The 43,702-nt window shown below is 60.7% G+C and carries 36 protein-coding genes (1 of these 36 running past the window's edge); 23 read left to right on the forward strand and 13 right to left on the reverse strand.

Annotation, left to right across the window (positions count from 1 at the left end):
* Both MESS2_RS15295 and MESS2_RS15300 read left to right on the forward strand, forming a co-directional pair.
* Nucleotides 1-274, forward strand: partial view of an outer membrane protein gene (locus tag MESS2_RS15295; RefSeq protein WP_244440004.1) — the end only. Its footprint begins 377 nt before the window's first position; only the last 274 of its 651 coding nucleotides appear in the window; its start codon lies beyond the left edge, outside the window; the stop codon is at nt 272-274.
* Nucleotides 275-320: 46 nt separating this feature from the next.
* A complete protein-coding gene (locus MESS2_RS15300) occupies nt 321-1,952 on the forward strand; it encodes a tetratricopeptide repeat-containing sulfotransferase family protein (RefSeq protein ID WP_008875269.1) in 1,632 nt (543 codons plus the stop codon).
* Between the two features lie 34 nt (nt 1,953-1,986).
* Here MESS2_RS15300 and MESS2_RS15305 read toward each other — a convergent pair whose 3' ends face one another.
* Nucleotides 1,987-3,045 (reverse strand): D-TA family PLP-dependent enzyme, encoded by a 1,059-nt coding sequence (locus tag MESS2_RS15305; protein ID WP_008875270.1) that lies wholly within the window; start codon nt 3,043-3,045, stop codon nt 1,987-1,989.
* A 140-nt stretch (nt 3,046-3,185) separates the two neighbouring features.
* Between MESS2_RS15305 and MESS2_RS15310 the strand changes: the two genes are divergently transcribed.
* Nucleotides 3,186-3,872: a D-lyxose/D-mannose family sugar isomerase gene (locus MESS2_RS15310; protein ID WP_008875271.1), complete on the forward strand. Its 687-nt coding sequence runs from the start codon at nt 3,186-3,188 to the stop codon at nt 3,870-3,872.
* Nucleotides 3,873-4,237: 365 nt separating this feature from the next.
* Here MESS2_RS15310 and MESS2_RS15315 read toward each other — a convergent pair whose 3' ends face one another.
* From MESS2_RS15315 to MESS2_RS15335, 5 genes are read right to left on the reverse strand one after another with little or no spacing between them, the layout of a single operon-like run.
* Entirely contained in the window at nt 4,238-5,554 is a 1,317-nt protein-coding gene (locus MESS2_RS15315; RefSeq protein WP_008875273.1) for an aspartate aminotransferase family protein, read from the reverse strand.
* Nucleotides 5,551-6,336: an N-formylglutamate amidohydrolase gene (locus tag MESS2_RS15320; RefSeq protein ID WP_008875274.1), complete on the reverse strand. Its 786-nt coding sequence runs from the start codon at nt 6,334-6,336 to the stop codon at nt 5,551-5,553. The genes MESS2_RS15315 and MESS2_RS15320 overlap by 4 nt, the downstream gene beginning before the upstream one ends.
* Nucleotides 6,336-7,658: a glutamine synthetase family protein gene (locus MESS2_RS15325; RefSeq protein WP_008875275.1), complete on the reverse strand. Its 1,323-nt coding sequence runs from the start codon at nt 7,656-7,658 to the stop codon at nt 6,336-6,338. Before MESS2_RS15325 ends, MESS2_RS15320 begins: the two co-directional genes overlap by 1 nt.
* Nucleotides 7,655-8,302: a cysteine hydrolase family protein gene (locus MESS2_RS15330; protein ID WP_008875276.1), complete on the reverse strand. Its 648-nt coding sequence runs from the start codon at nt 8,300-8,302 to the stop codon at nt 7,655-7,657. Before MESS2_RS15330 ends, MESS2_RS15325 begins: the two co-directional genes overlap by 4 nt.
* Nucleotides 8,299-9,246: a MurR/RpiR family transcriptional regulator gene (locus MESS2_RS15335; protein WP_008875277.1), complete on the reverse strand. Its 948-nt coding sequence runs from the start codon at nt 9,244-9,246 to the stop codon at nt 8,299-8,301. Before MESS2_RS15335 ends, MESS2_RS15330 begins: the two co-directional genes overlap by 4 nt.
* Nucleotides 9,247-9,398: 152 nt before the next feature.
* Between MESS2_RS15335 and MESS2_RS15340 the strand changes: the two genes are divergently transcribed.
* The 8 genes from MESS2_RS15340 to metH all read left to right on the forward strand — a co-directional run bounded on the left by MESS2_RS15340 (nt 9,399) and on the right by metH (nt 20,885).
* The gene (locus tag MESS2_RS15340) at nt 9,399-10,565 is read left to right on the forward strand and encodes an NAD(P)/FAD-dependent oxidoreductase (protein WP_008875278.1); all 1,167 of its coding nucleotides are present in this window, start codon (nt 9,399-9,401) and stop codon (nt 10,563-10,565) included.
* Between the two features lie 14 nt (nt 10,566-10,579).
* On the forward strand, nt 10,580-12,427 hold the full coding sequence (locus MESS2_RS15345) for a branched-chain amino acid ABC transporter ATP-binding protein/permease (protein WP_244440003.1): 1,848 nt from the start codon (nt 10,580-10,582) through the stop codon (nt 12,425-12,427).
* Between the two features lie 60 nt (nt 12,428-12,487).
* Nucleotides 12,488-13,654: an ABC transporter substrate-binding protein gene (locus MESS2_RS15350; RefSeq protein ID WP_008875280.1), complete on the forward strand. Its 1,167-nt coding sequence runs from the start codon at nt 12,488-12,490 to the stop codon at nt 13,652-13,654.
* Between the two features lie 4 nt (nt 13,655-13,658).
* On the forward strand, nt 13,659-14,363 hold the full coding sequence (locus tag MESS2_RS15355; protein WP_008875281.1) for an ABC transporter ATP-binding protein: 705 nt from the start codon (nt 13,659-13,661) through the stop codon (nt 14,361-14,363).
* Nucleotides 14,364-14,365: 2 nt separating this feature from the next.
* Complete coding sequence (locus MESS2_RS15360; RefSeq protein ID WP_008875282.1) at nt 14,366-15,247, forward strand: branched-chain amino acid ABC transporter permease; 882 nt, start codon at nt 14,366-14,368, stop codon at nt 15,245-15,247.
* Between the two features lie 4 nt (nt 15,248-15,251).
* The gene (locus tag MESS2_RS15365; protein WP_008875283.1) at nt 15,252-15,881 is read left to right on the forward strand and encodes an FMN-binding negative transcriptional regulator; all 630 of its coding nucleotides are present in this window, start codon (nt 15,252-15,254) and stop codon (nt 15,879-15,881) included.
* 21 nt (nt 15,882-15,902) lie between these two features.
* Nucleotides 15,903-16,970 carry an ornithine cyclodeaminase gene (locus MESS2_RS15370; RefSeq protein WP_008875284.1) on the forward strand — a complete coding sequence of 356 codons (1,068 nt, stop codon included), beginning with the start codon at nt 15,903-15,905 and terminating at the stop codon, nt 16,968-16,970.
* Between the two features lie 105 nt (nt 16,971-17,075).
* A complete protein-coding gene (gene metH, locus MESS2_RS15375; RefSeq protein ID WP_008875285.1) occupies nt 17,076-20,885 on the forward strand; it encodes a methionine synthase in 3,810 nt (1,269 codons plus the stop codon).
* 66 nt (nt 20,886-20,951) lie between these two features.
* Here the strand turns inward: metH and MESS2_RS15380 are convergent, their stop codons facing one another.
* Nucleotides 20,952-22,637 carry a tetratricopeptide repeat protein gene (locus tag MESS2_RS15380; protein ID WP_008875286.1) on the reverse strand — a complete coding sequence of 562 codons (1,686 nt, stop codon included), beginning with the start codon at nt 22,635-22,637 and terminating at the stop codon, nt 20,952-20,954.
* A gap of 242 nt (nt 22,638-22,879) precedes the next feature.
* Between MESS2_RS15380 and MESS2_RS15385 the strand changes: the two genes are divergently transcribed.
* From MESS2_RS15385 to MESS2_RS15405, 5 genes are all read left to right on the forward strand, one after another.
* Nucleotides 22,880-23,749: a class I SAM-dependent methyltransferase gene (locus tag MESS2_RS15385; protein ID WP_008875288.1), complete on the forward strand. Its 870-nt coding sequence runs from the start codon at nt 22,880-22,882 to the stop codon at nt 23,747-23,749.
* Nucleotides 23,750-24,255: 506 nt separating this feature from the next.
* Nucleotides 24,256-26,835, forward strand: coding sequence for a bifunctional diguanylate cyclase/phosphodiesterase (locus MESS2_RS15390; RefSeq protein ID WP_008875290.1), 2,580 nt, complete (start codon nt 24,256-24,258; stop codon nt 26,833-26,835).
* A 155-nt stretch (nt 26,836-26,990) separates the two neighbouring features.
* Entirely contained in the window at nt 26,991-27,713 is a 723-nt protein-coding gene (locus tag MESS2_RS15395) for a LuxR family transcriptional regulator (protein WP_008875291.1), read from the forward strand.
* Between the two features lie 83 nt (nt 27,714-27,796).
* Nucleotides 27,797-28,453, forward strand: a complete 657-nt coding sequence (locus tag MESS2_RS15400; RefSeq protein WP_008875292.1) for an acyl-homoserine-lactone synthase — start codon at nt 27,797-27,799, stop codon at nt 28,451-28,453.
* A gap of 912 nt (nt 28,454-29,365) precedes the next feature.
* Nucleotides 29,366-29,683, forward strand: coding sequence for a hypothetical protein (locus MESS2_RS15405; protein ID WP_040593182.1), 318 nt, complete (start codon nt 29,366-29,368; stop codon nt 29,681-29,683).
* Nucleotides 29,684-29,736: 53 nt separating this feature from the next.
* Here the strand turns inward: MESS2_RS15405 and MESS2_RS15410 are convergent, their stop codons facing one another.
* The 5 genes from MESS2_RS15410 to MESS2_RS33835 form a co-directional block, all read right to left on the reverse strand.
* Nucleotides 29,737-30,171, reverse strand: a complete 435-nt coding sequence (locus MESS2_RS15410) for a hypothetical protein (RefSeq protein ID WP_040593190.1) — start codon at nt 30,169-30,171, stop codon at nt 29,737-29,739.
* A 600-nt stretch (nt 30,172-30,771) separates the two neighbouring features.
* The gene (locus tag MESS2_RS15415) at nt 30,772-31,971 is read right to left on the reverse strand and encodes an MFS transporter (RefSeq protein WP_008875298.1); all 1,200 of its coding nucleotides are present in this window, start codon (nt 31,969-31,971) and stop codon (nt 30,772-30,774) included.
* Nucleotides 31,972-32,007: 36 nt separating this feature from the next.
* Nucleotides 32,008-32,982, reverse strand: a complete 975-nt coding sequence (locus MESS2_RS15420; protein ID WP_008875299.1) for an NADPH:quinone oxidoreductase family protein — start codon at nt 32,980-32,982, stop codon at nt 32,008-32,010.
* A gap of 103 nt (nt 32,983-33,085) precedes the next feature.
* Nucleotides 33,086-34,351, reverse strand: a complete 1,266-nt coding sequence (locus MESS2_RS33830; protein WP_051069104.1) for an AMP-binding protein — start codon at nt 34,349-34,351, stop codon at nt 33,086-33,088.
* Entirely contained in the window at nt 34,314-34,739 is a 426-nt protein-coding gene (locus MESS2_RS33835) for an AMP-binding protein (RefSeq protein ID WP_008875301.1), read from the reverse strand. Before MESS2_RS33835 ends, MESS2_RS33830 begins: the two co-directional genes overlap by 38 nt.
* A 162-nt stretch (nt 34,740-34,901) precedes the next feature.
* On the opposite strand from MESS2_RS33835, the gene MESS2_RS15430 reads away from it, so the two are divergent.
* Together MESS2_RS15430 and ccrA are read left to right on the forward strand one after the other, a co-directional pair.
* Complete coding sequence (locus MESS2_RS15430) at nt 34,902-35,720, forward strand: enoyl-CoA hydratase/isomerase family protein (RefSeq protein ID WP_008875302.1); 819 nt, start codon at nt 34,902-34,904, stop codon at nt 35,718-35,720.
* Between the two features lie 26 nt (nt 35,721-35,746).
* Nucleotides 35,747-36,988: a crotonyl-CoA carboxylase/reductase gene (gene ccrA, locus MESS2_RS15435; protein WP_008875303.1), complete on the forward strand. Its 1,242-nt coding sequence runs from the start codon at nt 35,747-35,749 to the stop codon at nt 36,986-36,988.
* Between the two features lie 53 nt (nt 36,989-37,041).
* Here ccrA and MESS2_RS30235 read toward each other — a convergent pair whose 3' ends face one another.
* Nucleotides 37,042-37,458, reverse strand: coding sequence for an ArsR/SmtB family transcription factor (locus MESS2_RS30235; RefSeq protein WP_051069109.1), 417 nt, complete (start codon nt 37,456-37,458; stop codon nt 37,042-37,044).
* 100 nt (nt 37,459-37,558) lie between these two features.
* Here MESS2_RS30235 and scpA point away from each other — a divergent pair, with 100 nt between their 5' ends.
* The 5 genes from scpA to MESS2_RS15465 form a co-directional block, all read left to right on the forward strand.
* Nucleotides 37,559-39,700, forward strand: coding sequence for a methylmalonyl-CoA mutase (gene scpA / locus MESS2_RS15445; protein WP_008875305.1), 2,142 nt, complete (start codon nt 37,559-37,561; stop codon nt 39,698-39,700).
* Between the two features lie 287 nt (nt 39,701-39,987).
* Nucleotides 39,988-40,530: an OsmC family protein gene (locus tag MESS2_RS15450; RefSeq protein ID WP_008875306.1), complete on the forward strand. Its 543-nt coding sequence runs from the start codon at nt 39,988-39,990 to the stop codon at nt 40,528-40,530.
* 71 nt (nt 40,531-40,601) lie between these two features.
* A complete protein-coding gene (locus MESS2_RS30240) occupies nt 40,602-41,405 on the forward strand; it encodes an IclR family transcriptional regulator (RefSeq protein ID WP_008875307.1) in 804 nt (267 codons plus the stop codon).
* Between the two features lie 27 nt (nt 41,406-41,432).
* The gene (locus tag MESS2_RS15460; RefSeq protein ID WP_008875308.1) at nt 41,433-42,767 is read left to right on the forward strand and encodes an ABC transporter substrate-binding protein; all 1,335 of its coding nucleotides are present in this window, start codon (nt 41,433-41,435) and stop codon (nt 42,765-42,767) included.
* Between the two features lie 254 nt (nt 42,768-43,021).
* Nucleotides 43,022-43,702: phenylacetaldoxime dehydratase family protein (locus MESS2_RS15465; protein WP_167332443.1), on the forward strand; the 681-nt coding region annotated here is incomplete at its 3' end.

Consider the following 43,702-nt stretch of genomic DNA (forward strand, 5'->3'; position numbering starts at 1 on the left):
CGGCGGCGGCATCGGCGCCGCCTATGTGACCGCCGACACAACTTGGGATGGTCACACCTATGGATACGGGTCTGGCGGATGGGGTTTTGCCGGCCAGGCGGGAGCCGGCGTCACCTACGCATTGGCGCAGAATATCGACCTCGATTTCGGCTACAGGTTCAAGGCCGTCTCCGCCGTCGACTTCGAGTCCTCCCGCGAAGCAGTCAATGGTGTATACCAGAACGGCAAGTTAAATTCCCACAATCTGCAGCTTGGCGTTACATTCAAATTCTGATTGGTTCACGCTGATTGCCGTGATATCCGGCGATTGGGGGTGAAGTATGCCGCTCTTGCCACGCCGGCAGCCTGTCGGTCTACCTGCCATGGTCCATGACTTTCTCCCGGCAGCTGGCGAGCCGGCGCCGGAGACGTTGCAGCGCGGTATTGACCTGCAGTGCCGCAAGCGCTTTCGCGAAGCCGAGTTCTGCTACCAGACCGTGCTTCGCCGGCAGCCCAAAAATGCCATGGCGCTCAATCTGATGGGCACGCTGGCGATCGAGGCCCGACAAATTGAGACGGCCATCGACTTTATGAAGCGTGCGGTCAAGCTCGAACCGGGCAACGCCATTTTCCGCAACAATCTCGGCAATGCCTACAACCTGGTCGGCAATGTCGAGCAGGCGCGCAAACATCTGAAAAAAGCGATCGAGCTCGACGACCGGCTTGTGGAGGCCCTGTGCAATCTCGGCAAATCCTACCGGAGCCAACTCGAGGGCGACATCGCCGAGGGTTTCTATCGCCGCGCGCTGGCGGTCGACAGCCAATCGCTGAAGGCGCTTGTCGGTATGGGCGACCTGCTCACCGATATGGGACGGCAAGCCGAGGCGGTCGAATGCTTTGGCCGCGCCATCGCCATCGACAAGGCCAATGTCGAGGCGCTGTCGGGGCTGGCGCTCGCACGTCGGGCCGTCAAGGGCGATCCAGCCCTGGCCTTGGTGCAGGCCCGCCTTGAATTGCCGATGACCACCGATCGCGAGCGGGTTTACCTGCATCACGCCGCCGGAAAAATCCTCAACGACCAGCACGAGTATCGCCTGGCCATCCACCATTTCGTCAGGGCCAAGGCAATCTCCGGCAATGATTTCGACATTGCCCTGCACACGCGGCTCTATGACAGTTTCATCGAGACTTTCGACGCCGCCTTTTTCGAAGCGCGGCCAAAATTCGGCAATCCGTCCGAACGGCCGGTCTTCATCGTCGGCATGCCACGTTCAGGAACGACGCTGACCGAGCAGATATGCGCCAGCCATCACGATATCCATGGCGCTGGCGAATTGCCGATCATCCGTTCATTGGCCGGCGAACTCGGATTCGACCAGCTTGATCCGGCGATTTTCGCCAAGGCCATGGTGTCGCTTGCACCGGCGAGGGCGAGGGAACTTGGCTCGAAATATCTCGACCATCTCAACAAGCGCAACGGCAAGGCGGCGCGTGTCGTCGACAAGATGCCGCATAATTTCGAGCTGCTGGCCTTCATCAGCCTCATTTTGCCGAATGCCCGCATCGTCCATTGCCGGCGTGACCCGATGGACAATTGCACGTCCTGTTTCATGCACAATTTCTCCGATGCCCATGGCTACAATGCCGATCTGACCAAGCTTGGGCAGTACTACTGGCAATATGATCGCCTGATGCGCCATTGGGCCAAGGTGGTCCCTCTGGCCATCCACGACATGCCCTACGAGGAAACCGTGGCCGATTTCGAAACCCGCGCCCGTGGATTGATCGGATTTCTCGGCGTGGAATGGGACGATGCGTGTCTGCGTTTCCACGAAACCGAGCGCACGGTGCGAACGCCAAGCCGCTGGCAGGTGCGCCAGCCGATCTATTCGTCCTCGGTCGAGCGCTGGAAACTGTATGGCGATGCCCTCGATCCATTGAGGGCCGCGCTGGGTTCGCTTGTCCAACCCTGACCCAAACCGGCGTTCGGCCAGAACAACGCCAATATCACCCCATCCGACCGCGCGCTGCCACCGGTAGCGTTTCAAGCACTTTGTCGCCGTCGACCAGATGCACTTCGTTGAACAGATTGGTGACGACGCAGCAATGGTCGGGCACGACCCGCACGCGCTCGCCGATGCGAAGTTTTGTGTCGCCCGAAAGCGTGACATTGCCATGTTCTTCGCTCAGCCCTGTCACCCTCGCGCCGGGAATACCCAGCAACTCGCCTAAATCGGCAAGCCCCAGCGTGTCACTGGATAAGGCCTTGCTGCCGGCGTCGAGGATGGCGCGCGCCGGTGTCGGGTGGCTGACCACGGTCGACAGCACCGTCAGCGCGCAATCGTCGAGGCTGCCGACGCCTTTGGCGACCTGATAGCGGTCGAGATAGATGTAGGTACCGGGCCGGTATTCGGTGACGACGCTGTCCTCGCCCGAGCGCCACATGTCGGGTGTGCCGCCGCTGGAGATGCGCTGGCATTCAAGGCCGGAGGCGGCAAGTGCATCGCGTGCGCCGGCAAGCCAGGCTTCGGCCTCCGCAGCGCGGCCTGCCGCCGGATAGGTCATCAGCCCGCCGAAGACGAGCCCCTTGGCCTTGGTGATCTCTCTGGCCAGCGCCAACGCCTCGCCAGGCGACTGCACCCCGCAGCGGCCCATGCCGGTGTCGCATTCCACCAGCACCTGTAATCGGTGCCCGGGATCGGTGAAGGTGGCGGCAAGCCCGTCGAGTGTCTCCCCGCTGTCCACAGTCACCGACAGCGTGACACGGCCATGCAGCGCCTTGAGACGCTCCAGTTTGGCGCGGCCGAGAATGTTGTAGGGCAGAAAAATGTCGGTCAGCCCGGCATCGGCCATCACCTCGGCCTCGCCGATCTTCTGGCAGGTAATGCCGACCGCGCCTGCCGCCACCTGCTTCTTGGCCCAATAGGGCAGCTTGTGCGTCTTGATGTGCGGCCTGAGCTTCAGTCCGTGGCTGTCGGCATGGGCTTGGGCGCGGACGATGTTGGCTTCGGCGCGGGCGGCGTCGATCAGGATTGCCGGCGTATCGAGGTCGTCTATGCTGCGCATGGATTGTTACCTTGGGGATTTGCCTGAACTTATGGCCCTGATCGGCCCGGATGTCATGAGGCCAGCATGGAGTTTACGTCGACACCGGATCGGTGTTCGGCTATGCGCAGTAGGCGCCGCCTGAAGAAGGGATCACGATCATGAAACGCTCCACCGTCAACGACATCATCCGCGATGCCGACACTTTCATCCGCTCGTTCGGCTACATCATGCCGCCCTTCGCCTATTGGTCGCCGGAAGAGATGAAGGCGCGCCGGCAGGATTCGCCGGCCATCTTCTCCTCCCGGCTCGGCTGGGACATCACCGATTACGGCCAGGGCAAGTTCAGCGATCTCGGCCTCTTCCTGTTCACCGTTCGCAACGGTCGCTACGAGGACATGAAGAAGGGCATGGGTATGCTCTATGCCGAGAAGATCATGATCTCGCGCAAGGATCAGCTGTCGCCGATGCACCGCCACAACATCAAGGCCGAGGACATCATCAACCGCGGTGGCGGCAAACTGGTGCTGGAGCTGTTCATGCACGATCGCGATGGCGGCATCGATCCGAAGGCCGAGGTCTCGGTGCCTGTTGACGGAACCATCCACAGGCTGCCCGCGGGCGGGCTCCTGAAGCTCGACCCGGGCCAGAGCGTCACGCTTCTGCCGGGCGTCTGGCATGCCTTCTGGGCCGAGGGCAAGGATGTGCTGATCGGCGAGGTCTCGACCGTCAATGACGATCTCACCGACAATGTCTTTCGCGAACCGATCGGCCGCTTCGCCGACATCGACGAGGATGTCGCGCCGCTGCACCTGCTTGTGTCCGACTATGAGAAGTGGGTGGGGTAAAGGCACCGCTTGAGAGACTGGCCGATGGCCAGTCTTCCCAGTTCAGTTGCTGATGAAACGTCCAGATACTGATCGTGCTGTCGCTGTGCACTCGTGCTGTGCAGTGAAAATACGATATCCACCGCCGCTGCAGCCTGAATTGCGCGCTCAATTCTGGATTCTTTAGTTCGGCTAATTTTGACCTGCATCGCCTCCGGCCGCTCCAGCCTAACGGTCGTGCTTGTCGGCCCTGCGAGTGCCCAGCAGCAGCTTTCGCTCGATATGCGCTCGCAACTTGCCGTAATAGGCCGTCAGGAACGGGCGGACATCATGGTACCAGCGTCGACGAACTGGCAGAAATCTTTCCCTGAAAGTTCGCGCCGCCTTCACCACATCATGAACGAGGCGACGTCCGCGTCGGAAACCTTGCCGGCGCTGACATCGGCCATCGCCTGATCGACGATGGCAACGCCCTCGGTCACCTCATCTTCGGTCAGCGTCAGCGGCGGCATGAATTCGAGCACATTGGCCTTCAGGCCGACATAGGTGAAGGCCGCGCCCAACTCGTAGCCGCGATAGATGATCTTGGCCGTCGTCGTCGCCGCCACCGGCTCGCGCGTCGAGCGGTCCTTGACCAGGTCGACGCCGATGGCAAGGCCGCGGCCGCGCACGTCGCCAATGATCTCATGTTTTGCACCTAGCGCCCTGAGCCCGTCTGAGAACAGCGCGCCAATGCGCGCCGAGCGTTCGACCAGGCCTTCTTCCTCGATCGCCTTAAGCACCGCATTGCCGGCGGAGGTCGCCACCGGGTTGCCGGCGGTCGTCTGCAGCGCGAAAGCCGGCGCGTGGTCCATGATCTCCTTCGGGCCGACAACGACCGACAGCGGCAGGCCGCCGCCGATGCCCTTGCCGAAGACGAAGAGGTCCGGGGTCAAGCCTTCATGCTGGAAGCAATGCATCATGCCGGTGCGCGCCAGCCCGACCTTGACCTCGTCGACCACGATCCTGATGCCATGCTTGCGGCAACGCTCCTGCAACGCCCTGAGGAAACCCGGCGGCGGTACGATGAGCCCGCCATCCGACATCAGCGGCTCGATGAACACGGCAGCCACCTGATGCGGCGGGCAGGTGGTCTCGAACTGGTAGTCGAGCAGGGCAAGAACGGCCTCGGCGCTGAACTGCGGCCGGTACGGATCGGGGTAGGGCAGCAACAGCACCCCTGGCCTGGGCAACGTGTGGGTCATGGCGGTATGGCCGCTGATGCCCATAGAGCCGGAAAGATTGCCGTGATAGGAGCCGATGAAAGAGATGAAACGCGAGCGGCCGGTGGCGGCCAGCAGCACACGCACGGCGCAGTCATTGGCGTCCGAGCCGGAATGGCCGAACCAGACGCGGCGCTCACCATTGCCGGGCGTGATAGCCAGCAGCCGCTCGGCCAGCGAGACGGCCGGCTCGTTCGGGTAAAGCAAGAGGCTGGCGCCCGCCATGTCGCGGATCGAGGCTTCGACCGCCTCGACGACGGCCGGATGGCCGTAGCCGAGGATGGCCGGACCGGCCGAGCCGGACAAATCGAGCAGCGAGCGTCCGCCTTCCTCGATCAGCCGGTTGCCCTTGCCGCCGATGAGGCTGAGCGGCGAGAAGCGCAGCTTGCCGATTTGAGCGATGGTCGCTGCGTCGCGCTCGCGCAGGCTGAGATTGCTCATGAAGCCTTTCCCCTTTGCTGCGCGGGCAAGGCGGCAGCCAGGCGGTCCACCCATGACTCTATGCCGGAACGGCTCGCCAACAGGTCCTGCCGGATCTCGATGAGCACGGCCGGGATGCCGCGATCGTCGCCATGGATGGGCACGGCGTAGTCGGCGTCGCGGCTGATCACGTAGGGCACGTTTGCCGCGACGTTGAGCGTGCCGTCGCGGCGCAGTCCGGCAAGGATCGTTTCGCCGAAATCGCCGGCGCGGTCGTAAAGCACGCCGGCATGCCAGGGCCGGGCAACCCCGAGGAAGACCGGCGTGAAGGAGTGGATTGTCGCGATCAGTGTCGGCCTGCCGTCCTTCGTGCGACGGTCGAGATGTGCGGCCACCCGATCATGAAACGGGGTGAACATGATTGCAGCGCGCCGTTCGCGCTCGACCTCGTCAAGCCCGACATTACCAGGAATCTCGGTGTCTTCGGACAGCACCGGGATGCTGCCGCTGGTCCCGAGCGGCCGGTTGAGGTCGATCAGCAGCCTCGAATAACCACTGAGGAGGGCCGGCGCGTCCAGCCGCGCCGACAGCAGCCGTGTCACCTCGGCGGCGCCGATATCCCAGGCGATATGGCGCTGCAGATCGCTGGCATCGAGACCGAGCTGGCGATATTCGGCAGGCATGTGGTTCGATGCGTGCTCACACAGGAGCACGATGTCGGAGCCCCCGCCTTCGTTGAGGATCTGGACAGCCGCCGGCCAGTCTCTTTCAGGCTGGATGCTCTTTCCGAGCTGCGCAACCATCAATAGAGCGTCCGGTAGAGATCGCAGACAGCCACGGGATCGAGGCCTGCAAGACGCTCGCTCTCATGCCGCTTGAGGCCGACGAAGGTCTCGACGAAGACAGGCGCGAACCAACCGGTGACGGTGCTGTCGGCGGTGAGCGCATCGAGCGCCGCCGGCAGCGTTTCCGGCAATCGCACGAGGCCGAGCCTGGCGCGCTCCGCCTCGCTCATCAGCGTCGGATCGCCGGTCACCAGCGGTGGTGTCGGCAGCTTGGCCTTCAGCCCCTCCAGTCCCGCGCGCACGATGGCCGCCAGCGACAGATAGGGATTGCCGGTGGCGTCGGCCGCCCGATACTCGATGTTGTACTGTCGCGCCGGATCGCGCCCGCCGATCGTCACTGTCGGGCAGATGCGCAGGGACGCCTCGCGGTCGCGATCGGCCAGCCAGGTGTAGGATGAGCTCCAGCTATGCGGTCTCAGCCGGTAGTAGGACGACACGCTCGACGCCGTCATGGCGGTGATCCCGGGCAGATGCCGCAGCACGCCGGCACAGAAGGCGCCGGCCCGGCTGGACAGGCCGCCCGGGCCTGAGGGATCGTAGGTCGCTGGCTTGCCGGCCTCGTCGACGAAGCTGAAATGAATGTGGACGCCGTTGCCGACCGCATCAGGAGCGGCCTTTGGCGTGAAGCTGGCGCGCCAGCCGGCGGTGCGCGCCACTTCGCGCGTGATCTCGCGGATGGCAACCGCACGGTCGGCGGCGGTCAGCGCATCCGCCGGCTCGTGCGTCACCTCGAACTGCTCATTGCCGAATTCGGCGATCACCACTTCGGGCGCGACGCCCGCTTCCTCCAGCGCCGCCATCAGATTGGGCGCGAACGGGTCGGCGCGGCGCAGCGCGGCGAACGACATCGAGTGGCCCGGCGCGAAGCCGGCGTCGGCAATGTGGAATTCATGCTCGAAGGCGGCGATGACCGAAAGCCCGGTCGCGGCCTTCAGCTCGGCCAGCGCGTCGATCAGCATGGTGCGTGTGCAGCCGACCCACGGGCTGCCGTCGAGCTCGACGATGTTGCCTGCGACCATGTCGAAGGGTGTCGGCGATCCCGTCAGCGTCGTGCGAAAGCGCGCATTGAGATCGGGCACCAGCCGCACGTCGCCGGACGAGCCCCATGGATTGGGATCGACGATGGAGTTGAACGGCGTCAGCGACAGATTGGCCTGCAGCCAGCCGACGCCGGTGGCGGCGATCTTCTGCAGCTTGCTTTCGACCACCGAGCGGCCGCGCGTGATGGCGGAAAGATCGGTGGTGACGACGGCAACGAGCGGTTCGACGGTCGATGTCATGCAGCTTTTCCCAAGGCTTTGAAGCGGGCGACGACCGTGTCGGTGTCGGTGACCCAGCAGTATCCGCCGAACGCCTTGAGTGCGATGTCGTGGCGTTCCTGCGTCGCCGCGGCACAAGCATCCGACACGCAGGTGACGAGGTAGCCGCGGTCGGCGCCGTCGCGCACCGTCATGTCGACGCACTGATCGGTCATGATGCCGACCACGACGAGGTAGCGCACGCCGAGATTCTTCAGGACGTAGTCGACATTGGTCGAATTGAAGATGCCGGACGACGTCTTCGGCAGCATGATCTCGTCGCCGACCGGCGCCAGCGACGGCACCGGCAGGCCTTCCGGCAGGCTGGGCGCGATATGGATCGGCGTCAGCTTGTGGTCGAGCGAGCGGTCGCGGCCGTCTTCCGTCAGGCTCTGGATGATGGTGTGGATGACCTCGACGCCGTTGGCGCGGGCTGCCGCCAAAAGGCGCTCCTGGTTGGGGATCGTCTGCGACGATGTCTGCCTGTAGAAATAATGCTCGGGGCCGCGTTCGGGGTGCCCCGGGTCGGCGCCAGGCTCCAGCCAGACGCGCTGCATATCGACCACAAGCAGCGCGGTTTCGCCGGCGCGGAAGGGCTCGTTTCGTTTGGGCAGCGGCTGGCTCATGCTTTCTGGTCCTGGTTTGCTGATTTGGCCTGGGTTGACTTGGCTTGGGTTGTTTTGGGCCCGGGCGTGCTGCGGGCCCCATTTTCTTCTGCGCTGTCGAGGGTCACGGCATTGGCGTGGCGTATCTCCTCCAGCCGCTCGATGCGTTCGTGCGCGGCCTCGCTCAGCGTCGAGATGATGTGGGCGACCAGCGCCTCCATCTGCGCGATCGCCGGCGCCAATGTGTCATAGGGGGAGGCGACTTCGAGCGGGCTGACGATGGTGACCTCGGCGAGATCGGCGATGGGCGACAGCCATTGGTCGGTGAACAGCACGATATGGACATCGCGCGCCGCTGCCTGCCTGGCGTATTCGATGACGTCGAACTGATAGCGGCGGTAGTCGAAGACGACCAGCACGTCACGGCGGCCGAGATCGGCCAGCGTATCGAAGGCCTGTGCCGAGAGCGTGCCGATGTCGCGCACGCCCGGCCTGAACTGCAGCAGGTAACCGGCAAACATGCTGGCGACATGGCGACTGAAGCGGCCGCCGAGCAGGGCAACTTCGCCCTTCGTCTCCATAAGCAGGCGGGCGGCGCGGTCGTAGCTCTGCAACGGCGTCAGGCTGACCGATTTCGCGAGAGCCTCGCCGACCGAGCCAAGATAGGCGAGGATCGCGCTGTCTTCCGCGCCTGATGGCCGCTTGGCCTCCATCATCAGCAGCGGCGAGTGCAGCCTTGCCTCGACCTCGGCCAGCAGCTTGGCCTGGAAATCCGGGAAGCCTTCATAGCCGAGTTTCACCACCAGCCTGACCACGGTCGGGTCGCTGACGCCGGCGCGCCGCGCCAGCGCCGAGGCGGTGCCGAGGCCGGATGTCGGATAGTCGGTCAGAAGCAGCCGGACGATTTTTTCCTCCGACGGCGTCAGCGCCAGGTCCTGTCGCATCAGAACATCGCGTATCGCCATTGGCCTCCCCGAAATCCGTGTTGGGCTCTCTGCCTCGTTGTGTTGAGTTTATTACAGGGATTTTGATTTCGGTCAACAATGAAGAGAGATTGACATATTCGAACGACTGGTCTTAGCTTGTTCGAAAGTAGCCAAGACTGTGGGGAACAGCCATGCGGAACGGAAGCGACGTCATCGTCGTTGGCGCCGGTATAGTGGGATCGAGCGCCGCCTATCATCTGGCCGCGGCCGGTGTGACGGTGACGCTTGTCGAACAGACCCATCCCGCCGGCGGGCCGTCCGGCAAGTCCTCGGCGCTGCTGCACGCCTTCTACCTGATGCCGGAACTGTCGCAGCTCGCCATCCGTGGCCGCGAGATCCTGGTGTCGCTGCCGGAGATCGCGGGCGAGGGCTCCTTCGTCACCGAAGTCGGCATGATGTGGGTCTGCGGCAAGGACAATGAGGCGAGCTGGAAGGCTGCCGCCGAACGCATTCGCGGCGAGGGGGCACTGATCGAGACGCTGTCGCCGCAAGCCTTCGCCGATGCAGCACCGGGCTTTGCGCTCGACAATGTCTCGCTGGCGCTGTGGGAGCCTGAATATGGCTATGCCGATGCCTTCGGCGCCACCAACGCGATTGCTCGCGCCGCCAGGTCACGCGGCGCGAAGATCATGCAGAACACGCTCGTCGAACGCTTGGTTAAGGAGGGCGACCGCGTCACCGGCGTCGCGCTCGCCGATGGGACCGTGCTGGAAGCCGACGCCGTGGTGCTCGCTGCCGGGCCATGGACGCGCCGCCTGCTGGCGACGGTTGGGCTCGATCTGCCGCTGCATGTCGAGCGCCATCCTATGGCGGTGCTCGACGCCGCCGGCAAGGCGCGAGAGGTCATGCCCTTCGCCTGGTGCGACGACATCTCCTGCAACTATGCGCGGCCCGACAATGACGGCGTCATCCTGGCCGGCACCTGGGCCGGCGGCGGCACCGGCTTGCGCCATGAGCATGCGGGCCGTCCGCGTCTCGTCGACAATCCCGACGACTACATGGAAGGCGCCGAGGAAGCGGAATCGGTCGAGATCCTGGAGAGCTTCGCAGCACGCGTCCCGGCGATGGCCGATCTCGGCATCCGCCCCGGCTATGCCGGGCTCTACGACATGAGCCCCGACGACCTGCCGGTCATCGGCGCCATGCCAGGCGTCGACGGACTGTTCGTTTCGGCCGGTTCCTCCGGCCATGGCTTCAAGACCGGGCCGGCGGTCGGCGAGGCGATTGCAAGACTGGCCACCGAAGGCGCCCAGCCTATCCTGGCGCCGTTCTCGCCCAGCCGCTTCAAGGCTGCGTGATGGCGCAGGTGGCGATGCGTGAAAGCCCCGGCCGGTCGTTCATGCCGGCCGCGTTCCGCAACGCCGGCGCCGATGCGCTCTGCATGGTGGCGGTGCTGCTGCTGGCCGCGCTCATCATCTTCCTGTTCGGCGGCGCCGCCATGCAGCGTGTCGTCACCTATGCCGCGATCATGCTGACGGCGGTGCTCGGCCTGCAGATATTCTCCGGCAACAGCGGCATCGTCTCCTTCGGCCACGCCGCCTTCGCCGGCTTGGGCGCCTATGCCACGGGTATCCTGACCATGCCGGCCGCACTGCAGCGCACGGCGCTGCGCGATCTGCCGCAATTCCTCGCCGGTTATGAACTCTCTTTCTTCGCCGCACTCGCCATGGTGCTGGTCCTTGCGATCGTCATCGGCCTTCTGACCGGCACGCCATTGCTTCGGCTGACCGGGTCGAGTGCGTCGATCGCAACCCTTGCCATGCTGATCATCGTCTACACGCTGCTGGTCGCCGGGCGCGAGATCACCCGCGGCAGCCAGCCTTTCTACGGCGTGCCGCGCGAGGTCGGGTTGTGGACCGCAGTCGGCATCGCTTCGGTGGCACTGGTGGCGGCGAGGCTGTTCCGGGAAACCGCTTTCGGCCTTGCCACGCGCGCCGCCGCCAATGATGAGCGGGGTGCTGCCGCCGTCGGCGTCGACCAGCGCACCGCGCGCCTGGCCGCCTGGGTGGTGGGCACGGTTGCTGCCATGGCAGCAGGCGCCATGATGGCACAGTTCCTTGGCGCCTTCTCACCGCGCGACTTCTATTTCGACTTCGGCTTCACCTTGCTCGCCATGCTGATCGTCGGCGGCATGAACTCCTCGCTCGGCGCCTTCACTGGCGTGGTCGTTACCATTGCCGTGATCGAGATCGTGCGCCGCTTCGAAGGCGGCGGCGAAATGTTCGGCCTCCATCTGCCGGTGCTGTTCGGCCTGACCCAGGGCGTGCTCGCCATCGCCATGATCCTGGTCATCTGGCGGCGGCCGACCGGCCTGTTCGGCGAGCGCGAACTCAATCTCCTGCGCCGCCCCGGCGGTCGGGCGATACCGGCTTCGGCTCAGCCACCGCTGCATGTCGAGCACGACCGCCTTGCTGCCGACCATCTGTCGCGACGCTATGCCGGCGTCGTCGCCGTCGACGACGTGACGCTTGCCTTCGACACCGACAGCATCACCGGCATCATCGGTCCGAACGGCGCCGGCAAGACGACACTGCTCAACATGCTGGCCGGCGATGTCGAACCGAGCGCCGGCACCGTGTCGATCGGCGGCGCGGTGAGAGCGGCGTCCGCCTTCCGCTTCGCCCGCTCGGGCGTTGCCCGCACCTTCCAGAACATCCGCGTTTTCCCCGCTATGACCGTGCTGGAAAACGTTGTTGTCGCTGCCCGCCAGGTCGAGCCGGATCTTGGCCAGGCCGAAGCGGCGGCAATGCGCGAGCTTTCCCGCATGGGGCTGGAGAAGTCAGCCGATCAGCCGGCAGCCAGGCTTGCCTATGGCCAGCGTCGCCGGCTCGAAGTGGCGCGGGCGCTGGCGCTGAAGCCGCGCTTCCTGCTGCTGGACGAGCCAGCCGCCGGCATGAACGCCGTCGAGACCGCCGAGCTGGTGTCGATCCTGTCGGCGGTCCGCACCGAGCGCCGCATCGGCGTCGTGCTGATCGAGCACGACATGCGGCTGGTGATGAATCTCTGCGAACGCATCGTCGTCATCGACCACGGCCGCGTCATTGCCGACGGCACGCCGGCCGAGGTGCAGAACAACCCTGCCGTTATCGCCGCCTATCTCGGCAGCCGCACCGCCCGCGCCAAGACCGCCAGTGAAACCACCGCAAACGAAACCGCATGAGCCACAACAACCAACGATAACAATCCAGCCAACGATAATAAATCCAGAAGGAGAACCGACATGCCAACGCTTTATCGCCTTCACCGCGCCGCCCTCTACGCGGCGGTGTTCGGCATCGCCGCCGTTTCGACCGCCAGCGCCGAGGAGATCATCATCGGCGCCGCTACCGCGCAGACCGGCGGCCTTGCGCCTTACGACCAGCCGGCACTTGCCGGCCTGCGCATGGCGCTCGACGAGCTCAACGCCAAGGGCGGTCTCGCCGGCAAATACACCGTCAAGCTGGTGATCAAGGATACGCGTTCCGACACCGCGCAGACCGCTACCGTCGCCCAGGAGCTTATCGACGCCGGCGCCAAGATCATGATCACGCCTTGCGATGCCGATCCCTCGATCTCGGTCGGCCAGCTCACCCAGCCGCTCGGCATCCCGACGCTGACGCTCTGCGGCTCCGCTCCGGTGCTGACCGCCGCGGTCGGCGACGTCATGTTCGGCACCTATCCGGCCGACAATGTGCAGGCGACCGCTGTCGCCGACTTCGCCATCGCCGAAGGCAAGAAGAAGGTCTTTCTGCTGACCTCGCCGGATTCCACCTACACAGCCAATCTGCCCGAATATTTCGGTAAGGTGTTCGAGAAAAAGAGCGGCGCCATCGCCGGCCGCGGCACCTACACCATGGGCCAGCCGGACTTTTCCGCCGAGATCACCAACATCAAGGGCCTCGCCGACCAGCCCGACCTGATCATGACGGCCGCCTACGAGCCGGACTTCCCGGCCTTCATCCAGCAATTGCGCGGCGCCGGCGTCACCATCCCGGTCTACGGCGCCGATGCCATCGGCACGCCGACCGTCAAGGGGCTAGGCAAACTGGTCGACGGCGTCGTCTATACGGCGGCCGGCTATGCCGAACCGGGCAGCAAGCTGGAAGCCTTCAACGCCGCCTTCACCAAATATGCCGGCCATGCGCCGGAATCGACCTATGAGGTGAACGGCTACGAGATCGGCCTGATCCTCGACCAGGCTGTCAAGACCGCCGGCTCCGACGATCCCAAGGCGATCCGCGACGCCATCGCCGGCCTCAAGGATTTTGACGGCATCACCGGCAAGATCACCTATGCCGGCACCGACCGCATGCCGCTGCGGCCCGTGGCACTGATGCGCTATGAGGGCGGCGAGGGCAAGTATATCCAGACCATGATCCCCGACGCCGCCGACGTGCCGGCGCCGTGACATCATGCTCAGCGTCGAAGCCCTGAAAATACGCTATGGCGAGGTCGAGGCGGTGCGCCGTGTCGATCTTGCCGTCGACAGCGGCGAGATCATCGCGCTGGTCGGCGCCAATGGCGCCGGCAAGAGTTCGACGCTCAGCGCCATCGCCGGACTGGTGCCGGCCGCATCCGGCAAGGTGATCTTCGACGGCGCCGACATCACTGGCCTGGCGCCGGAAGCGATCGCCCGCAAGGGCGTCGCCCTGGTTCCGGAAGGCCGCCGCATCTTTGCCAGCCTGACCGTGGCCGACAATCTGCGGCTCGGCGGCGCCGTGCATCTGACGCCTCCGGAGGCGAGGGCGCGCGAGGAAGAGATGCTGGAGCTGTTCCCGATCCTGCGGCGCTATCACCGCGCCAAGGGCGGCAATCTGTCGGGCGGCGAGCAGCAGATGCTGGCGATCGCGCGCGCCCTGATGAGCAAGCCGCGCATGGTGCTGCTCGACGAACCCTCGCTCGGCCTTGCCCCGCAACTGATCGACACCGTCTTCGACCTGATCGCCGAATTGCGCCGCACCGGCCTGACCATCCTTCTGGTCGAACAGAATGTGGCGCTGGCGCTGGAGATCGCCGACCGCGCCGTGGTCCTCGCCAATGGCGAGGTGGTGCTGTCGGGCACGGCGAAAGAACTCGCTTCTTCGGACCTCGTCCGCCAAGCCTATCTCGGAGCCTGACCATGATCGCGCAGCAGATCATCAATGCGGTGAGCCTTGGCGGCGTCTATGCGCTTCTGGCGCTGGGGCTGGCGATCGTCTTTTCCATCGTCGGCCTGATCAACTTCGCCCATGGCGAGTTGATGACGCTGTCGGGCTATGCGCTGCTTGCTTGTCTGGTGTTCGGCCTGCCGTTCCCGCTGGCCGTGCTCGTCGCCGTTTCCTGCGGCGCGCTCGCAGCAGTCGCCATGGAGCGCGTCGCCTTCCGGCCGATGCGCGGCGCCAGCGTCACCAGCCTGCTGTTGACCAGCTTTGCTGTCTCCAGCCTGCTCAAGGTCGTCTTCCAGAACGGCATCTCGGCCCGGCCGCAGGCGGTCGCCATGCCCGGCTGGATGACCGGCGCCTTCTCCTTCGGCGATTTCACCATCGGCGTCGGGCCGAGCATCTCCATCGTCGTTTCGGCATTGGCGCTGATTGCGTTGGAACTCTTCCTGCGCCGCACCGTCACCGGCACGGCGATGCGCGCCGCCGCCGAGGATTTCAACGTCGTGCGCCTGATGGGTATTCCGGCCAGCCGCATCATCGCCACCGCTTTCCTGCTGTCCGGCCTGCTGGCCGGACTGGCGGCGATGCTGTGGGTGGCGCAGCGCGCCTCCGTCGATCCGCTGATGGGCTTTACTCCGGTGCTGAAGGCCTTCATCGCCGCCGTCGTCGGCGGGCTGGGCAGCCTGCCGGGTGCCGTCGCTGGCGGCTTCCTGCTCGGCATCATCGAGGTGCTGCTGCAGGCGACGCTGCCTGGGGCGGTCGCACCCTATCGCGACGCCATCGTGCTGTCGGGCGTCATTGCCGTGTTGCTGATACGGCCGCAAGGCCTGATCCCGGCGGTTCGCGCGCAGAGAAGCTGATCCGATGTACAGCAAGCCCGAATTCGCGCCGCTGTCGCAGGACGACGTCTTCGGCCTGATCGAGGCCGCGGCTTTCGCCACGGTGGTGACATTGGGACCGCAGGGGCTGGTCGCCTCGCACCTGCCTTTCGTGCTTGACCGGCAGCGCGGAACGAACGGCACGCTGGTGTCGCATCTGGCCAGGCAGAACCCGCACAGCGCGCTGATAGCGGAGGGCAGGGAGACGATCGCCGTCTTCCACGGGCCGCACGGCTACATCTCGCCGTCCTGGTATCCGCGCAATCCGGTGCGCGACAGCGCGCCGACCTGGAATTTCGCCGTCGTCCATTGCCACGGCCGTCCAGTGCCGCTCGACGAGGACGCCACCGCGCGGCATCTGCTGCAACTGGTCGACGTGCTGGAAAAGGATCGCGAGGACCGCTGGCGTATGCGCGAACTCGGTCCCGGCGGCATGGAGCGGCGCATTCCGCACATCCTTGGCTTCGATCTGCCGATCGAGCGGCTCGAGGCCAAGTTCAAGATGGGGCAGGACGAACGACTCTACGACACCAGCGCCGCAATCGGTGCTCTGGAGGCGCGCGATCCGGCGCTTGCCGCTATGATGAAGGCGCGCAACGCGCACCGCAAAGACTGATTGCGGCAGGAAGTGAGACCCATGATCCCCAATCTCAACATCGTTCCCTTCGTCAGCGTCGACCACATGATGAAGCTGGTGCTGAAGATCGGCGTCGAGCGCTTCCTCACCGAGTTGGCCTCCTACATCGAGGATGATTTCCGCCGCTGGCAGGCCTTCGACAAGACGCCGCGTGTCGCCTCGCACAGCGCCGAGGGCGTCATCGAGCTGATGCCAACCAGCGACGGCGAGGTCTATGGCTTCAAATATGTCAACGGCCACCCGAAGAACATGCGCGAGGGCCGCCAGACGGTGACCGCCTTCGGCATGCTCGCGGATGTCCACAATGGCTATCCGGTGCTGCTGTCGGAAATGACCATCCTGACCGCGCTGCGCACGGCGGCGATGTCGGCGCTGGCGGCCAAGCACTTGGCGCCTCCCGGCGCCGATTGCATGGCGCTGATCGGCAACGGTGCCCAGGCCGAGTTCCAGGCGCTGGCCTTCAAGGCGCTGCTCGGCGTGCGCAAACTGCGCTTCTATGACATCGACCGCGCGGCGACGGAAAAGTGCATCCGCAATCTCGCCGGGCTGGGGTTCGACATGGTGGCTTGCGCCACCACGGAGGAGGCCGTCGAGGGTGCCGGGATCATCACCACCGTCACCGCCGACAAGCAATACGCAACGATCCTCACCGACAACATGGTCGGCTCGGGCGTCCACATCAACGCGGTCGGCGGCGACTGTCCCGGCAAGACCGAATTGCACCGCGACATCCTGCTGCGCTCGGATATCTTCGTCGAATACCCCCCACAGACCCGCATCGAGGGCGAGATCCAGCAGCTTGCGCCGGATCATGCGGTGACCGAGCTGTGGCAGGTCATTACCGGTGCCGTGCCGGGCCGGCGCGACCCGGCGCAGATCACGCTGTTCGATTCCGTGGGCTTTGCCATCGAGGATTTCTCGGCGCTGCGCTATATCAGAGACCAGTTGATATCGACCGGCCTCTACCAGGAACTCGACATGCTGGCCGATCCCGACGAACCGCGTGATTTATTCGGCATGCTGCTCAGGGCGGCAACGGCAACGAAGACAGGACATGCCGCGTTGTAACGGCAGCGGGCAGCGTCAGGCGTGACATCAGCAGGTAAATAGCGTATATTGACATAAAGATGTCTTTATGTGACTTAAGCGCGACCGTCGCCTTGAGGATGAAAAATGTCGCAAAACCCTTCATCGCTGGACGATTTGTTCGGCCCCGTTGCGGCAAAGCCCGACGGTTCGGAAGTGCTGGCGGCGCTGACGGCGGCGGCGCGCGAACGCATCCTTATCCTCGACGGCGCCATGGGCACGCAGATCCAGGGCCTGGGCTTCGACGAGAACCACTTCCGTGGCGACAAATTCGCCGATTGCGCCTGCCACCAACAGGGCAACAACGACCTGCTGATCCTGACGCAGCCCAAGGCGATCGAGGAGATCCACTATCAATACGCCATCGCCGGCGCGGATATTCTTGAGACCAACACTTTCTCCTCGACCGCCATCGCCCAGGCCGATTACGGCATGGAGGACGCGGTCTACGCGCTGAACCGCGACGGCGCGCGGCTGGTGCGTCGGGCAGCCGTCAGGGCCGAGCAGGAGGACGGCAAGCGCCGCTTCGTCGCCGGCGCGCTGGGGCCGACCAACCGCACCGCTTCGATGTCGCCGGACGTCAACAATCCAGGCTACCGCGCGGTGACCTTCGATGAATTGCGCCTTGCCTATGGCGAGCAGCTGCGCGGTCTCATCGACGGCGGCGCCGACATCATTCTGATCGAGACCATCTTCGACACGCTGAACGCCAAGGCGGCGATCTTTGCCTGCAACGAGATCTTCATCGAGAAGGACGTGCATCTGCCGGTGATGATCTCCGGCACCATCACCGACCTGTCCGGCCGCACGCTGTCGGGCCAGACGCCGACGGCTTTCTGGCATTCGGTGCGCCATGCCAGCCCGTTCACGATCGGGCTCAATTGCGCACTGGGCGCCAACGCGATGCGCGCGCATCTGGCCGAGATATCGAGTGTCGCCAGCACTTTCGTCTGCGCCTATCCGAATGCCGGCCTGCCCAATGAATTCGGCCAGTATGACGAAAGCCCGGAATTCATGGCCGCGCAGATCGAGGATTTCGCGCGCGAGGGCCTGGTCAATATCGTCGGCGGCTGCTGCGGTTCGACGCCGGACCACATCCGCGCCATCGCGGCGGCGGTGAAGAAATATCCGCCGCGCGCCATTCCCGACATCGAACCCAGGATGCGCCTGTCCGGCCTCGAGCCGTTCACGCTGACCGACGAGATTCCGTTCGTCAATGTCGGCGAGCGCACCAATGTCACAGGGTCGGCGAAATTCAGGAAGCTGATCACGGCGGGCGACTATGTCGCCGCGCTCGATGTCGCGCGCGACCAGGTCGCCAACGGCGCCCAGATCATCGACATCAACATGGACGAAGGCCTCATCGATTCGAAGAAGGCAATGGTCGAGTATCTCAACCTGATCGCCGCCGAGCCCGATATCGCGCGCGTTCCCGTGATGATCGACAGTTCCAAATGGGAGATCATCGAGGCCGGCCTGAAATGCGTGCAGGGCAAGCCGCTGGTCAACTCCATCTCGATGAAGGAGGGCGAGGAAGCGTTCCTGCATCATGCAAGACTCGTGCGGGCCTATGGCGCGGCCGTGGTGGTCATGGCCTTCGACGAGGACGGCCAGGCCGACACCAAAGCGCGCAAAGTCGAAATCTGCACCCGCGCCTACAAGCTTTTGACCGAGCAGGCCGGATTCCCGCCGGAGGATATCGTCTTCGATCCGAATGTCTTTGCCATCGCCACCGGCATCGAGGAGCACAACAATTACGGCGTCGACTTCATCGAAGCCGCGCGGCAAATCACTACGACACTTCCCCATGTCCATATTTCGGGCGGCGTGTCGAACCTCTCGTTCTCGTTTCGCGGCAACGAACCGGTGCGCGAGGCCATGCATGCGGTGTTCCTCTATCACGCCATCCAGGCGGGCATGGACATGGGCATCGTCAATGCCGGGCAGCTTGCCGTCTACGACACCATCGATCCGGAATTGCGCGAAGCCTGCGAGGACGTCGTCAACAACCGCGAGCCGAAAGGCGGCGGCACGGCGACCGAACGCATGCTGGAACTCGCCGAACGCTTCAAGGGCACGGCCGGCAAGGAGGCGCAGGAGCGCGATCTCGCCTGGCGCGACTGGCCGGTAGAGCAGCGCATTTCGCACGCGCTGGTCAACGGCATCACCGAATTCATCGATGCGGACACGGATGAGGCGCGGCGCGCCGCCGAGCGTCCACTGCATGTCATTGAAGGCCCGCTGATGGCGGGAATGAATGTCGTCGGCGACCTGTTCGGCGCGGGAAAAATGTTCCTGCCGCAAGTGGTGAAGTCTGCCCGCGTCATGAAGCAGGCGGTGGCCGGGCTGCTGCCGCATATGGAAGCCGAGAAACTGGCCAACGCCGCCAACGGCGTCGACAATGGCGAGCGCCAGACCGCCGGCAAGATCCTGATGGCGACGGTGAAGGGCGATGTCCACGACATCGGCAAGAACATCGTCGGCGTGGTTCTGGCCTGCAACAATTACGAGATCATCGACCTCGGCGTCATGGTGCCGGCGACCAAGATCCTGCAGACGGCGCGCGAGCAGCAGGTCGACATTATCGGCCTGTCCGGTCTGATCACGCCCTCGCTCGACGAGATGGCGCATATGGCCGCCGAAATGGAGCGCGAAGGTTTCGACATTCCGCTCTTGATCGGCGGCGCGACGACCAGCCGCGTACATACGGCGGTGAAGATCCATCCGCGCTATGCCAAGGGCCAGACGGTCTATGTCGCCGATGCCAGCCGGGCGGTCGGCGTGGTGTCGGCGCTGCTGTCGAACGAGGCCAAGGGCGGCTATGTCGAGAACGTCCGCGCCGAATACAAGAAGGTTGCCGACGCGCATGCGCGCAGCGAAGCCGACAAGCAGCGGCTGCCGCTCGCCAAGGCGCGGGCCAACGCCCACAGGATCGACTGGTTGGGCTATGAGCCGCCAAAACCGTCCTTCCTTGGCCCGAAAGTCTTCGAAAACTGGGATCTGGCCGAGCTCGCGCGCTATATCGACTGGACGCCGTTCTTCCAGACCTGGGAGTTGAAGGGACGTTATCCCAAGATCCTTGATGACGAGGCGCAAGGGCCGGCTGCACGCCAGCTGTTCGAGGATGCGCAGGCGATGCTGAAGGAGGTCATTGCCGAAAAATGGTTTGCGCCCAAGGGCGTCATCGGCTTCTGGCCGGCCAATACCGTCGGCGACGATATCAGGCTGTTCACGGACGATAAGCGCTCGCAGGAACAGGCGACCTTCTTCACGCTGCGCCAGCAACTGGCCAAGCGCGACGGCAAGGCCAATGTCGCGCTGTCGGATTTTATAGCACCTGCCGACAGCGGCAAGGCCGACTATCTCGGCGGCTTCATCGTCACCGCAGGCATCGAGGAAGTGGCGATCGCCGAGCGTTTCGAGCGGGCCAATGACGACTATTCCTCGATCATGGTCAAGGCGCTGGCCGACCGCTTCGCCGAGGCCTTCGCCGAGCGCATGCACGAGAAGGTGCGCAAGGAGTTCTGGGGTTACGCGCCCGACGAGAACCTCGCCCCGGACGACCTGATCGGCGAACCCTATCGCGGCATCCGCCCGGCGCCCGGCTATCCGGCGCAGCCCGACCACACCGAGAAGGCGACGCTGTTTCGCCTGCTCGACGGCGAGCGCAATGCGGGCGTCAGCCTGACCGAAAGTTTTGCGATGTGGCCGGGCTCATCCGTCTCCGGCATCTATTTGTCGCATCCCGAAAGCTATTATTTCGGCGTCGCCAAGGTCGAACGCGACCAGGTCGAGGACTATGCGCGGCGCAAGGGCATGCCGCTTGCCGAGGTCGAGCGCTGGCTCGGGCCCATACTCAACTATGTGCCGGCGCAGGGGCTTGACGCAGCCGCGTGAGGCACAGTCGCAAAGAGCAGTGCTATCCTTTTGAAATGAAAAGATTTCGTCTGGTAGACCAAGGCTTCAATGACAGCAGCTTTGCGCTGGCTGCACGCGCGTCCTGCACAGACAGGACGAGCTGATCGCCACGTCAGCCTTGGCGAGCGCGGCGGTGAGCCTGGCCTGCAGCGCGGGCAACTCCTCGGTCTCGCCGCGCAGTTTCAGGCACTCCACGAGCCCGTGCAGCGCCCAGACATTGTTCGGATGCTGGGCGCAACGCTGCACCTTGCCGCTTAGGCCCAGATCATCGCGATAGACCTGCTCGGCCTCTTGCGCGAGGCCCTGGTCCAGCAGCAGCGCCGCCAGCGCATGGCGCGGCGGGTGCATCCACGCCCACGGCTCGGTGTAGGACAGATTGTCGTCGAGCTCGACCGCTTGCCGCAGATGCACGTAGGCCTCGTCATGTCGGCCCCTGTGATAGGCAAGCTCGCCATCGAGCAAGGCAGCACCGACGGCGAGCGAAGCCCTTGTCGGGTTGCTGAGGAAGCGACGCTCTGGCGGGATGCGCGCCAGGTGCCGGTGAAACCGCTCGCGTTCCTGCTCCGCTTTGGCAAAATCCCTGAGCGTCGCATGCGCGACACCTTTGGCGTAGTGCTGCATCGCCGTGGTCAGGACGTAAAGCTCAGGCTCGTCATTCATCGGTTCGTCGATGATCTCCTGCCAGCGGCCGAAGCGCACCAGCACATGCGATTTCATGGCGTGGTAGCCTTCCACCGTCTGGGTGAGCTTTGGCCGGTCCGGCATGTTCACCACGTTCCGCGTCACTAGGCTGCGCACCTTGTCGGCGGCCCACAGCGCCGGCTTGTACTGGCCGAGAAACATGCAGGTGAACATCATCAGATGCAGGTCGTGGCCGCAGCCAAGCAGATAGTAGGTGGGCTGATCCGCATAGGAGAGATAGAGGTCGTTGGCGCGAACCGCCTTTTCGCTGGCGAGCTTCGCCTTCTCGTATTCTCCGCACAGCACGTAAATGTGCCCCGGCATGTGGTTCATGTGCCCGGCATCGGGGCACATCGTGCCGAGCAGGTCGGCCGAGCGCACGCCGCGTTCCGGCGTGGTCGACATTTCCAGGAGATGGATGTGCAAATGGACGATCGCCGGATGCTGTGGCCGGCCTGCCTCGTCGGCGAGCCGGATCGACCGCTCGCAAACATCGAGCGCTTCCAGCACATCCGAATTCGGCGCGGGCCTGCCGGTCCTGAGGTCCCACAGGCGCCGCACGGTGCGCATCATCAGCGCGTCGACCAGCAGCGCCATCACGTCATGGTCGTCGGGAAAGCTTGCGTAGACGCGCCGCATCTCGGCGGCGTAGGCATCGTCCCACTGCTCGAATTTCGGCGGCGCCGAGACACGCGGCTCGGGGAAACGGCAGGCCAGCGCCTCGATCAGACGCCTTTCCACCGCGCTGGCGCGCGCGGCGTTGGCGCGCGCAAGCTGGACATGCTCGAAGCAGCGCCCGGCCGCTCTGGCGGCTTCCGTCTCGCCATGCTCCTTCCAGGTCAGATTGTAGAAAGGCCCGGCGGCGTAGGCGATGCCCCAATGCACCATCGGGCAGTCAGCGTCCGTTTCCAGCGCCTTCTCGAAGCACTTGATGCCTTCCTCATGGTTGAAGCCGTAGCACCAGTTGAGGCCGATATCGAACCAGCGCCGGGTTTCCGCCGAGCCGGTGGAGATAGGGCGGCGGTAGCTGCCGAGGTTGAAGCGATCCATTCCTTCTCACGCAAGTCTGCCGGCGAGCCTGAGCCGGATTCATCTGCGATCAATTTGTGCTGAATGCGCATGGCAAACGCAACCGCTGCACTGCGGGCGTCTTTGAGCGGCCTCGATGGACGGCCTTGCGACGTGTCGGTGCACCGGCCCCCGCCTCGCATTGACGCGCGATCCTTTAGCTGCAAAGTATATTAACGTTCTGTTTACCAAACGTTGGTCGCGGCAGGACTTTGGGGGACAATTTGGAACCGTTTCTGGGTGCGAACCGCCTAAATTGGGATGATCGGGCCGAACTGCATTCGACAGACACGACAGGCAGCTACCACATCGAAAATGTACTGGCAGGCGGATCCAATCTCTATGAGCTGGAAACGCGCGAGGTCGGCGATATCATCGGCAAGGATATCGTCCATTTGCAATGTCATATCGGGCTCGACACGATCAGCTTGAAGAATCTGGGCGCGGGCAGCGTGACCGGCCTCGACTTTTCACCGACCGCGATCGCGGCGGCACGGGATTTCGCTGCGAAGGCAGGTACAGATGATGTGCGTTTCGTGGAAGCGCCACTGTTTGAGGCAGTCGAAGCGCTCGGCCGGACCTTTGACATCGCTTACGTTACCTGGGGTTCTGTAAACTGGCTGGACGACGTGTTCCGCTGGGCGAGGGTGGTTGCCGATCTGCTGCGGCCCGGCGGCCGGCTCTATCTGGCCGAGGGCCACCCGCTGATGTTCCAGTGTGACCGCAAGGCAGCGGCGCTGGAGTTCAAGCACGACTGGCGAACGCCAATAGCCCGACCACTCGCGTGGAACGAGGAACGGACCTATACCGGCGACGACCGCATCTTGAAACATCCTCGCTATTATGAGTGGATTCATCCGGTCAGTGACGTGGTAAACGCGTTGATTGCAGCTGGGCTGACGCTTGATTTTCTCAACGAGCATGACACGGTTTCGTGGCAGCACTTTTCATTTGCCGTGCGGGCCGGCAAGGATATGTACGGCTTGCCGGAGAACTCTCCCAAGATACCAATGGCCTATTCCATTGGCGCGACGAAGCGTAGCGTCGGCAAGATACCATACCTTGTTACTCCCAAGACGATTGAGAGCCACTAATCCCGCTATTGATCCAGTTTTGCATTGTCATTGCGGAGTTATGCTCTTCCGAGGTCTACGCATGATGATTTTCGGATCCGGCGCCTCAAATTGTGCAACGGCGCTCGCCGTGACCGCGATCTTGCGAGCAAGCCGCTAGTCGGCATTTTTTCATGTCGATCCGCTTCACGGTCGCGCAGCGGCGGGACCATCGATCGCCCGTAGGCTCCCCAGAATTGCGCGAACGGTGGTTTCGGCACGATGGCCGGCGTCGGTGACGGCGAGCAGCTTCAAGATGTCAAGCAGAGCCGCAAGTCAGTTCAAACACCCCGGCGCCAGCGATCGAAAAGTGCAAAAGTTTTAGGACCCGTGAAGGTCAAAATTAAATACTTGAAAGCTAATATTCTATCGTGGGGTCGTTCCGAGAACTCGATTGGCAGCTGAGGAATCGCCTATTGGCTCTTTTCCGCGCTAGGTTCGGCGGTGTTAAGAAGGCTGTTTTCTCGTCGGCGAATATTCCGGCGGCAATGGCCGTGCTGGTTATTGCCATCAGCGCAGTATTCGCGGACCACCAGAACAAGGTCCTCTCGGACCAAGCCGCCCGTGCGGATGTCCTGGCCAAGGTCAACCTTATCCGCGCCAAGCTCGAAGGTAACATCAACGGAAACCTTCAACTGGTGCAGGGATTGGTCGCGGCGGTCGTGACTGAGCCCTATATGGGACAGCAACGCTTCGCCTCGCTCGCGAGTAACCTGTTTGGCGGGGACTCGCAATTGAAGAACATTGCCGGCGCGCCCGATCTGGTCATTTCCCTGATGTACCCGATGGAGGGCAACGAGAGGGCAATCGGCCTCGACTACCGCAAGGACGAACGGCAACGCGCGGGCGCTCTCCGGGCGCGAGACGAGCGCAAGTTGATCCTTGCCGGTCCCGTCAACTTGAGGCAGGGAGGGCAGGGCTTCGTCGGTCGTATTCCGGTTTTTGTGCCGAGCGCGGGCAACACTGAAAGGTTCTGGGGCATCATTTCAGCCGTTGTCGACGTGCAGCGCCTTTATAGAGCGAGCGGCCTGTCGGACGATGATCTCGGGATCGACGTAGCGCTGATCGGCAAGGACGCTCTCGGTCCAGGTGGAGAACAATTCTTCGGCAATGAGGGCGTCGCCAAAAGCGATCCGGTGACGGCCGAAATTCTGCTCCCGTCCGGTTCGTGGCGGATCGCGGCCATTCCCAAGAACGGCTGGCCTTCAACGCCCGACAACGCATGGTTCTTGCGCGCGATCATGGCGGTGGCTGGGGCGTTGGTTGTGATCCCCTTCCTGGTTACGGGTCGCCTGATTGGCGAGAGACAACGCAATTATGCGGAACTGCGTCGATTGTCGAGACGCCTGGAACTTGCTCTGGAAGCGTCGGCTATTGGCGTTTGGGAACACGATCTCGCGACCAACGAACTTACGTGGGACGATCGCGTCAATGAAATATACGGCAAGCCAACCGGGGAGGGCCGCGGCTACCTTGACTGGGCGGGATCAATCCACCCGGATGATTTGGCTGGCGCCAATGCAGATTTCGACAAGGCGATGGCTGACGGTGGACCATATCTGTCGGAGTATCGGATTATTCGTCCGGATGGCGAGATTCGTCATGTTCGATCCAAGGCGATCATTTATCGGGCCGCAGACGACACCCCAAAAATGATTGGCGCGGAATGGGATGTGACGGCCGATGTCCTATTGAACAAGGATCTGGTTCGCGCAAAACAGCTTTCCGAGTCGAGAAATGCAGAACTTGAGTTGGCCAAGGCGCGTATAGAGCATACCGCGCTTCACGATTCGCTGACCGGTTTGCCCAACCGGCGTTATCTCGACCAGGTGCTGGAAGATTACGCAACAGACGCCAGGCGCTCCGGCGGATTTGCGGCACTGCTTCACATCGATCTGGATCGGTTCAAGCACATCAACGATACGCTTGGCCACGCCGCGGGTGACGCAATGCTTGTTCATGCGTCAACTGTCCTGCGGTCCAAGGTCGATGGCGAGGGATTTGTCGCTCGCATCGGAGGAGACGAATTCATCGTGCTCTGCGTGGTGCATGACGATATCAAGCGACTGGCGCTGCTCGCTGACCGTGTCATCAACCAGATGCGCGAACCCGTCTACTATCAGGGCCATCGATGCCGTTTTGGTGTGAGCGTGGGAATTGCGGTCGACAACGGAAAAGGTATCGAAGCCAAACACCTGCTGGTGAACGCTGATATCGCGCTTTACCGGGCAAAGAGGCGTGGGCGCAATCGATACGAATTCTTCACCGAGGCGATGCAAAGCGAAATCGTCGACACGAAACGGATTGCCGACGAGATTCTCGGCGGCCTTGAGCGCAACGAGTTCATTCCGTTCTACCAGCCGCAATTTGACGCAAAGACGCTGGAAATTGTTGGGGTTGAGGCGCTGGCGCGATGGAGACATCCGGCGAAGGGTATTTTGGCGCCCGATGTCTTCCTGAGGACCGCGGAAGAACTGAATGTCGTCTCGACCATCGATCGAACCATACTGGAGAAATCGCTTTCGGATTTCAAAGCATGGTCTGCCGCGAACATCAGCGTTCCGAGGGTATCGGTCAACGTTTCGGCGCGGCGCCTTCAAGATGAGGGACTCATAAAGAGTTTGAAGAAGCTGAATATCAGGAAAGGAACAGTTTCGTTCGAGCTTGTTGAGTCAATTTTCCTTGACGAGAATGATGACTTTGTTACCTGGAATATTGAGCAGATAAAAGAACTCGGAATTGACGTGGAAATAGACGATTTTGGCACCGGCTTTGCCTCAATAGTCAGCCTGCTCAAACTACAGCCTCGCCGGCTGAAGATCGATCGTCAGCTTGTCATCCCGATTGTCAAATCGCCGCAACGAAGGCAGGTCGTCTCCTCGATCATTGAAATCGGCAAGTCCCTGGGCATCGAGGTCATAGCCGAAGGTGTCGAGACGATGGAGCACGCACGGATACTCAAGAGCCTGGGCTGCGACATATTGCAGGGCTATGCTTTTGGGCAGGCGTTGGATTCCGACGGACTGAAGGCCTTTGTTGGATCCCGGCGTCTGCGCGCGGTCAGCTAACCGCTACGGCCCTGCCTATGCTGATGAACCGCTCCGGTTAGTGGCAGCGTCCGGCCGCCCAAGCGGCTTCGGCCTCGCCATGCAGCAATGGGATATTCGAATACTCTAATTTAATGTATACTTGTCTTTCAGCATGGGGGCGGGGGGTCTCTGGCATGATTGATTCAGAGGTGTTCGACTTTGTCGAACGCTGCAGGAAGCACACAGCAACAGGGCCGCTTCTGGGCGACCTTCTTGAAACCGTGAGAAATCTCGGCTTCGAGCATCTTATCCTGAGCGGGGTTCCGCTCAGTGGTCAGAAACTTGCGCCGATGGTCGAACTGAATGGTTGGCCCACGGGCTGGTTCGAGCGCTATGTCGAGGCCGAGCATGCTGCTGTTGACGGCGTTTGCATCTATTCGGCGAAGACCCTGAAGCCGTTTTTCTGGGCCGATGTTCCCGCAAAATGGTCCGACACGGACGACTCTCGACGCGTCGCCGGCGAAGCGACGGAGTTCGGCATCTCGAGCGGCTTTGCGGTGCCGATGCTCAGCGTCCATCATTGGCAATCCGTGCTGTCGTTTGCCTCCTCGCAAAAGCGCTGCACTTTGTCGCCACGCCAGCAGGTGCAACTGGTGACGATGGCGGTTTACGCCGGCATGTCGATCCAGGCTCTGTCGAATGACGATGACGGCGATGAGGGCCTGCTGACCGATCGGGAGAGGGAAGTGCTTTTGTGGGCCGCGGCTGGCAAGACCTCGTCGGAAACATCCCAGATCCTCGGCCTCACCGAACGCACCGTCAAATGGCACTCAACGCGAGCTCGCGAGGCTTTTGGGGTCGCTACGACCACACAGGCTGTCGTTGAAGCGGTGCGCAGGCGCCTGATCCATCCCTGAGTGCGTCAACTGTTCGATCGGACAGGTGACGTATATTAGCGCGGCTGCGACTATCCACCCGAGAACGATCGGGGGGTCGCGCCATGATAACGGCACACGTAGTCAATGCGCATAACAAGCATCTCTATGAAAACGAATTCGACGAGTTTTTGCGCCGGCGTCACGATTTCTTCGTGCACCAGAAACATTGGCGCCCTCCGAGCCCGGATGGTCGCGAGCTAGACCAGTTCGATACCGACGCAGCAACTTATCTGCTCGGTATCGAAGACGGTCGCGTGGTGACCTCGGCCCGATTGATCCCAACGAGCGAGCCGCACATGGTCTCGGAGGTCTTTTCTCACATGTGCGAAAAATCGGGCGTCCCGAGACGCCCCGATTGGGCCGAATGGACACGCACCTTCGTCGTTCCCGACAAACGCTCGCCCGGACTGCGCGGCACGCTGACGCAACTGTGCTGCGCGGTGATGGAATACGCCCTCGACGAGGGCCTCAGCGCCGTCGGCGGTGTCCAGGAAACCTACTTCATGCCGCACCACGGCGCGCTCAAATGGCGCGCCGAGCCGATGGGCATGGCCAGGGAAGAAAACGGCGAATGGTACATCGTCGCTTATATCGATGTGAATGAGGCGGCACTGGCGAGTGTGCGGAGGATCCTTGGGATTGAGCATTCGTTGCTCGTCCGGCGCGGAGCCCAGCCACCATTTGTCCGTTGGCCCGAGAAGCGCTTAGAGGTCGCCTGATGAGCTCAAGTGGACCATCCTCAGAAGGCGATCGCGTAAAACTATTTTTGTCAACGAGGCTGCAGCAACGACGAAGGAGGAAGACCATGCAACCCGCTGTGATAGTCGCAAGCTCTTGTATCGCTTTACCTAGTATCTTTTCAACTCCCAGCCGTGCTACGGAGCTGAAGATGTCGACACCTAGCGAGATGGCATTCAACATGCCTGAGCTCAAGGGCGCCCCAGGCGGAAACTCTTTGATTCTTGTTGGGTCCAAGACTTGTAATAAGCCTGACGGGACAACCAGCAACTGTGACAAAACGTGCAACGCAGGCGAAACCTTCTATGGTAACTGCGACTCTAAACATTAGGGACTGATTGCGTCATTCGTAGCGCGTGTTGATGATGTTCTCCTTTGAAGCTAGCCGCTGAAGACGACCGTCACCAACTGTGCAAGGAGGAACTGTGGTTAATTTAAAGGTTTTTGCGCCCCTTGCTGGGATTATCTCATTTGTCCCATCAGAAGTGGTTTACGCCGACAACGGGCAGTACTTCGTCTCACACCGGTATTATTGCAGCTCGGCCGAAAAAACTGACGCTGGCGATCAGACGATTTCTGCTGATGGGTCTTCATGCGAAGCTTCGCGCCAAGCGATCGCAGAAACCGTAGCACGGTCTGGAGGGGATGTGTGCAGGGCATTCGATCAAGACTGGTTCTGGAACAAGCGATCTGAGGAAATACAAGCAAGTGGCAGTTGCGCACCGCAATAACTTAGCGGGCCGCTATCGCGCGGGTGACGGGCTGTTGCCACCCATTTACACGTCCTTGGGAGAGCACGAGATTGCCGGTACTCCAGGTTGGCATGGGACGGGCATCGTAAAGACAAGAGATACAGAAATCTGCGATATCTTCTTACTATAGGAGCGGTTACTATGAGCGCTGAATGGAAGAATAAAAAAATCAGGATCCTGATTTACTTCATGGCTGCAACTGTGTGCTTGGGAGCAAGTCTTGGCTCGGCGCTTGCTGGGTCTTGCTCCGGGAATGCATGCGCGGATATCCAGCTTCAAAAACGCGCCGACGGCTGCATGATTTTTCACAATAGTGGAAGAAAACAAGTTAAGATTGAGCATCACGTCGGCGGGGTAGGAATTGGCATAGCATATGCCAATTCAGATTTCGCTCTAAAGGCGATAGAGGGCTATTGCATGACTGGATTTGACGCTGACTATACAGCTAATTACGTATAGATATTGGCGCGGAGACCGTCGCGGTTGTTCACTGATACGTGGTTGGCCCGCAATCAGAGCATTATCCAACATTCCCCATCACAGCAGAGATAGGGCACATCATCGAATGTAAGGACCTCGCACCCCTGCCGAGCACGACCTCCATTGGACGTTTTCATTCGTGCTGCAGGCGCAGTCGCTCTGGCTTGAGCGAAAAGCTGCATGAAAAGAACCGCCGACGCGTCCTCTTTGTTGGGCTCAGAAAGTGAAATCTTTGCAAGGGGATGCTGGTGATCTTTGCATTTCACGTTGCGGATATGTGCTACGGACGAGATCAAAGAAACGGGGATGGATACCCATTGCTCGCACGAGAACGAGGATGAAAACAACAGCACGGAGCTGTCAGTTTCATCGGCTTTGACGAGCCCAAAAAGCGTTAGGTCCATGGGCTCAACGAGCTGGTTGGCGGCCAACTGTGAAACAAACTCAGATGGTTCGTAAGTACGCATTCCAAAGCCCTCCAGCTCAATGTGCTGCATTTGGGACAGACTAATCACATAATAGCACAAATAGCGGAGAGCCCGACGATCCTCCGCCGAACCCCACGATTTGCATCCCACCCAACCGCAACCATCCGGGACCCGGCCTCAAACTTTGGCCGATTGCCGGGGAGCGTCCCTAGTCGCACGCGATTTTGTCGAATTGGGTTGTTCGTAAAACTCAACACTGAAAAGAATATGAGATGGAAAAAGTGTTTGGCTGGGGTTTCTGGAAGCTTTTCGAACTTTCTGTCTGGCACCTCCAGCCAAATTGCGCGCGCTTATCAAGGAAGTTGGCGGGTCTGGAATCCGCAGTGGTGCAAACTTGACCGAAGCAACGTCGGTGGGGGCCTCCTGTTCATAGCCTTTCGTGTGAAACCCGTCGAAGGTATCGCGAGCGGGTTGTCGCCCATCACCGGATCGGAATGACTGAGCAAAGACGGTCGGCCGCTCGGTGATCTCGTTGGCGGCCTTGTGGGTAGTTTCCTTTCGCAGTCGTCCGAAAGGGCTATCGAAGAAGTGACGCGGCAGGGCGTCATCAAGGCGCTTCCCGAACTCGCGGTTTGTTCGTCAAAGACGGCCACCGGCAATAAGCTTTGCATCCGGCTCGCGGCGTAGACGCCACATTGCTACTGTCCCAAAAAACGGGCCAATCGCCAAAGTGGCGAAGGCATAGCGCCATGTCAGCAAGTCGATCATGAAAGGCATCGTTTGGATCGAAAAGAAAGACAATAGGAATCCAATAGACGTTTGGATCGTGAGCAGTGATCCGACGAGCCCTGGCGGCGAGAGTTCAGCTATTGCCGCCGAGAACTGAGCTGAATCGGCTACGATGCTTATGCCCCAGACGATCGCGACGGTTACCAGGGCGACCATGCCTACACTGGGCATCAGGCCAATGGTGGCGGCGCAGAGACCGCTGACTGTCATCGCTGTTATAGTGATCGTGGTCCGGCCCAAACGATCTGCCAAAAATCCGGCAGTGACACTGCCGAAAGCTCCACTAGCGATCACAGCAAACGTCAATAAACCCACTGAAGGCGTCGTTGTTGGCTTGGCTTGCTCAGTAGCCCAGCCGAGGAATGTGCCGATCCACGCCCACATCGCGTAGAGTTCCCACATATGTCCAACGTAGCCCGCATTTGCGAGCAAAATGGATCGGCGCCCGAGTTCTCTCCAAGCTTCACCCGGCATGAACGAAGGGCTAGGACGATGCGCCGGTCCGAGTTGAGCAAATAGTATGGCCAAGCCAGAAAGCGCCGCGCAAATCGACGAGGCCACAATAGTTGTGTGCCATCCAAGTCCAGCTATTTCGCTGAAAAGGTGTGGCATTGCAGAGCCCAAAGTTAAAGCTCCGACCAGCAAACCAATCAGTGTCCCCATAGCGCGCTCAGCCCAACTGGCCGCGAGTTTCATGCCGACGGGGTATACTCCCGCGAGGGCCGCGCCAGTTAGGAAGCGGAGCGCGATCGTCGTGGTGCCATTGAAACCCGTCACCAAGAGGTCCGCGTTAAGCAGTGCGCCGGTGATGGCGCAGCCGGCGAACAGGCGTCTTGGGTCAAAACGGTCTGCAAGGCAAAACCATGCGCTGACCAGCGTCCCCGCCACAAAACCAAGTTGTACCGAGCCCGTGAGAAGGCCCGCCTGCTGTGCGGAAATTTGTCCGGCCTTTGCCAGTGTTGCCGATGCCGAACTTGCTGAGAACCAAAGAGTCATCGCGGAAACTTGGCAAAATACAATCACCAGGATCGAGCGCGCCTTTTGCCGCATTTCATTTAACTCCATACTCGAATGGCTGCGACACACCTATCGCACGATGTCGATGATCACTTTCCCGGCAGCGTTTCTTGTTTCGAGTTGCTGCAGCGCCTTGCTAAGCTGCTCCAGCGGATAGCGTCCGGCGATAGTGACGGCGAAGGTTGCTCTTTGGATCTCTTGAAGCAGCAAAAGGGTGTTCGCTTGATGTTCTTCCGGCACACGTCGCGCCCATGCACTCCAGTGGATACCCATCACGTCGATCGATTTCAAAAGGACGAGATTGAGGGGAGGCTTAGGGATCTCTCCTGAGGCAAAGCCGACCACCAGATAGCGTCCGCCCCAGGCTGTAGCTCGCATCAGCGCTTCAGTATGAGCACCGCCGGTCAAATCCAGCACGACATCGGCGCCTTTGCCGTCGGTTGCGTCCTTTACGGCGTCTTTGAGATCGGACCGATCTGCGTCGAGAACCGTGTCGACGGCGAGCAGCCGGTTGAGTTTGGCCGTGCCGCTCGCACAGGCGATAATTCGGGCGCCGAAAAGCTTTCCGATGTCGATCGCGGCAAGGCCCACCCCGCCGGTCGCGCCGGTGATGACAAGCGTTTCTCCGGGCTTCAAAGTCGCCCGCTGCTTCATCGCATACAAAACCGTGCCATGTGCTACGATCACGCTTGCTGCCTGGTCTAGTGAAACATCTGATGGGACCGGCACCACGGCGGACGCATGGACCGCTACAACCTGTTGTGCGGCGCCATGGCCGATATAGGCGCAGACGCGATCGCCGACCGCCAGGCCGCTGACGTTAGAACCCAGGGAGATGATGGTACCCGCGCATTCAGCGCCGGGCGCGAACGGACGCTGCGGCTTCACCTGATACTGGTCGCGGATGATCAAAGTGTCCATGAAGTTGAGGGCAACCACATCCACGGCGACGAGCACTTCGTCCGGTCCCGCCACAGGTTCGGGAATATCCTTCAAAGTAAGCCTATCGGGTGGTCCCGGCTCGAGCGACAGCATGGCCTTCATGTTCATTCTCCAGGACGCACGTGGGTCCGATCCTTGAAGCGGAAAGATTCTGGGCGGTATGTTCGAAACTGCGTGGGGATAGTGGCGGCGTCGGCGGTGAGCTTCAGCGACCCGGTTGGCCTGGGAGAATTATTTGGACGTCGCCCAAGGTGCCGGCCGAGAACATCTCTCGCATCTTTTTCTTGTCGAATTTTCCCATGCCGGTGCGTGGGATCGATTCCACGACAATCCAGTTGATCGGTATCCACCACCGTGGAATTTGGCTATCGAGCTGGCCGGCGATTGCTTGGAGATCTACTTTCTCGTTCGGCGCTGCGAGCACGACAACCGCTAGGGGTCGCTCTTGCCAGCGGTCATCCGGAACTGCGATGACCGCCACTTCGCGGAACCCCCCCTTGGCCTGGATGGCCGACTCCAGTGCGGGGGAAGGAATCCATTCCCCGCCTGATTTGATCGCGTCCTTCAGCCGATCTGAAAGAAAAACGAATCCATCGCAGTCCAGCTTTCCCAGATCACCGGTCTTCAGCCATCCATCCTGGAATTTGTCCGGGTCATCATGGAGAAAGTAGCTGCTGGTGACCCATGGTCCCCGGATCTGGATTTCGCCGACCTGCAAGCCATCCGCGGGCAAAGGCGCACCATCGGCATCGACCACCCGCACTTCCAAGCCAGCCACGACACGACCTTGACCCGTCGCGTAATCGAATTTCTCTGCGCTCGTTTCAGCCCAGGGAGGAACATTGGATATTGTCGACATGGATGAGGTTTCGGTCATGCCCCACGCTTGAACGACGTTTATGCCCAAGCCATTGAACGTTTCGATCAGAGTGGGTGTCACGAATGTTCCGCCCGTTGCGAGAAGCCTAACGGACCGGAGAGCATCTGCAGCCCTGTCACCGAGAAACGCGAGGAGATCAGTCCAGATCGTGGGAACACCTGCGAGAATTGTGGGCTGTTCACTAGCCACTAGATCAGCCACTGTTTCTGGGCGCAGCGCAGCGCCGGGTAGGATTAACTTTGCTCCCGCTATGGCTGCTGCAAACGGCAGTCCCCAAGCATTGACATGAAACATTGGCACGACGGGAAAGACGCTGTCGCTCGCGCCAATGCCGAGTGAATTGTTGGTGCACAGGCTTGTCGCTTGCAGCCACAACGAACGATGGCTGTAGGCGATACCCTTGGGCAAGCCGGTTGTTCCGCCCGTGTGGCACAAGATTGCCGCATTGCGTTCATCGACATCCGGCCGATCAAGGTCGGGCAAACCCTCGCAAAGCAGGTCTTCGTAGGCGATCGTTTCTATTCCAAGGTCGTTCAGAAACTCGGCTTTTGGATCACCGACAAGGACGACCAGTCTCGGTGTCGCAAGCAATGGAAGTGCCTTCAAAAAAATACATGATCATCTGGTCATCCACCAGGAAGACCCTGTCGTCCGCTTCGTTGCAGATGTGCGCGATGTCGTTGCTATGCAAGCGGATGTTGACGGTGTGAAGGACTGCACCAAGATATGGAACTCCAAGATAGGCCTCGAAGTGTTCCTGCGAGGCGGACATGAAGCTGGCGACGCGATCGCCGATACCAACGCCGCGATTGCCAAGTGCATCGGCAAGTTGAGCCGCGCGACCGGCAATTGTGCCGAACGTGGTCACGGTTCCACCTGCAAGCGACGGGCAGACCAATGTGGAACGTCGGTTGACACGCGCCATGTGTCGGATCATGCGCCCAATTCCCAACTGGGCGTCCTGCATTGTACTCAGCATCTTTTTCTCCCCTGCGACGCCGAGAGCCTGGACGGAACATCATGGTTGCAAAAAAAAATGATCGCCCTTGCGCCGATAGTTCGATTGTTTTAATACTGACGAACGCAAAGCGCAAGCTGCGAAACGAGAGAGCTTTATCATAGTTCGTTTGGAGGATTAATAATGTCAGTTGTGCTGGGCGACATTCGAAATGGCGTTGGCTGGATCACCCTCAATCGCCCCAAAAAGCTCAACGCTTTGGCCATGGAAGTCGTCGAGGCAGCACACGCGCTCGTCAAGCAGTACGAGGCAAATGATGAGGTGAGCGTCATCGTGATCACCGGCGCCGGTGAGAACTTCTCTGTCGGTTACGACATCGCCCAGGAAGTTGAGGCCGGTATTGCGCGGCCGGAAGACTGGCATTCGGCGTTGTCACGCAATGTCGGGCTTTCAATGGCCGTATGGTCGAGCCTGAAGCCAACCATTGCGGCCGTTGATGGCTGGTGCCTGGCCGGTGCCTGCGAATTGGCAATGGCCTGTGACCTTATCGTTGCAACCGAGCGTGCCAAGTTTGGTGAGCCTGAAATTCGATTCGGATCAGGACCGGTCACGTTGCTTATGCCGTTCATCCTTGGCCAGAAGAAGACGATGGAGCTTTTGCTGACCGGTGACACGGTCAACGCTAACGAAGCCGAACGCATTGGCTTGATCAACCGCGTCGTCGCAGTCGACGGTCTTGAAGCAGCGGTACAGAAGCTCGGCGAGAAGATAGCTCTTACCCCTTTGGTAACGCTTCGTTTTACCAAGATTGCGCTTACCCGTGCCTATGAGGCGATGGGCTTACGCAACGCAGTGAACATGAATCTCGACATCGCCGCGACGCTCAATGCAGCCTATTCGCCCGAGAAGACGCAGTTCGGAGAACTCGTCGCGACGCGCGGCCTGCGCGAGGCGCTCAACTGGCGTGACTCGCGCTACGGCGCGTTGGAGTCGAACGACTAACACAGTCAAAATTGGAGGAGAATACCATGACCGATTCCGTTCCGATCGGATCGCTTCCGCCTGTCGGCGAGGTGCCCAATCGCATGTTCGCACAGGTCGTGCGCTCAAATCGCCTGGGGGATCCGATCGATGCTTTCCAGATCGAGCAAGTCGACGTTCCCAAACCAGGTGAAGGCGAGGTTCTCGTCGCGGTTATGGCCGCGGGATTGAATTTCAACAATGTATGGGCCGCACGCGGCGTGCCCATTGACGTCATAGCTGCACGAAAGGCGCAAGGCTCACCGTACGATTTCCACATTGGTGGCAGCGACGCGTCAGGGATCGTTTACGCCGTTGGTGCCGGTGTGAAACACGTACAAGTTGGCGACTACGTGGTGGTTCACCCTGGTTACTGGGATCCCAAAGCGCCTGACGTGGTCTCCGTTCGAGATCCCATGTTTTCGGCCAGTGCCCAGATATGGGGCTACAACACAAATTTTGGATCGTTCGGCCAGTTCTGCCTTGCGTATGAGCACCAGATCTTGCCCAAGGCCAAGCATTTGACATGGGAGGAGGCGGCTGCCCCAACGCTGGTTGGCACGACTGCTTACCGCATGCTGCATGGATGGACGGGCCACACTGTGGAGAAAGATGATGTGGTGTTGGTATGGGGCGGTTCAGGAGGGCTTGGCTCCCAGGCGATCCAGATAGCGCGTGAAGCAGGCGGGATACCGATTGCAGTTGTCTCTGACGCGGCCAAAGGCGAATACTGTAAGTCGCTTGGCGCGAAAGGCTATATTGACCGCCGAGAATTCAATCACTGGGGCCAGCCGCCTCATTGGACGGACGATGCAGGCCAAAAGGTGTGGACAGCACAGGCGCGCGCATTCGGCAAGAAAATCTGGGACATTCTGGGCGAGCGCCGAAATCCGCGGATCGTGCTCGAGCACCCTGGGGAAGACACAATCCCAACCTCAATTTTCTGCTGCGACACCGGCGGCATGGTCGTCATTTGCGCCGGCACAACCGGCTATTCGGCGGTCGTAGATCTACGCTACCACTGGGTCAGGCAAAAACGCCTCCAGGGATCCCACGGTACCAACACCGAACAGGCCAGGGCCTACAATGATCTCGTCTACTCTGGCCGTATCGACCCGTGCCTCGGCGAGGTCAGATCTTTCCTCGATGTCGGCAAAGCCCATCAAGACATGATGGAAGGAAAGCTTGCGCACGGCAACACGTGCATTCTTGTTGGGGCTGCCGCGAAAAGTCTTGGGAAACAGACCTGAAACCCCGCCTCTTGGGACGAAGTTGTGCTGTGAATAATCAAAGTCGGGCGGCGCTAGGCTGCCCGCACTTCACCTGTAGGTGGGTTTTTCGCCACTCGCTGTTTTTGCAGATTTTGCCGGACTCCCTTCAGGGCATTGTCCAGAACGTCCCGACGGGCCTTGTAGAAGTAGTTTCGACCCTGCTTGCGAACGCGGATCAGATTCGCTTGGGAGAGAATTTTCACGTGGTAGGAAATTGTCGCCTTCGCCAATCCCAGCGTCTCAACCAGCTTGGTGCACGCCATTTCATCTGTGTCGTCGATCATTTGGATCATCCGCAGGCGCATTGGCTCACTCAGGGCGGCGAAAATCTTCGCATAGTCGTCGATTGAAAGTGTCTCTGCCATGCCGTCAAATTCCGTTTGATTGTTTTGAATCTTTCTAACGATGAGCGGCTGCAATGTCCACAACGGTGCCTGCCACAGCGACACTGGACCAATCGTGCCGAAGCGATGGTGCCGTGCCGAATATAGGTCGGCTTGCTTCGGAGACGAGTTGCATTGCCGAAAAATGCGTTAGGGAGGCTGTCCAATGAACGAGGATACGAGCTTGGAGCGCTGGCGCACGCTTGCCGAGCGAGAAATCAAAGCCAATCCCGATACGCTTACGTGGCACACGCCAGAAGGCATCGCCGTCAAGCCTCTCTACACCGCGGAGGATATTGAGGGGATCGCACATCTGGAGACCATGCCTGGCCAGCAGCCATTCGTTCGGGGGCCGCGTGCAACCATGTATTCGGGACGTCCTTGGACGATCCGGCAATATGCCGGCTTCTCGACCGCCGAAGCGTCTAACGCCTTCTACCGCAAGGCACTAGCGGCTGGCCAGCAGGGCGTGTCCGTAGCTTTCGACCTTGCCACCCATCGCGGCTATGACAGTGATCACCGCCGTGTGGAAGGCGACGTCGGCAAGGCCGGGGTGGCAATCGACTCAGTCGAGGACATGAAGATCTTGTTCGAGGGCATTCCGCTCGACAGGATCTCGGTTTCGATGACCATGAACGGCGCTGTTATCCCGATCCTGGCCAACTTTATCGTCGCAGGCGAAGAGCAAGGCGTTCCCCGTGCCAAGCTTTCCGGAACCATACAGAACGACATTCTCAAGGAGTTCATGGTCCGCAATACCTATATCTACCCGCCAGAATCCTCAATGCGCATCGTCGCGGACATTGTCGAATATACGTCCAAGGAGATGCCGAAGTTTAATTCGATCTCGATTTCCGGCTATCACATGCAGGAGGCGGGAGCGACGCTCGTGCAGGAGCTTGCTTTCACGCTCGCCGACGGGCGCGAGTATGTTCGCGCAGCACTGGGGAAGGGTCTCAACGTCGACGACTTTGCCGGCCGGCTCTCCTTCTTCTTTGCGATAGGAATGAATTTTTTCATGGAAGCGGCAAAGTTGCGAGCCGCGAGGTTGCTGTGGTCGCGCATCATGGAAGAGTTCCAGCCAAAGCGGCCCTCCTCGCTGATGCTGCGAACCCATTGTCAGACATCGGGCGTGTCGCTGCAGGAGCAGGATCCTTACAACAACATCGTGCGCACTGCATTCGAGGCGATGTCGGCCGTTCTCGGCGGCACGCAATCTTTGCATACCAATTCGTTCGACGAAGCCATTGCGCTGCCAACCGAATTCTCGGCCCGCATCGCACGCAACACGCAGCTGATCCTCCAGCATGAGACTGGCGTAACCAAGGTCGTAGATCCTTTGGCCGGCTCTTACTATGTCGAGACTCTCACAAAGGAATTGGCTGACGCCGCCTGGAAACTGATCGAGGAAGTCGAGCAACAGGGCGGCATGACCAAGGCTGTCGTCGAGGGCCTGCCGAAGCGGCTCATCGAGGAGGCCGCCACGCGTCGACAGGCAGCGGTCGATCGCGGGGACGAGGTGATTGTGGGAGTGAACCGCTACCGGCTCGAAAATGAGCAACAGTTCGACATTCTGGATATCGACAACAAGGCGGTGCGCGACGCACAGATCACACGCATACACAAAACGAGGCGTCAGCGCGATCCCAAGCGTGTTGCCGGCGCCCTTGCCGCGCTTGGCGAGGTCGCCGCTAGCGGCAAGGGCAACCTTTTGGAAACCGCAGTAGAGGCCGCGCGCGCACGTGCGACGGTCGGTGAAATCTCCGATGCCATGCGTGAGGCATTTGGCGATCATGTCGCCGTCCCGAAGGTGGTGAAGCAGGTCTACGGGGCTGCATATAAGGGCGACCCCGAATATGAGACGTTGGTCGAGCGTATCAAAGGCATCAAAAAGGCTTTGGGAAGATCGCCCAAGGTGATGGTTGCCAAACTCGGGCAGGATGGCCACGACCGCGGGGCCAAGATCATTGCCTCAGCTTTCGGGGATATCGGCTTCGAAGTCGTTGCGGGACCGCTCTTTCAAACGCCAGAAGAAGCGGCGGACACCGCCGTAGTGTCCAAAGTTCACGTCATCGGTGTGTCTTCACTAGCGGCAGGGCACAAGACGCTTGCCCCGCAACTCGTCGAGGCACTGAAGGCGCGGGGCGGCGAAAACATCATTATCGTGGCCGGTGGCGTCATTCCGCGGCAGGATCACAAATTCCTGATTGATATTGGCGTATCCGCAGTCTTCGGCCCGGGAACGCCCGTGCTCGAAGCGGCGGGCTCTGTGCTTGACCTGATGGAAGGCAAGCGCAGAAATATCTGAGGCTCCGCCATTTCCGTTGAGTGTCGCACGTAGCTGAACCTTGCTCGGAGTGGGAGAGCTGCTGCGGTCTTCATCCCATGCCCGGCAGGCATGGCTAGCGTGCCTCCTCCTCATCTCGAAATGCCGGTGCGCGTTGATGCGAGAGTTTGATCTCTCGAATTGCCGTGGACGAGCCCTAAAGCTTGCCTTTCCGCTTGACAGAAAGCGAATACAAGTCTCTAAATCAGAGACACAAGTTTCATAAAACGAGACTTCGTACTGGGACAAAACCTGCAGAGGAGACAGCTTTGATCAACGGTATTGATGTTGCCGGATTGGACGCGGCAAAGGATGCTATTCGCCAGTCGCCGCCAGCTGGGGTGGCAAATTACGGTGTGGCGCTCAAATGGAAGAGCGGCACGCAGATCGAAGCTGAAGCATTGGCGATGTCCGTCGGCTCGGATCGCATCGAGCGTAAATTCAAATGGACGATTGACGAGCCGCCGCAGCTTCTCGGCAGCAGCCTTGGACCAACACCGCAGGAATATCTTATGTCGGGCGTGGCCGCCTGCATCATGGTCGGGTTTGTGGTCAACGCCTCGATTAGAGGTATCGAGATCGAAGACTTGAGTATTCGGATGGAAGGCGGACTGGATCTGGCAGGTTTCCTCAACTTGCGGCCCGATGCGCAGATCAAGATGTCCGGCCTGACCTACGAGATCGAGGTGAGGTCGAAGGCGGAGCGTTCAGAACTGGAAGAGATAGCAGGAATTGCTTTCGCCTTTAGCCCGAATGCGATGACCGTTGCAAATGGTGCGGCCATGACTGGTAAATTGAAAGTGTTGCAGTAATAGCTGCCGCTTGGGGCGGCTTGGTATCGTGACAGCGGTATTATTTGTAATAGCGGATGTGAAAAAAGGCGATGTCTGGACCTCTTGCGAGATATGTTGAAGTTCTCGAGGTCATTTCGCAGTCGTCAGCGGGATTAAGTCTCACCGACATCTGCGAACTGACCGGCCTTCACAAGGCCACGGCAAGCCGGTTGCTCAAGGCGCTGCTGGATTCGAACCTTGTCGCCCAGACGCACGATTCGCGCCGGCTTCATACCGCCGGTGTGCGCCTCAGATCGCTTGTTCGCAACGCCATCAGTGCGCAGCTTGCCGGCGGCAGTTTTCTAAAAGAGATGGAGAGCCTTTCGAAGGTTTCGCAATTGACGGCAATGCTGGCGAAGCTTTCGAAGGGGCGCGTTACGATCATCTCGCTCGCCTTTCCGGATCCGACAGTTCCCTATGTGCATCCGGGTCCGTTGGAGCGGCCCATTCTGACGTGTTCCCTGGCGCGTGCGATCCTTGCCTACCAGGACGATGAATATATCCGCAAGGTGCTCCAGCGCGAAACCAGGATGGCAATAGCAGCAACAGGCAGCCCCACCGCCAATCGGTCCTCCGAAAAGCTTCAGGAGGTTCGAGACACTGGAGCCAGCATTTGCGACGAGGAACTCCAGGCCGGCATCACCAGTGTCGCCGTCCCTATCCAGGTTGAGCCTTATGGAACTATTGGAAGCATAGGTCTTGTTGGATTTACGCAAGAATATAATAAGAAAGGGTCAAAAGAGTATATTGATCTGCTGAGGAACACAAAAACTCAGATAGAGAACAAGATTTCCATAATAGGAAACGAGGGTGAACTTAGAAATGTCGTGGAAATGGCATGGAATGAACTATAAACACGCTTGAACAATGGGAAAAATCAAATGAAAAAGACAATGCTCAAATGCGCGTATGCCTTTTTGGTTACGTCTGGCATTCTGCTGGCTCAGGGAGCCTCTGCTCAGGACAAAAGCCAGAGCATTCTACTGCCTTCCTACAGGGTTGGCCCGTTCGCTCCGAACGGAATTGGCCAGGCTAATGCCATCATCGATTATGTTCGGTTGTTGAATGAAAGGGATGGTGGCCTGAACGGCGTTAAATTGAACGTTCAGGAATGTGAGACGCAGTATGAAAACGAACGTGGCGTCGAGTGCTACGAGCGCTACAAGACCATGGATTCGGTTGGTCTGCCAGGTCTGCTGCCCCTAAGCGCTGGCATTGGTTATGCCCTCTACGACCGCGCTAATGCCGACAAGGTTCCGATCATCACCCCCGGCTATGGTCGCCTTCAGGGTGCTGTCGGCAGCCTTTTTCCCTACGAGTTTCCGATTGTCGGTAATGACTGGGAGCAGACGACGGCCATCATGACCTACATCGCCAACAAGGTTGGCGGGTTCGACAAGCTGAAGGGGCAGAAGATCGCTCTCGTTTACCTGGACTCGGCGTATGGTAAGGAGCCGTTCCCCGTTCTCGACGAGATGGCCAAGCGGTATGGCATTGAATGGACCGGGTATCCCATTGCGGCTTCTGCGATGGTTGAACAAAGCTCTACCTGGCTTCAGATACGGCGCAACAAGCCCGACTATGTTTTGATTTGGGGCTGGGGCGTCATGACGCCGACGGCGATCAAGGAAGCAGCCAAAGTCAAGTTTCCGGTCGAACGGCTCATTGGCAACTGGTGGAGCGCAGCTGAACCTGACGTGATTCCTGTCGGAGATACAGCCAAGGGCTACGTCGGAGCTACGTTCCGCATGCCAGGCACCGAATTCGGTGTCTACAAGGACCTCGAGAAATATGTTTTCGGGCCCGGCAAGGCGGCGAGCGACGGTTCGGAGCGCGGCACTATCCTCTATAACCAGGGGTTGTATTTCGCCATGCTTCAAACGGAGGCGATGCGTGTCGCACAAAAGAAGTTCGGCAACGGTCCTGTTTCGGGCGAGCAAGTCGCCTGGGGTCTGGAGAACATCGGTCTCAGCGAGGCACGGCTAAAGGACATGGGTTTCGACGGGATGGTTTCGCCGATCAAGCTCAGCTGCGCCGATCATGCGGGCGGCGGCATGCTCCGTCTGATCCAGTGGGATGGCAGCAAGTGGACCGCAATTTCTGATTGGCTAAGCGGCGCCAACGAGTTCTCCAAGCCGCTTGTCCAGCAATCCGCCGAGGCTCTGGCCAAGGAAATGGGACGGAAGCCGCGTGATTGTGCCGCTGCCGGCGGCTGAGGTCCGCAGGTTCGCTCTTTGACGACTGATGGGATCAGAGCAATGCTTCCATCAATCGTCGAGTCCATGGATTGTCAAAGCAGGCGGCCGGTTGCGAACGCCTGCAGGAAGGCGGAGTTACAATGCGAATGAGAGAGGGTTGGGAACCTCCATACCCATTGGTGAAAGCTGACTTCGGTCAGGTAGAGAACATCTGCGTTGCGATATGCGGTGTTCAGTCTCGAGACGGGTCAGGGCGACTACTCGACCGGACGTTGTTCGACGAGGAGATCGGGCCGATCCAGGTCGAGCGTGCCAAGTATGTAGATGCAGAGGGTTACCTGAACGAATTCTGGATCGCATACTGGTTTGATCAATCCCTCTTTGATGCTTGGCAGAAGCGGAGCGCGGTCTGTCGATGGTTCGCCGAAGACAGCCGGGTGGATGAGACGTCAGGATACTGGATGGAGACTTTCTCGATGTCGCTAGGCGACTTCGAGACAATCTTCGGCACATCCAACCCTGCCGGCGTTTCGTGCGCAGCGGCCCGTATGACCGAGAATGACAGGACGCACGGCTACTGGGGTTCGATGCGGGACCGAATTCCGAATTCCGCTTCGGACCCGTTCACAAGTCCGTTGGGGAACAAACTGCGGCGTGTCGAAGATCGCGACACATTTGGGAAGCGGTGGCGGATAACGCCACCATCCAACCTTTGCTACATCAGATCTGGACAAGATTATTCTCATTGCGGTCCGGAACAGAGGCAGACCTATCTTGATCAAATAGCGCCTGTCTTGAAGGAAGGTATGGATTTTCTGCGCGACAATGGCGAGGAGACAAGCTGCTGCTCACTTCGCTTTGCGGAAGTTGTTGGCCCTGGAGATACAGGGACGGAGCAGACATTCGGCTTAGGTTACTTTCTTAGCATAGGAAATCTGGAGGACTGGTGGGAC

The organism is Mesorhizobium metallidurans STM 2683 (assembly GCF_000350085.1).
Lineage (GTDB): Bacteria > Pseudomonadota > Alphaproteobacteria > Rhizobiales > Rhizobiaceae > Mesorhizobium > Mesorhizobium metallidurans.

Excerpts from the sequence above, each read along its gene's own strand:
- MESS2_RS15305 (WP_008875270.1), bottom strand. The coding sequence starts at position 3,045 with ATGCGCAGCATAGACGACCTCGATACGCCGGCAATCCTGATCGACGCC.
- MESS2_RS15335 (WP_008875277.1), bottom strand. The coding sequence starts at position 9,246 with ATGGCGATACGCGATGTTCTGATGCGACAGGACCTGGCGCTGACGCCG.
- MESS2_RS15410 (WP_040593190.1), bottom strand. The coding sequence starts at position 30,171 with ATGCGTACTTACGAACCATCTGAGTTTGTTTCACAGTTGGCCGCCAAC.
- ccrA (WP_008875303.1), top strand. The coding sequence starts at position 35,747 with ATGACCGATTCCGTTCCGATCGGATCGCTTCCGCCTGTCGGCGAGGTG.
- MESS2_RS15320 (WP_008875274.1), bottom strand. The coding sequence starts at position 6,336 with ATGGTTGCGCAGCTCGGAAAGAGCATCCAGCCTGAAAGAGACTGGCCG.
- MESS2_RS15405 (WP_040593182.1), top strand. The coding sequence starts at position 29,366 with ATGAGCGCTGAATGGAAGAATAAAAAAATCAGGATCCTGATTTACTTC.
- MESS2_RS15330 (WP_008875276.1), bottom strand. The coding sequence starts at position 8,302 with ATGAGCCAGCCGCTGCCCAAACGAAACGAGCCCTTCCGCGCCGGCGAA.
- MESS2_RS15340 (WP_008875278.1), top strand. The coding sequence starts at position 9,399 with ATGCGGAACGGAAGCGACGTCATCGTCGTTGGCGCCGGTATAGTGGGA.
- MESS2_RS15395 (WP_008875291.1), top strand. The coding sequence starts at position 26,991 with ATGATTGATTCAGAGGTGTTCGACTTTGTCGAACGCTGCAGGAAGCAC.
- MESS2_RS15310 (WP_008875271.1), top strand. The coding sequence starts at position 3,186 with ATGAAACGCTCCACCGTCAACGACATCATCCGCGATGCCGACACTTTC.
- MESS2_RS15370 (WP_008875284.1), top strand. The coding sequence starts at position 15,903 with ATGATCCCCAATCTCAACATCGTTCCCTTCGTCAGCGTCGACCACATG.
- MESS2_RS15460 (WP_008875308.1), top strand. The coding sequence starts at position 41,433 with ATGAAAAAGACAATGCTCAAATGCGCGTATGCCTTTTTGGTTACGTCT.
- MESS2_RS33835 (WP_008875301.1), bottom strand. The coding sequence starts at position 34,739 with ATGCTGAGTACAATGCAGGACGCCCAGTTGGGAATTGGGCGCATGATC.
- MESS2_RS15350 (WP_008875280.1), top strand. The coding sequence starts at position 12,488 with ATGCCAACGCTTTATCGCCTTCACCGCGCCGCCCTCTACGCGGCGGTG.
- scpA (WP_008875305.1), top strand. The coding sequence starts at position 37,559 with ATGAACGAGGATACGAGCTTGGAGCGCTGGCGCACGCTTGCCGAGCGA.
- MESS2_RS15300 (WP_008875269.1), top strand. The coding sequence starts at position 321 with ATGCCGCTCTTGCCACGCCGGCAGCCTGTCGGTCTACCTGCCATGGTC.
- MESS2_RS15400 (WP_008875292.1), top strand. The coding sequence starts at position 27,797 with ATGATAACGGCACACGTAGTCAATGCGCATAACAAGCATCTCTATGAA.
- MESS2_RS15380 (WP_008875286.1), bottom strand. The coding sequence starts at position 22,637 with ATGGATCGCTTCAACCTCGGCAGCTACCGCCGCCCTATCTCCACCGGC.
- MESS2_RS15315 (WP_008875273.1), bottom strand. The coding sequence starts at position 5,554 with ATGAGCAATCTCAGCCTGCGCGAGCGCGACGCAGCGACCATCGCTCAA.
- MESS2_RS15430 (WP_008875302.1), top strand. The coding sequence starts at position 34,902 with ATGTCAGTTGTGCTGGGCGACATTCGAAATGGCGTTGGCTGGATCACC.
- MESS2_RS15345 (WP_244440003.1), top strand. The coding sequence starts at position 10,580 with ATGCGTGAAAGCCCCGGCCGGTCGTTCATGCCGGCCGCGTTCCGCAAC.
- MESS2_RS30240 (WP_008875307.1), top strand. The coding sequence starts at position 40,602 with ATGTCTGGACCTCTTGCGAGATATGTTGAAGTTCTCGAGGTCATTTCG.
- MESS2_RS15325 (WP_008875275.1), bottom strand. The coding sequence starts at position 7,658 with ATGACATCGACCGTCGAACCGCTCGTTGCCGTCGTCACCACCGATCTT.
- metH (WP_008875285.1), top strand. The coding sequence starts at position 17,076 with ATGTCGCAAAACCCTTCATCGCTGGACGATTTGTTCGGCCCCGTTGCG.
- MESS2_RS15365 (WP_008875283.1), top strand. The coding sequence starts at position 15,252 with ATGTACAGCAAGCCCGAATTCGCGCCGCTGTCGCAGGACGACGTCTTC.
- MESS2_RS15390 (WP_008875290.1), top strand. The coding sequence starts at position 24,256 with ATGGCCGTGCTGGTTATTGCCATCAGCGCAGTATTCGCGGACCACCAG.
- MESS2_RS15355 (WP_008875281.1), top strand. The coding sequence starts at position 13,659 with ATGCTCAGCGTCGAAGCCCTGAAAATACGCTATGGCGAGGTCGAGGCG.
- MESS2_RS15420 (WP_008875299.1), bottom strand. The coding sequence starts at position 32,982 with ATGAAGGCCATGCTGTCGCTCGAGCCGGGACCACCCGATAGGCTTACT.
- MESS2_RS15360 (WP_008875282.1), top strand. The coding sequence starts at position 14,366 with ATGATCGCGCAGCAGATCATCAATGCGGTGAGCCTTGGCGGCGTCTAT.
- MESS2_RS15415 (WP_008875298.1), bottom strand. The coding sequence starts at position 31,971 with ATGCGGCAAAAGGCGCGCTCGATCCTGGTGATTGTATTTTGCCAAGTT.